General features: G+C 32.8%; 38 protein-coding genes, 1 tRNA gene and 1 pseudogene. 23 read left to right on the top strand and 17 right to left on the bottom strand.

Annotated elements, in window-relative coordinates:
- The first annotated feature begins 81 nt into the window (after window positions 1-81).
- From ACH2BP_RS03315 to ACH2BP_RS03295, 5 genes are all read left to right on the top strand, one after another.
- Window positions 82-3,255 carry a UvrD-helicase domain-containing protein gene (locus ACH2BP_RS03315; RefSeq protein ID WP_395056983.1) on the top strand — a complete coding sequence of 1,058 codons (3,174 nt, stop codon included), beginning with the start codon at window positions 82-84 and terminating at the stop codon, window positions 3,253-3,255.
- Between the two features lie 31 nt (window positions 3,256-3,286).
- A complete protein-coding gene (gene kbl, locus ACH2BP_RS03310) occupies window positions 3,287-4,483 on the top strand; it encodes a glycine C-acetyltransferase (protein ID WP_395056981.1) in 1,197 nt (398 codons plus the stop codon).
- Window positions 4,484-4,587: 104 nt separating this feature from the next.
- Window positions 4,588-5,925, top strand: a complete 1,338-nt coding sequence (locus tag ACH2BP_RS03305) for an OmpA family protein (protein ID WP_395056979.1) — start codon at window positions 4,588-4,590, stop codon at window positions 5,923-5,925.
- Between the two features lie 66 nt (window positions 5,926-5,991).
- Complete coding sequence (locus tag ACH2BP_RS03300) at window positions 5,992-8,757, top strand: PD-(D/E)XK nuclease family protein (protein WP_395056977.1); 2,766 nt, start codon at window positions 5,992-5,994, stop codon at window positions 8,755-8,757.
- A 61-nt stretch (window positions 8,758-8,818) separates the two neighbouring features.
- A complete protein-coding gene (locus tag ACH2BP_RS03295; RefSeq protein ID WP_395056975.1) occupies window positions 8,819-9,205 on the top strand; it encodes a GxxExxY protein in 387 nt (128 codons plus the stop codon).
- Between the two features lie 91 nt (window positions 9,206-9,296).
- Here the strand turns inward: ACH2BP_RS03295 and ACH2BP_RS03290 are convergent, their stop codons facing one another.
- Window positions 9,297-10,079 (bottom strand): alpha/beta fold hydrolase, encoded by a 783-nt coding sequence (locus tag ACH2BP_RS03290; RefSeq protein WP_395056973.1) that lies wholly within the window; start codon window positions 10,077-10,079, stop codon window positions 9,297-9,299.
- 96 nt (window positions 10,080-10,175) lie between these two features.
- Window positions 10,176-11,468 (bottom strand): aminopeptidase P family protein, encoded by a 1,293-nt coding sequence (locus ACH2BP_RS03285; protein ID WP_395056971.1) that lies wholly within the window; start codon window positions 11,466-11,468, stop codon window positions 10,176-10,178.
- Between the two features lie 60 nt (window positions 11,469-11,528).
- Between ACH2BP_RS03285 and ACH2BP_RS03280 the strand changes: the two genes are divergently transcribed.
- The 6 genes and pseudogenes from ACH2BP_RS03280 to ACH2BP_RS03255 all read left to right on the top strand — a co-directional run bounded on the left by ACH2BP_RS03280 (window position 11,529) and on the right by ACH2BP_RS03255 (window position 16,928).
- Window positions 11,529-11,729 carry a hypothetical protein gene (locus tag ACH2BP_RS03280; protein WP_395056969.1) on the top strand — a complete coding sequence of 67 codons (201 nt, stop codon included), beginning with the start codon at window positions 11,529-11,531 and terminating at the stop codon, window positions 11,727-11,729.
- 15 nt (window positions 11,730-11,744) lie between these two features.
- A pseudogene (locus ACH2BP_RS03275) lies at window positions 11,745-12,383 on the top strand (ChaN family lipoprotein); the annotation flags it as partial.
- A gap of 36 nt (window positions 12,384-12,419) precedes the next feature.
- A complete protein-coding gene (locus ACH2BP_RS03270) occupies window positions 12,420-13,304 on the top strand; it encodes a hypothetical protein (RefSeq protein WP_395056967.1) in 885 nt (294 codons plus the stop codon).
- Between the two features lie 168 nt (window positions 13,305-13,472).
- The gene (locus ACH2BP_RS03265) at window positions 13,473-14,138 is read left to right on the top strand and encodes a succinate dehydrogenase cytochrome b subunit (protein WP_395056965.1); all 666 of its coding nucleotides are present in this window, start codon (window positions 13,473-13,475) and stop codon (window positions 14,136-14,138) included.
- Window positions 14,139-14,147: 9 nt separating this feature from the next.
- Window positions 14,148-16,157, top strand: coding sequence for a fumarate reductase/succinate dehydrogenase flavoprotein subunit (locus ACH2BP_RS03260; RefSeq protein WP_395056963.1), 2,010 nt, complete (start codon window positions 14,148-14,150; stop codon window positions 16,155-16,157).
- 6 nt (window positions 16,158-16,163) lie between these two features.
- A complete protein-coding gene (locus ACH2BP_RS03255) occupies window positions 16,164-16,928 on the top strand; it encodes a succinate dehydrogenase/fumarate reductase iron-sulfur subunit (RefSeq protein ID WP_395056961.1) in 765 nt (254 codons plus the stop codon).
- An 80-nt stretch (window positions 16,929-17,008) separates the two neighbouring features.
- Here ACH2BP_RS03255 and ACH2BP_RS03250 read toward each other — a convergent pair whose 3' ends face one another.
- From ACH2BP_RS03250 to ACH2BP_RS03210, 9 genes are all read right to left on the bottom strand, one after another.
- Entirely contained in the window at window positions 17,009-18,160 is a 1,152-nt protein-coding gene (locus ACH2BP_RS03250) for an aminotransferase class I/II-fold pyridoxal phosphate-dependent enzyme (RefSeq protein ID WP_395056959.1), read from the bottom strand.
- Between the two features lie 46 nt (window positions 18,161-18,206).
- Complete coding sequence (locus ACH2BP_RS03245; protein WP_395056957.1) at window positions 18,207-18,683, bottom strand: hypothetical protein; 477 nt, start codon at window positions 18,681-18,683, stop codon at window positions 18,207-18,209.
- Window positions 18,684-19,003: 320 nt separating this feature from the next.
- The gene (locus tag ACH2BP_RS03240; RefSeq protein ID WP_395047225.1) at window positions 19,004-19,285 is read right to left on the bottom strand and encodes a F0F1 ATP synthase subunit epsilon; all 282 of its coding nucleotides are present in this window, start codon (window positions 19,283-19,285) and stop codon (window positions 19,004-19,006) included.
- A 51-nt stretch (window positions 19,286-19,336) separates the two neighbouring features.
- The gene (gene atpD, locus ACH2BP_RS03235) at window positions 19,337-20,848 is read right to left on the bottom strand and encodes a F0F1 ATP synthase subunit beta (protein ID WP_395056955.1); all 1,512 of its coding nucleotides are present in this window, start codon (window positions 20,846-20,848) and stop codon (window positions 19,337-19,339) included.
- Between the two features lie 203 nt (window positions 20,849-21,051).
- Window positions 21,052-22,497, bottom strand: a complete 1,446-nt coding sequence (locus tag ACH2BP_RS03230) for an SGNH/GDSL hydrolase family protein (RefSeq protein WP_395056953.1) — start codon at window positions 22,495-22,497, stop codon at window positions 21,052-21,054.
- Window positions 22,498-22,526: 29 nt separating this feature from the next.
- Window positions 22,527-25,334 carry a TonB-dependent receptor domain-containing protein gene (locus tag ACH2BP_RS03225; RefSeq protein WP_395056951.1) on the bottom strand — a complete coding sequence of 936 codons (2,808 nt, stop codon included), beginning with the start codon at window positions 25,332-25,334 and terminating at the stop codon, window positions 22,527-22,529.
- Window positions 25,335-25,639: 305 nt separating this feature from the next.
- Window positions 25,640-27,487, bottom strand: a complete 1,848-nt coding sequence (gene glmS / locus ACH2BP_RS03220; RefSeq protein ID WP_395056949.1) for a glutamine--fructose-6-phosphate transaminase (isomerizing) — start codon at window positions 27,485-27,487, stop codon at window positions 25,640-25,642.
- A gap of 9 nt (window positions 27,488-27,496) precedes the next feature.
- Entirely contained in the window at window positions 27,497-29,182 is a 1,686-nt protein-coding gene (locus ACH2BP_RS03215; RefSeq protein ID WP_395056947.1) for a DUF4270 domain-containing protein, read from the bottom strand.
- The gene (locus ACH2BP_RS03210; protein WP_395056945.1) at window positions 29,182-29,991 is read right to left on the bottom strand and encodes a glycogen/starch synthase; all 810 of its coding nucleotides are present in this window, start codon (window positions 29,989-29,991) and stop codon (window positions 29,182-29,184) included. The genes ACH2BP_RS03215 and ACH2BP_RS03210 overlap by 1 nt, the downstream gene beginning before the upstream one ends.
- A 108-nt stretch (window positions 29,992-30,099) precedes the next feature.
- Here ACH2BP_RS03210 and panC point away from each other — a divergent pair, with 108 nt between their 5' ends.
- The 10 genes from panC (at window position 30,100) to ACH2BP_RS03160 (ending at window position 39,684) form a co-directional block, all read left to right on the top strand.
- Window positions 30,100-30,948 (top strand): pantoate--beta-alanine ligase, encoded by an 849-nt coding sequence (gene panC / locus ACH2BP_RS03205; protein ID WP_395056943.1) that lies wholly within the window; start codon window positions 30,100-30,102, stop codon window positions 30,946-30,948.
- Window positions 30,949-30,961: 13 nt separating this feature from the next.
- Window positions 30,962-31,312, top strand: coding sequence for an aspartate 1-decarboxylase (gene panD, locus ACH2BP_RS03200; RefSeq protein ID WP_395056941.1), 351 nt, complete (start codon window positions 30,962-30,964; stop codon window positions 31,310-31,312).
- A gap of 1 nt (window position 31,313) precedes the next feature.
- Window positions 31,314-32,276: a lysylphosphatidylglycerol synthase transmembrane domain-containing protein gene (locus ACH2BP_RS03195; protein WP_395056939.1), complete on the top strand. Its 963-nt coding sequence runs from the start codon at window positions 31,314-31,316 to the stop codon at window positions 32,274-32,276.
- 51 nt (window positions 32,277-32,327) lie between these two features.
- Complete coding sequence (locus ACH2BP_RS03190) at window positions 32,328-33,605, top strand: alpha/beta hydrolase (protein ID WP_395056937.1); 1,278 nt, start codon at window positions 32,328-32,330, stop codon at window positions 33,603-33,605.
- Between the two features lie 2 nt (window positions 33,606-33,607).
- The gene (gene radA / locus ACH2BP_RS03185) at window positions 33,608-34,969 is read left to right on the top strand and encodes a DNA repair protein RadA (protein ID WP_395056935.1); all 1,362 of its coding nucleotides are present in this window, start codon (window positions 33,608-33,610) and stop codon (window positions 34,967-34,969) included.
- Window positions 34,970-35,002: 33 nt separating this feature from the next.
- Window positions 35,003-35,230: a hypothetical protein gene (locus ACH2BP_RS03180; protein ID WP_395056933.1), complete on the top strand. Its 228-nt coding sequence runs from the start codon at window positions 35,003-35,005 to the stop codon at window positions 35,228-35,230.
- A complete protein-coding gene (locus ACH2BP_RS03175) occupies window positions 35,227-35,523 on the top strand; it encodes a type II toxin-antitoxin system RelE/ParE family toxin (protein ID WP_395056931.1) in 297 nt (98 codons plus the stop codon). The genes ACH2BP_RS03180 and ACH2BP_RS03175 overlap by 4 nt, the downstream gene beginning before the upstream one ends.
- Complete coding sequence (locus ACH2BP_RS03170; protein WP_395056929.1) at window positions 35,523-36,035, top strand: hypothetical protein; 513 nt, start codon at window positions 35,523-35,525, stop codon at window positions 36,033-36,035. Before ACH2BP_RS03175 ends, ACH2BP_RS03170 begins: the two co-directional genes overlap by 1 nt.
- A gap of 9 nt (window positions 36,036-36,044) precedes the next feature.
- The gene (locus ACH2BP_RS03165; protein WP_395056927.1) at window positions 36,045-38,000 is read left to right on the top strand and encodes a transglycosylase domain-containing protein; all 1,956 of its coding nucleotides are present in this window, start codon (window positions 36,045-36,047) and stop codon (window positions 37,998-38,000) included.
- Window positions 38,001-38,061: 61 nt separating this feature from the next.
- Window positions 38,062-39,684 (top strand): DUF4139 domain-containing protein, encoded by a 1,623-nt coding sequence (locus ACH2BP_RS03160; RefSeq protein WP_395056925.1) that lies wholly within the window; start codon window positions 38,062-38,064, stop codon window positions 39,682-39,684.
- An 85-nt stretch (window positions 39,685-39,769) separates the two neighbouring features.
- Here ACH2BP_RS03160 and mfd read toward each other — a convergent pair whose 3' ends face one another.
- From mfd to ACH2BP_RS03145, 3 genes are all read right to left on the bottom strand, one after another.
- Entirely contained in the window at window positions 39,770-43,078 is a 3,309-nt protein-coding gene (gene mfd, locus ACH2BP_RS03155; RefSeq protein ID WP_395056985.1) for a transcription-repair coupling factor, read from the bottom strand.
- Window positions 43,079-43,221: 143 nt separating this feature from the next.
- Complete coding sequence (locus ACH2BP_RS03150) at window positions 43,222-44,886, bottom strand: T9SS sorting signal type C domain-containing protein (RefSeq protein WP_395056923.1); 1,665 nt, start codon at window positions 44,884-44,886, stop codon at window positions 43,222-43,224.
- Window positions 44,887-44,918: 32 nt separating this feature from the next.
- A complete protein-coding gene (locus ACH2BP_RS03145; protein WP_395056921.1) occupies window positions 44,919-45,524 on the bottom strand; it encodes a hypothetical protein in 606 nt (201 codons plus the stop codon).
- Window positions 45,525-45,733: 209 nt separating this feature from the next.
- Here ACH2BP_RS03145 and ACH2BP_RS03140 point away from each other — a divergent pair, with 209 nt between their 5' ends.
- Complete coding sequence (locus tag ACH2BP_RS03140; protein WP_395056919.1) at window positions 45,734-46,687, top strand: L-threonine 3-dehydrogenase; 954 nt, start codon at window positions 45,734-45,736, stop codon at window positions 46,685-46,687.
- Between the two features lie 134 nt (window positions 46,688-46,821).
- Here the strand turns inward: ACH2BP_RS03140 and ACH2BP_RS03135 are convergent, their stop codons facing one another.
- Both ACH2BP_RS03135 and ACH2BP_RS03130 read right to left on the bottom strand, forming a co-directional pair.
- Window positions 46,822-47,274: a GNAT family N-acetyltransferase gene (locus ACH2BP_RS03135; RefSeq protein WP_395056917.1), complete on the bottom strand. Its 453-nt coding sequence runs from the start codon at window positions 47,272-47,274 to the stop codon at window positions 46,822-46,824.
- A 3-nt stretch (window positions 47,275-47,277) separates the two neighbouring features.
- Window positions 47,278-47,766, bottom strand: coding sequence for a nuclear transport factor 2 family protein (locus ACH2BP_RS03130; protein WP_395056916.1), 489 nt, complete (start codon window positions 47,764-47,766; stop codon window positions 47,278-47,280).
- A gap of 265 nt (window positions 47,767-48,031) precedes the next feature.
- Here ACH2BP_RS03130 and ACH2BP_RS03125 point away from each other — a divergent pair, with 265 nt between their 5' ends.
- Window positions 48,032-48,625: a 2OG-Fe(II) oxygenase gene (locus tag ACH2BP_RS03125; protein ID WP_395056914.1), complete on the top strand. Its 594-nt coding sequence runs from the start codon at window positions 48,032-48,034 to the stop codon at window positions 48,623-48,625.
- A 64-nt stretch (window positions 48,626-48,689) separates the two neighbouring features.
- Here the strand turns inward: ACH2BP_RS03125 and ACH2BP_RS03120 are convergent.
- A tRNA-Asn gene (locus ACH2BP_RS03120) sits at window positions 48,690-48,763 on the bottom strand.
- Window positions 48,764-48,783: the final 20 nt, after the last annotated feature.

Below are 48,783 nucleotides of genomic sequence, written 5' to 3'. Positions count from 1 at the left end.
GTCTTGATAATAAAACAAAACTGAGTATTTTAATTCAACATTACGAATTCGTGATAATTCGTGATAATTCGTAGTTATAAAATGAAAACACCAGCATTCTCTACATACAACGCATCAGCCGGTTCGGGCAAAACATACACTTTGGTCAAAGAATATCTAAAAATTATTCTAAAAGCCAAACACAACGATGCTTACAAAAATATTCTTGCCATAACCTTTACCAACAAGGCTGTTTTCGAAATGAAAACCAGAATTATAGACAGTCTTTTCGATTTTTCTAAAGATAATCCATCTGATAAATCCATTCAATTGATGAATGATTTAGCAAAAGAAATTAATCTGAATCCCTTTCAAATTAAAACAAAAGCACAAGCAATAATAAAAAACATAATTCATAATTATGCGGCTTTCGATATTTCTACTATCGATAAGTTTACCCACAAAGTCATTCGTGCTTTTGCTTTCGATTTGGGTTTGCCAATCACATTTGATGTTTCGTTAGATACCGAAAATCTATTGCAAGAAGCAGTAGATGCTATTGTTGCGCAGGCTGGAGAAGATGAAGTAATAACCAAATTACTCATCGATTTTACAATGGAAAAAACCGACGACGACAAATCGTGGGATATTTCGAGCGAAATCATGAATACAGGAAGATTAGTTCTCAATGAAAATTATCGAGAAGAAATACTATCACTCAAAGACAAAACCATTCCAGAATTTATTGCACTTAAGGAAAAAATGGATTTATTGTCCGAAACATTGCAATTAGAAAGTATTGATTTAGCGAAACAATCTATTGCGTTAATAGAAAATAATGGAATAGAATTTAGCTCCTTTTATTCGAGTTATGTGCCAAAGCATTTTTTGAAATTAACTTCAGGGGAAATCATAAAACATACCGGGCATTATAAGTATCTAGAAGAAGTAGAAGGGAAACGATATTCAGCAAAAACACCTCAAACTCAAAAAAAAGCAGTCGATGCAATTGCAAATCAATTATTAGATAATTTAAAAAACATCAATGCTATTGCCGAAAAACATATGTTTTACCAAGCCTTTCTGAAAAACATAACACCACTTTCACTACTAAATACCGTAAGTAACGAATTGGCAAAAATTCAGGAAGACCAAAACATTTTGTCTATTTCGGAATTTAATAAACTGATTTTCGAACACATTCAAAACCAACCAGCACCATTTATTTACGAACGCTTGGGCGAAAAGTACAAGCATTTTTTTATCGATGAGTTTCAGGATACATCCGAAATGCAATGGCAAAATCTCATTCCATTAATAGATAATGCACTTTCGAGCGAAGATTTGCAAGGAATTCAAGGTTCTCTGATGATTGTTGGAGATCCTAAACAATCTATTTACCGTTGGCGTGGCGGAAAAGCAGAACAGTTTATCGATTTGGCTAAGTCTAAAAATCCATTTAGTAATAAAGACAAAGAGGTTTTTAATTTAGAAACAAATTATCGAAGTTTCGATACGGTAATTGCCTTTAATAATGATTTTTTTAAGTTTTTATCACAAAAATTTTCTAACGAAGATTACAAAGATTTGTATGAAAATTATAGTTTTCAGCAATCAAATTCTAAAAACGGAGGTTATGTAAATATTTCTTTCATTCCAGAATCTGATGCTGATTTTGTTTCAGAAGAAGACGAAGAAAACATCAATAAAAATGAAATTTATCTTAAAACTACTTTGCAAACCATCAGAAAAGTAGAAGGGGAAGGTTTTTCGTTTAACGAAATTGTATTACTTACTAGAAATAATAAACATGGCGTTTTATTGGCAAATTACTTGACCGAAAATGACATCCCAGTTATTTCGTCGGAAAGTTTATTGATAAATGCTTCATCAGAAGTAAAGTTTATACTGAATATGCTTCGATATTTGAACGATAAAAATGATATCGAATCATTAGCCAATGGTTTGTATTATTTGGATCAAAACATTGAAAATAATATTGAAACACACGATTTTATTTACCAAGGAATTCAGCACAAAGAGGAAATTGAACTCGAAAAATGGTTGTATAATTTCGAAATATCTCTTTCGTTTCGTGACATTAGAAGAAAATCATTGTACGAAATTGCTGAATTGATTGCAGCAAAATGTATCAATCCTAAAAACAATAATGCCTATGTGCAATATTTTTTAGACATTGTTTTAGAGCGTGATGTAAAATACCAAATGAGTATTTCCGATTTCTTAGCCTATTGGGACAAAAACGGTCACAAACTAAGTATTCCATCTGCCGAAGGATCTAATGCGATTCGGATTATGACGATACACAAATCGAAAGGATTAGAATTTCCAGTGGTTATTTTCCCTTTTGTCGAAGAAAATTATAGTGCACCCAAACGAGAAAAAATGTGGATTGATTCTCAGTCTGACGATTTAGATTTTGATAAATTTCTAATAGACAAATCTAGCAAAGTAACTGAATATGGTGAAAATGCCGCTTCGGTTTACAATCAGAAATCACAGGAAGATTTATTAGATAATATTAATGTTTTATATGTGGCGCTAACGCGTGCTGAAGAACAATTATACATCATTTCTAGTATAAAAGAAAGAAATAAAGCTGGTGATTTTCCTAATAATTCGGCTTCGTTTTTTATTGAATTTTTAGAAGATTACAAAAATTTCGATTCAAATATTTTGAATTACGAGTTTGGCAATCCAAAAAGAGTCTCGAAACAAAAACCATTAGAAGCCAAACGGAAAAATATCGAAGTTGTAAATTCAGTCATTAATCCAAATGCTATAAAAATCGCACAACGAGAATCACTCATGTGGGGAACACACCAACAAAAAGCCATTGAGTTTGGAAATGTTTTGCATGAAATTTTAGCTGGAGTAAAAACCAAAAATGATATTTCATTAGCTATAAAAAAAGCATTAGAAACGGGACTTATTACCGAAAATCAACAACAAGAAGTAGAAAAAACGATTACTGAAATCATTTTTAATCCCGAATTAAAAGACTTTTTTGATGAGAATGCTAAAGTTTTTAATGAACAATCTATTATTAAAAAAGATTTGAAAACCATCAAGCCAGACCGTGTAACTATTTCTGGACAAAATGCTTACTTGTTGGATTATAAGACGGGGAAACATCAGCCTAAATACGAAAACCAACTAAAAGAGTATGAATCTGCTTTGATAGAAATGGGATTTAATGTGCAGAAAAAATCACTCATATATATAGGAGAGAATTTAGAAATAGTACATTTGTAAAAAATAAACGAATAACCAAATACACATAAAAATGTACGGAAAAATTAAACAACACTTACAAAACGAATTAAACACAATCGAAGAAAACGGAATTTTCAAAAAAGAAAGAGTTATTACTTCACCACAAGGAGCCGAAATTACTGTTAACGGTGAAACGGTTCTTAATTTTTGTGCCAATAATTATTTAGGATTGTCATCGCACCCAGAAGTAGTTCAGGCAGCAAAAGACGCTTTAGATTCTCATGGATTCGGAATGTCTTCGGTTCGTTTTATTTGCGGTACCCAAGATATTCATAAAACACTTGAAAAAAAGATTGCCGATTTTTATGGCACGGAAGATACCATTTTATATGCCGCTGCTTTCGATGCAAATGGTGGTGTTTTCGAACCATTATTAGGTGAAGAAGATTGTATAATTTCAGATAGTTTAAATCACGCATCAATAATAGACGGAGTTCGACTATGCAAAGCAGCTCGTTACCGTTACGAAAATTCCAATATGGAAGATTTAGAAAAACAATTAATCAAAGCAACTGAAGCAGGGTCTCGTTTCAAGCTAATTGTAACTGATGGAGTTTTCTCTATGGACGGTTTGGTAGCACCATTAGATAAGATTTGTGATTTAGCCGATAAATATGATGCGATGGTAATGGTTGATGAATGTCATGCGGCAGGATTTATAGGAGCAACGGGAAAAGGAACATTGGAAGCAAAAGGTGTAATGGGTCGCGTAGATATTATTACAGGAACATTAGGAAAAGCTTTAGGTGGCGCAATGGGCGGTTATACAACTGCTAAGAAAGAAATTATCGAAATTTTACGTCAGCGTTCACGTCCATATTTATTTTCAAATTCATTAGCGCCAGCAATTGTTGGAGCTTCTATCAAGGTGTTCGAATTGTTAGAAAAAGACACATCACTTCGTGATAAACTAGAGTGGAATACCAATTATTTTAAAGAAGGTATGCGAAAAGCTGGATTAGATTTTATAGACGGAGATTCTGCAATAGTACCAGTAATGCTTTATGATGCAAAATTATCGCAAATCATGGCCGAAAAATTGCTAGAAAAAGGTATTTATGTCATTGGATTCTTTTTTCCAGTCGTTCCAAAAGACAAAGCAAGGATTAGAGTTCAGTTGTCTGCCGCACACACTACAACCCATTTAGACAAGGCTATCAAAGCTTTTACAGAAGTTGGAGAAGAGCTAAATATTATTAAAAAATAAATTTTTTCACTTTTTATTTAACTTTTTTAACAATTCATTTTGTAATTAATAATTTCCTAGTTACTTTTGTCACAATAACGTAATGTAATCAAATAAAATTAAGTATGAAACATCTTAACAAACTTTTTGTTTCCATGTTGATGATTGCTGGATTAAGTGCTTCTGCACAAGACAGCAACAATCCATGGGCAATATCTTTCGGAGCCAATGCAATAGACACAAGAACTAGTGCTGGTAACAGAGATTTTAATTTCAAAGATCACTTTTCAGAATTCTTTAATTTAGAAGACAATTGGAATATTCTTCCTTCTGTTTCTTACTTAACAGTTTCTAGAAATGTTGGTGGTAATTTTTCTGTAGGACTTACAGGTTCTGTAAATAAAATTACAAAATATGTAAATTGGGTTGGACCAACTCCAAATGCAGTTGTTGTAGATAATCCAAATGCAATGTATTACTCAGGAGATTTAGCTATTAAATACAGCTTAATGAGTTTAATAGGTTCTAAAGTAATCGATCCTTCTGTAAATGTTGGTGGAGGTTATTCTTGGATGGGTAAAACATCTGGTGGTACTGCAAACATAGGAGCTGGATTAACTTTTTGGTTTACTGAGCAAGTTGGTTTGTCATTAGCTTCTACATACAAAAAAGCATTTACTGATAGAGAATATAATTCTGCATCTGATTTCCAACTTCCTTCAGTTTTTGAAAACACAGCTGGTCTTGTTTTTAAATTTGGTGGTAAAGATACAGATGGTGACGGAATATATGACAGAGATGACGCTTGTCCAGATGTTGCTGGTTTAAAAGAATTCCAAGGTTGTCCTGATACTGACGGAGACGGAATTGCTGATAAAGATGATGCATGTCCAGAAGTTGCTGGTTTAGCTGCTTTAAACGGTTGTCCTGATACTGACGGAGATGGTGTTGCAGATATGAAAGACAAATGTCCTACAGTTGCAGGTCCAAGAGATAATGGTGGATGTCCATGGCCAGATACTGACGGAGATTCAGTTCTTGATAAAGATGACAAATGTGTTGACGTAAAAGGTACTGTAGCAAATAATGGTTGTCCTGAAGTTTCTGAAGAAGCTATCAAGAAGCTAAACGATTATGCTAAAACTATCTTGTTTGACACTAACAAAGCTACTTTTCAACAAAGAACTTTTGTAGTGTTACAAGCAATGACTGCAATATTAAAAGAATATCCTACATCTAACTTCTCTATCGAAGGTCATACAGATGGCGATGGAAAAGATACTGTAAACCAAACTTTATCTGAAAATAGAGCGGCTGCTGTTAAAACTTACTTAGTTGAAAACGGAATTGACGCATCTAGATTAACTTCAGCTGGTTTCGGAGAATCTATGCCAATAGCTTCAAACAAAACTAAAGCTGGAAAAGCTTTAAACAGAAGAGTAGAAGTAAAAGTGGTTAAATAATCACTTCCAAAATAAATTCTTAAAACGTCTCGATTTATCGAGGCGTTTTTTTTATATTTATATTCTATGAAAAACACTACTTTTTTAGAAAACTTAGTTGACAAATTACTTTCAAACGAAACAGAAAATCTTTCTGAAATAACCATTATACTACCAAACAAAAGAGCTAAAATATTTCTTCTCGAAGCATTTAAAAAAAACCTTCCAAACTTTACTTTTGCGCCAGAGATTACAAGTATTGAAGACTTTATTCAAGACATTGCAAACATTCGATCTGTAGATTCTATAGAATTGCTTTTCGAATTTTATACAGTTTATTTAACGGTAACAGTTAAAGAAAATCAACAAACATTCGAACAGTTTTCTAACTGGTCAAAAACATTATTACAGGATTTTAACGAAATTGATCGTTATCTTCTAAACCCAAAACACGTGTTTTCGTACCTTCAAGACATCGAAGTCATCAAAAGATGGGGGATTGATGTTGAAGATAAAACTAAATTAATAGATAATTATTTAGAATTTTGGAAATTACTTCCTTTGTATTACGAATCGTTTTATACTCATTTAAAAAATAAAGAAATTGGCTATCAAGGCTTAATTTATAGAGAAGCTTTAAACAATCTCGAGAATTTTATTTCTAATTTCAAAAACAAAAAAATTGTTTTCGCAGGTTTCAATGCCTTAAATCAAGCAGAAGAAAAAATTGTACAACAACTTATTGCTAATGATATTGCATCTATTTATTGGGATATTGATTCGGTATTTTTAAACGATGTTTCTCATGATGCGGGATTATTTGTGCGACGTTTCAAAAACACATGGTCTCATTATAAAACCAATCCTTTTGAGTGGATATCTAATAATTTTTCCGAAGAGAAAAACATTCAAATTATTGGTACTGCAAAAGCCATTGGACAAGCCAAAATTGTTTCTGGAATAATTGACAAAATAATTTTAGAAGAACCGAATGCTTCTTTAGATAAAGTCGCTTTAGTGCTTGGTGATGAAAATATGCTTATTCCAATGTTACATTCTCTTCCAGCAAGCGTTGGTAGTTTGAATATCACGATGGGGTATTCTAGTAAAAATAACCCAATCCAATTGTTGGTTGCTAAGTTGTTTAAGATGCACAACAATGCATTAAATAGAAGTGAGTCTAGTTATGTTTTTTATTATAAAGATGTACTTGATGTGCTTTCTAATCCAATTATCGAATCGTATGTAAATGCTTCGAAAGTAATTTACACCATCAAAAAGAATAATTATACATTTATAACCCATCAAAAAGTTATTTCGTTTCAAGAAAATTCCAACCACCTTTTTGAATTACTTTTTCAGAAATGGAATCAAAAACCTATCGAAATATTAGAACTTATTTCCAAAATATTATTAATCGTTAAAGCAAATTTAGATTCAAGTTTAGAAGAAGATAAGGTGGTAAAAACATTTTTATATTCGATATATAAAGTCAGTAACAAACTAATTACCTATTGTTCTAAAAATGAATACATAGAAAACATAGATACCTTGTATGCCATATACAAACAAGTTATCGATCTTGCTGAGGTTTCATTTGAAGGAGAACCTTTGTTTGGATTGCAAATTATGGGAGTTCTAGAAAGTCGTGTTTTAGATTTTGAAACTGTAATTATAACTTCGCTAAATGAAGGCAAATTTCCAGCAGGAAAAACAGTCAATTCGTTTATCCCTTACGATGTAAAACGAGAATTAGGTTTGCCAACTTATAAAGAGAAAGACGCCATTTACACGTATCATTTTTACCATTTGTTACAACGTGCAAAAAACATTTATTTGCTTTATAATACCGAAAGTGACGGTTTGGATGGTGGGGAAAAAAGCCGATTTATCACACAATTGGAAGTCGAAAAACAACCAAATCACAATTTGACTCACGAAATTATTCAGCCAATTGTACCAAATATTGCTTCCAAACCAATAGTAATTCCAAAATCTGAATCGGTAATGAATCGATTGAAAGAAATTGCAACAGGAAAAGGATTTTCGCCATCGGCATTAACTACTTATATTAGGAATCCGATTCAATTTTATTTCCAAAGAATATTATCTATTCGAGAATCGGAAGAAGTGGAAGAGAACATCGCGTTAAACACTTTAGGAACGATTATCCATGAGACGTTAGAGGCATTATACAAACCAGTCATTAATAAATTTTTGACTACTGATAATATAGATAAAATGTTGGCTCTTGCTAACGAGGAAGTTCTCAAACAATTTAAAGAAATTTATAAAGAAGGAGAGGTTAAAAAAGGAAAGAATCTTTTGGCTTTTGAAGTAGCAAAACGCAATGTTTTCAATTTTTTGATTGAAGAAAAAAAGCAAATTGCAAATGGAGATGTGGTGAAAGTTTTAGCATTAGAAACACCGTTAGAAAAAGTTTTAGAAGATGACAGTTTGCCAATTCCAATAAAAATTGCTGGAAATGTAGATCGAATAGAAATTAGAAACAACAAAATTCGAATCATCGATTACAAAACGGGAAAAGTAGAAAAAAATAGCGTTCAACTCAAAGAATGGAACGGACTTACTTTAGATGTAAAAAATGATAAAATAATCCAGTTGCTTTGTTATGCATTTATGTATGAAGAGCAAGCAAATGGGTTAGAAATGGAAGCGGGAATCATTTCATTTAAGAATATGAAAGCTGGTTTTTTACCTTTTGGAATAAAACAAGATAAAGAAAATTTCACGATTATAACACCTGAAATTCTAGAGCATTTTAAAAGGGAAATAGTTGTTTTAATTAATGAGATTTTGAATATTGAGATTACTTTTGAGGAAAAGGTCTAAATAACCACAAAAGGAACAAAAGAATATAATTATGATTTTAAGTAAAAGTGATTTAAAAGATTTGTCATATCAAATTAATGGAGCAGCAATAGAAGTTCACAAATTTCTTGGTCCTGGGTTATTGGAAAGTGTTTATCACAAGTGCATGATAAAAGAATTATTAGAAAGAGGAATTTCTTTTGTATCTGAACTAAGTGTTCCAGTTATTTATAAAGGAGTAGAAATGGATACTGATTTAAGATGTGACTTGTTTGCTGAAAAATGTATTGTTGTTGAATTCAAATCTGTTGAAAAAATTCAACCCATATTTCATGCTCAATTACTAACTTATATGAAATTGCTTAAAGCACCTAAAGGAATTATATATAATTTCAACACTAATAATTTATATAAAGAAGGACAACAATCTTTTGTTAATGAATATTATAAGTTATTAGATGAATTTTAAAAAAATCTACCACAAAAGACACAAAAGGAATTGTGAATATTTATAGTGAATTATAAGCAAGAAACTTTTGTGTATTTGTAGTAAATAAAAATTAGATTGTTTTAAAAAAAACCAATAATACTTTTTCTAATTCATCACGATTTTCGATGTGACTCATGTGACCATCAGGAAAAGAAATCAATTGCACATTGGTACCTTCAATTTGTTTAATGTTGTCTTCGTAATTTAGAACACCATCTTTTTTACCAAGAATAAGCAGTTTAGGATAAGCAGTAAGATGTAGCAAATGTTCTTTATTTTTTCTGAGTTTCATGCCTTCTTGTGCTGCAATATAGCCTTGTAAAGGAGTTTTTAACGCTTCTTTTTTTACTTGTTGAATTTCTGAAATAAAACTATCACGATTGTCTATGCTGAATAAATTTGCAATAGAGATTTGAACTAAAGAAGCATATTCCTTGTGTGCCATTTTTATAGCACGATTTCTGTTTATTTTTCGCTCATGATCATCTGCATAAGTAGTGGAGTTTAATAAGACAAACCCTTTAGTGTTTTCAGGATACAATTCGGCGAAAGCCAAAGCAACATAACCACCCATCGAATGTCCTACGAAAACAGATTTTCTAATTTTTAAATGTTGTAAAACAGCATAAACCATATCAGCTTGGTCTTCCATCGTGTGTACATATCCCAAACATTCGGATTTGCCATGACCTAATAAGTCGATGGTGATGATTCGATATTTTTCTGTAAACGATGCCATATAAGAATCCCACATCGTGGCATTTTCTAAAAAACCATGAAGTAAAACTATAGCAGTTCCTTTTCCAGCATCGAAATAGGAGATTTTTGTGTTTTTGTAAAGGAAATTATTCATTAGTACAAAAGTAAGTTTTAACGGCTAATTCACGAATTATTTTAAAACAAAAACGGCTCACATTTCTGCAAACCGTTTTAAATCTAATATCAAATATTATGAATTCATCAAACTTTCAATTTCATCAACTTCAATAGGAATGTTTTTCATTAAGTTAAAAGGTTCTCCTTTTTCTTGTACTACGACATCGTCTTCTAGTCTAATACCAAAACCTTCAGCAGGAATGTAAATTCCTGGCTCTACTGTAAACACCATATTGGCTTTCATAGGTTCATGTAATAATCCGTAATCGTGTGTGTCTAATCCCATGTGATGCGAAGTTCCGTGCATAAAATATTTTTTGTATGCTGGCCATTCTGGGTTTTCGTTTTGCACATCCGCTTTGTCAAGCAACCCTAAACCAAGTAATTCGGAAGTCATTATTTTGCCCACTTCAACTTGATAAGGTTTCCATAAAGTTCCTGGTGTAAGCATTTTTGTAGCTTCATTTTTTACATTTAAAACTGCATTATAAACTGCTTTTTGTCTGTCGGTAAATCGTCCAGAAACAGGAATCATTCTGGTCATGTCGCTAGAATAATTAGCATATTCGGCACCAACATCTAGCAATATTAAATCTCCTGCTTTACATTGCAAATTGTTTTCTATATAATGTAAAACATTAGCACTATTCCCTGAAGCAATAATAGGTGTGTAAGCAAATCCTTTAGAGCGATTTCTTAAAAATTCGTGCATAAATTCTGCTTCTATTTCGTATTCCATCACATTTGGCTTCACAAATGACAGCAAACGACGAAATCCTTTTTCGGTAATATTACAAGCGGTTTGTATCAAATCTAGTTCTTCACTTTCTTTGATAGAACGAATGCGTTGCAAAATAGGATTCGATTTTTCGACTTTATGTGCTGGATAACTTTCTTTCCACCATTTTATAAAACGGGCTTCACGAGTTTCAGTTTCAATGGTTGCGCGATAATGTTCATTGGTATTAATGTACATTGTATCAGCATAAGCCATAATTTCTTTCAATGTTTTATGAAAATCCTGTAACCAAATTACACTTTTTATGCCCGAAACTTCAAAAGCACGATCTTTAGTTAGTTTTTCTCCTTCCCAAATGGCAATATGCTCATTGGTTTCTTTTAGGAATAAAATTTGTTTGAGGTGTTCGTAAGGCGCATCAGGGAAAAGCAACAAAATACTTTCTTCTTGATCAACTCCGGACAAATAAAATATATCTCGGTGTTGTGCAAATGGCAAACTGCTATCGGCAGAAACTGGATATATATCGTTCGAATTAAAAATGGCAACACTATTAGGTTTCATCTGAGCTGTAAATTTTGCTCTATTTTTGATGAAAAGATCTCTGTCTATTTGATGATATTTCATTGTGAAATGATTATTATTGTAAGTTCCAAAGTTATAACATTGAATTTGAAAAGTGCAATTATGAAACGAATTATTTTTTTATCGACTTTAATCTTATTTATTCAAAAAGGAATTGGCCAGGAAAAAATACCTTTTATAATTTTTGATGGTAACGGACGAGAAGCAAGTTATAAAGACATGCTAAAAGCGTCTGAAAAAGCCGAAGTAGTCTTGTTTGGTGAAGAACATAATAATGCAATAGCTCATTGGTTACAGCTTTAACTTACAAAGGATTTAGCCAAAAAAAAGCAACTCGTTTTAGGTGCCGAAATGCTTGAAGCCGATAATCAGAAACAATTAGATCGGTATTTGAAAGGAGAAATTAATCAAAAACAATTAGATTCAACCGCAAGATTATGGCCAAACTACAAAACAAATTACAAACCATTAGTAGATTTTGCTAAAACAAAAAAAATTCCATTTATAGCCACAAATATTCCGCGTCGTTTTGCTAGTTTGGTTTACAAAATTGGATTTTCTGCACTTGATAATCTTACCGTCGAAGAAAAATCTTGGATTGCACCCATGCCAATTTCTTACGATGGGAAATTACCTGGGTATTTAAAAATGTTAGCTATGGCAGAGGGTCATGGCGGTGAAAATTTACCTAAATCGCAAGCTTCAAAAGACGCAACAATGGCTTATTTTATTATGAAAAATAAAAAACCCGAAACTACGTTTATACATTACAACAGAACATATCATTCTGATTATTTTGAAGGAATTAATTGGTATTTATTACAAAAAGAACCAAAACTAAAAATTGTAACAATTGCCACAGTGATACAAGAAAATATTATACGTTTTCAGAAAGAAAATCTTCATAGAGCAGATTTTATTATTGTTGTAGATGAAGATGTTACTAAAACAAATTAAAATTTTGTCTAATATTGAAACCTAAAATCTTTAATTATGAAAATTAAAAACCTATTGTTATTCCCTATAGTTGCTTTGACACTTTTCGCTTGTACAGATAACGACGACGAAGCTGAAATTCCTCAAGCACAAGAACCACAATTAATTATTAAATTTAAGTTTGACCCAGCCCAAATTCGATTAGATAATTTGGGACAACCATCAACTGTTGCCACAGGAAATGCTGCACAATCACCAATATTTAATACTATTGCCTCTCATTATTTAGAACTCACCCAAAATGCTACAACACTATTAGGAACGGGAACAATTTTGTATCGTGGGCAAGAAACTACAGCTGGCGGTTTGAATGCTTTCGATTTTAGCAAAGCAAAAATTGTCGCAGAAGGCGAAGCGTTTTTAAGCATTCCATTAAGCCGAATTCAAGCAGGAAGTTACGAATGGGTTAGATGCTCACTTTTATATCAAAATTACAATATCAATGTTTTAAGTTCTGGAACCAATTACGTTGGAACTTTAGCAAGTTTTGTTGGGACAAGAACTTATATTACAACCCACAATATAGGGAATTATCCATTTGTGGTAAATGGAAATCGTGACCAAGGTTATTGGGCTTTTGGGCTCCAAGGATTCCCATATTCTACATCAGGACAAGCACCAGCAGGCGCAACTACAGTTCCTAATCCAATTGCTTCGACGTCGCCAATTCCTGCTAATTCTTGTGTGGTTACTGGGAAATTCGCTAATAATTTAGTAATTACAGGAACAGAAACAAGTAATATTGAAGTAACACTTTCGCTTTCTATTAACAATAGTTTCGAGTGGAGCGAAGTAAATGCTGACGGAAAATATGAACCATCCGCAGGAGAAAACGTTGTAGATATGGGATTACGAGGATTAATTCCTAGTTTTGTGAGATAAAATAAATTTAATATTAAATTTATTTTAATTGGGTTTAGCTTTTGGTATTCAACAAAAGTTAAACCCATTTTAAATTCATTATAAATAAGCTACTAACATTTGCTGATGAAATCAAATTGAGTTATTTTTGTTTAAATTTTTTTAAACCAAACAATTAACAAAAATACTATGGCAAAATCAACAACGTTGAAGTCATCGATAGCAAAAAAAGTTGCTATGGCTCTTTCGGGACTTTTTCTGATGCTATTTTTAGCACAGCATTTTTTCATTAATTTTACTTCGGTGTTTAGTCCAGACACTTTCAATTCTATTTCTCATTTTATGGGAAATAATCCGCTTGTTCAATTCGTTATTCAACCCATTCTAATAGTAGGTGTGATTTTTCATTTTATTATGGGTTTTCTTTTAGATTTTAAAAATCGTGCTGCTAGACCAGTTTCATATGTTAAGTATGACGGAGCTTCTAATTCCTCTTGGGCTTCAAGAAACATGATTATTTCAGGCTCTGTGGTGTTGGCTTTCTTAGGTTTGCATTTTTACGATTTTTGGTTTCCCGAAATGGTCTACAAATATGTAGCTGTTAATCCTCTTGAACCAACAAGATATTTTCATGAACTAGCAGAAAAGTTTGAAAGTCCAATACGTACGGGCATTTATTGTCTTTCTTTCTTATTGTTATCTTTGCATTTATGGCATGGTTTCAATTCTTCTTTTCAATCTGTAGGATTCAATAATAAATTTTCAAAATCATTACATAAATTAGGATATGCGTTTGCAATAATTATTCCTTTTGGATTTATTTTTATTGCTTTATTTCATCATTTTAATAATTAATAGCTAATTATGAAGTTAGATTCAAAAATACCAGAAGGTTCTATTTCAGAGAAATGGACAAATCATAAAGATCATCTTAAACTTGTTGCCCCAAACAATAGACCAAAAATTGATATTATTGTTGTAGGAACAGGGCTTGCTGGATCGTCTGCAGCTGCATCATTAGCAGAAATGGGATATAATGTAAAAGCATTTTGTTTCCAAGACTCACCTCGTCGTGCACACTCAATTGCAGCTCAAGGAGGGATTAATGCTGCTAAAAATTATCAAAATGATGGAGATAGTACTTACAGATTATTTTATGACACCATCAAAGGTGGAGATTATAGAGCTCGTGAAGCAAACGTGCACCGTTTAGCCGAAGTTTCTGGAAATATTATCGACCAATGTGTGGCTCAAGGAGTTCCTTTTGCTCGTGATTACGGAGGAAACTTAGACAATCGTTCTTTTGGTGGTACACAAGTACAACGTACTTTTTATGCCGCAGGACAAACAGGGCAACAATTACTTTTAGGTGCTTACTCTTCATTATCAAGACAAATAGGTCAGGGAAATGTAGAAATGTTTAATCGTCACGAAATGCTAGATTTAGTAAAGATAGACGGAAAAGCACGTGGAATTATTGCACGTAATTTAGTTACAGGAGAAATAGAAAGGCATTCGGCTCATGCTGTTATCATTGCAACTGGAGGTTACGGAAATGTATATTTTCTTTCTACAAACGCAATGGGAAGTAACGTTACGGCTGGCTGGAAAATTCACAAACAAGGAGCAGCTTTCGCAAATCCTTGCTATGTACAAATTCATCCAACTTGTATTCCCGTACACGGAACGAATCAAGCGAAATTGACTTTAATGTCAGAATCGTTAAGAAATTCTGGACGCATATGGGTTCCAAAGAAAAAAGAAGATGCACAAGCCATTCGTGAAGGAAAACTAAAACCAACACAACTAAGCGAAGAAGATAGAGATTACTACTTAGAAAGAAAATACCCAGCTTTTGGAAACTTAGTACCCCGTGATGTTGCTTCAAGAGCAGCAAAAGAAGTATGTGACGAAGGTCACGGAATAGAAGCTAACGATACCAATGAAGGTGTTTATTTAGATTTCTCTTCAGAAATTCAAAGTAAAGGTCGTCAAACTGCTTTTGCAAAAGGAAATCATCATCCTACAGATGAAGAAGTTACCAAATTAGGAAAACAGTGGTTAGAGCAAAAATATGGTAACTTATTTACCATGTACCAAAAAATTACTGACGAAAATCCTTACGAAACACCAATGAAAATTTATCCAGCAGTTCATTATACAATGGGTGGTGTTTGGGTAGATTATAACTTACAGTCTACGATTCCAGGTTGTTTCGTAGCAGGAGAAGCAAACTTCTCTGATCATGGAGCAAACAGACTGGGAGCTTCAGCATTAATGCAAGGTTTGGCCGATGGTTATTTCGTGTTACCTTATACAGTTTCTAACTATTTAGCAGATGAAATTAGAACTGGAAAAATCTCTACAGATTCTCCAGAATTTGTGGAAGCAGAAAATAGAGTTAAAGATTCTATTAATAAATTCTTAAACAACAATGGCTCTAAAACTGTAGATCATTTTCACAAACGTTTGGGGTTAATTATGTGGAATAAAGTAGGAATGGGAAGAAATGAAGCTGGTTTAAAAGAAGCTATTTCTGAAATTGCCGCATTAAAAGAAGAATTCTATAAAGATGTTTATGTTCCTGGAAGTGCAGACGAATTAAATCAAGAATTAGAAAAAGCACTTCGTGTTGCCGACTTTATCGATTTAGGTCAACTAATGGCAATGGATGCTTTACAAAGAAAAGAATCTTGTGGAGGACATTTCCGTGAAGAATATCAAGATGCTGAAGGAGAAACACTTCGTGATGATGAAAACTTCTCTTTCGTTAGTGCCTGGGAATATATGGGTTACGATATCAGCAAAGAAATTCTTAACAAAGAAGAATTGAAATACGAGTTTATTAAAATCGCAGCTAGAAATTACAAATAAAAAATTATGAGTGCAGCAAAAAATATCAATATAAACCTTAAAATTTGGCGTCAGAAAAATGCCAAAGCAAAAGGCAGCATGGAAACTTATAAATTAGATAATGTTTCTACAGCAAGTTCATTTTTAGAAATGCTCGATCAATTAAACGAGCAACTAATTAGTGGAAAGAAGGAGCCAGTAGCATTCGATCACGATTGCCGTGAAGGAATATGCGGAATGTGTTCACTTTACATTAATGGTAGAGCCCACGGACCAGATACAGGAACAACAACTTGTCAATTACACATGAGGAAATTTAACGATGGAGATACAATCTTTATCGAACCTTGGCGATCTAAAGCGTTTCCAGTTGTAAAAGATCTAGTGGTTGACAGAAGTGCTTTCGACAGAATTCAACAAGCAGGTGGATTCGTATCTGTAAATACATCAGGAAATACTATCGATGCAAATGCAACCCCAATTAATAAAGACGATGCTGACAATTCATTTATGGCAGCCGCTTGTATTGGTTGTGGTGCTTGTGTAGCGTCTTGTAAAAATGGTTCAGCGATGTTATTTGTTGGAGCAAAAGTATCTCAATATGCCTTATTACCACAAGGAAAAGTAGAAGCTACAACTCGAGTACTTAACATGGTTCGTCAAATGGACGAGGAAGGTTTTGGAAACTGTACAAATACAGGAGCTTGTGAAGTAGAATGCCCTAAAGGAATTTCTTTAGAAAACATTGCAAGAATGAACAGAGAATATTTATCTGCAAGTTTGAAAGGATAATAGCTATATACAAGAAAAAGGAAAACGCATTCAAATAAATGAATGCGTTTTTTTATTATCAGAAAATTAGAATCCGTGACTTAAAAGTTAAACACATAATTACTTAACAAACGCAACACTTCCGATATTTCTTCTTTAGTGTTATAACTGTGCAAACAAATTCGCAATCGTTCTTGACCTTCAGGAACTGTTGGCGAAAGTATTGCTTTCACATCAAATCCTTTTTCTTGAATTTGTTTAGCAATATTTTTTACTTTTTGGTTTCCAGAAATAATAGCAGATTGTATTGCCGATTTACTTCTAACAAACATTGGTTTCAATCCTAATATTTGCTTTTCTTGATTAAAGTGAATAATGTTCTCTCGAAGTTTATCAATTTGTATAGTATTGGCTTCCAGTTCTTGATAAGCTACTAAAATTGTAGCAACAGAATGTGGTGAAAGTCCTGTCGTATAAATAAAACTACGTGCAAAATTAACCAAATACTCTTTTAAATTCTGGCTTCCTAAAATAGCTGCTCCATGACAACCCAATCCTTTCCCGAAAGTCATAATTCTAGCAAACACTTTATTTTGCAATTGTAATTGTTGTACTAATCCTTGTCCTTTATCTCCAAAAATACCTAAAGCATGTGCTTCATCAATAATTAAATTGCAGTTGTATTTCTCGGATATTATTGCTAATTCTTCTAAGTTCGGACAATCGCCATCCATAGAAAAAACAGATTCGGTAACAATATAAACTTCGACAAGTTCGGTTTTATATTTTAAAATCAATTTATCTAAATCTTCAGAATAATTGTGTTTAAATTTATAAGATTTTGCATTGGATAATTGAATTCCGTCGCGAATAGAAGCATGACACAATTCGTCGTACAAAATGACATCATTTCGTTGCGGCACAGCGCTAAAAAAGCCAATATTGGCATCATACCCAGAATTGAAAATTAAAGCCGATTCTGATTGATGAAAACGGGCAATAAGTTCTTCTGTTTCTGAATATAAATGATGGTTTCCTGAAAGCAATCTAGAACCAGTTGCTCCATTTATTTTAATATTTCTATCGAGTAAAAATTGGTGTGTTTTATCAAAAATAAATTCAGAATGAGCTAATCCTAAATAATCATTAGAAGTAAAATCTATTAAATTATAAATTAATGGCAAACTTCGCAAAGCATTGTTTTGCTCACGTAGTTCTAGTTTAATTAAAAGTGATTTTGGTAAAATTTTCATGCAAACAAAGATAAAACTTAATTGAGTGACGAACTATTTAAAATCCTTAAAAGAGAGCTCTTATTCTTTTTACTTTATTGGTTTTATCGATTTCTGTAAATAAAATAACTTTAGAATCTTTTACTTTAAAACGAGGATTGCCCAAATAATCAAATTCACTTCTTTCAAATATAGGTGACATTTGCTGTGGTGTTATTCCAATTGACAAAGTGTTTAATTTCCATTTTTTATTAGAAATAATAACTTCTATAATCTTATCATTTTGCATTTCGATTGTCAAACCATCGTAGCTAAAAGTAAAAACAGGCTCTTCTTTGTCATCAGGAAGTTCTTTGTTTAATGAAATAGCGCCTCCTAAAACTGCTTCAATTTTTTGAACAGAATTTTTTTCGCAAACATTAATACTTTTATTGGTTTTGGCATTGGTTAGTAATAATGTTCCAGAAGTTTTTTGTTTATTGAAGCTACCCAAAAAGCAACACAATACAATTCCGAATAGAACGCTAAGTATTTTTGTTTTCATAATTTGATGGTCTTAGTTTGAATGTCTTTAAAATTGAAAGGTAATTTAAGTTTAAAATTTTAGAAAAAACTAAATTTATACGCTTAATCTTTAAAAAATATGGAATATTATTGACAAATATTGTCATTCTGAGGAACGAAGAATCTCATAACTATAAGTAATAATGAGATTCTTCGTTCCTCAAAATGACAAACTACATATCTTTTATACCAATAAATTCAAACACTAAATAACATTAATTTTTTCTGATTCAATCCACATCAAAAATAAAAAAAGCCAAACAATAAATGCTTGGCTTTTACTTTTATTTTGAAATTGTTTTAGTCGGCTAAAACAATTACTTTATTATCTTTCATTTCGAGAGTTCCTGACGAAATAGCAAGTGTATAATTCTGATCATTTACTTTAGTAAACAAATCCTTAGATTCTTTGCTAAACTTGAAACTTGGCGCAGTAATTCTTACAATACCTTTTTGAAGTAACGAAACTATTGGTGCGTGATTATTTAACATTTCGAAACTACCATCAACTCCTGGAACAGAAATTGAAGTGATTTCTCCTTTAAATAATGATGCTTCTGGTGATACTATTTCTAAAATCATTTACTATAATTGAAAATTGATAATTATTTAAATTGTCAATTGTTAATTGAATTATGCTTCTGCTAACATTTTTTCTCCAGCTTCGATAGCGTCTTCAATAGTTCCTTTAAGGTTGAAAGCTGCTTCTGGCAAGTGATCTAATTCACCATCAATAATCATATTAAATCCTTTGATAGTATCTTTGATATCAACTAAAACTCCTTTCAATCCTGTAAATTGCTCAGCAACGTGGAAAGGTTGAGATAAAAATCTTTGTACACGTCTTGCACGAGAAACTGATAATTTATCTTCTTCAGATAATTCTTCCATACCTAGAATCGCGATAATATCTTGCAATTGTTTGTATTTTTGAAGAATTTCTTTTACTCTTTGTGCACAGTCATAATGCTCATCACCTAAAATTTGAGGTGTTAATATACGAGAAGTAGAATCTAACGGGTCAACCGCTGGATAAATACCTAATTCAGCAATTTTACGAGACAATACTGTTGTAGCATCTAAGTGAGCAAATGTTGTAGCTGGTGCCGGGTCAGTTAAATCATCCGCAGGAACGTAAACCGCTTGAACAGATGTAATAGATCCTTTATTTGTAGATGTAATACGCTCTTGCATCGCTCCCATTTCGGTAGCTAATGTTGGTTGGTAACCAACTGCAGATGGCATACGACCTAAAAGTGCCGAAACCTCAGAACCCGCTTGTGTAAAACGGAAGATATTATCAACGAAGAAAAGAACGTCTTTACCTTGGTCTGAACCTGCACCATCACGGAAATATTCCGCAATTGACAATCCTGAAAGTGCTACACGAGCACGAGCTCCAGGTGGCTCATTCATTTGTCCGAAAACGAAAGTAGCTTTAGACTCTCTCATTCCTGGCATATCAACTTTAGATAAATCCCATCCTCCATTTTCCATAGAGTGCATGAAATCTTCACCATATTTTATAATTCCTGACTCTAACATCTCACGAAGTAAGTCATTTCCTTCACGTGTTCTTTCTCCTACTCCTGCGAATACAGAAAGTCCACCGTGACCTTTTGCGATATTGTTAATCAATTCCTGGATCAATACTGTTTTACCAACTCCAGCACCACCGAACAATCCAATTTTTCCTCCTTTTGAGTAAGGCTCAATTAAATCGATTACTTTAATACCTGTAAATAAAACTTCAGAAGAAGTAGATAAATCTTCAAATCTTGGCGCTTGACGGTGAATAGACATTCCATTGTCACCATCTTTTGGTAAATTTCCTAAACCATCAATTGCATCTCCAATTACATTGAACAAACGTCCGTAAACATCAGCTCCAATTGGCATTTTGATTGGATTTCCAGTCCCAACAACTTCATAACCCCTACTTAAACCATCAGTAGAGTCCATAGAAATGGTACGAACTGTATTTTCTCCGATATGAGATTGTACTTCAAGTACTAATAAAGTACCGTCTTTCTTAGTGATTTCTAATGAATCATAAATTTTTGGAAGCTCAACATCTTTACCGTTGAATACTACGTCTACAACTGGACCGATGATTTGCGAAACTTTTCCTATTACTTTTGACATTGCTTATGTATTTATTAAATAGCTATTTAGGTTTGTTGAAAATATGTCTATTTTCAGAGTGCAAAGATAATTTTTTAAAATATAAAATCAATATTTTTTTTATGTTTTTTAATCTCTTTTTGAATTCGTTTTTCAATACATATTATTTAAAATAAAAAAACCATCAACTTTCGTTGATGGTTTTGATATCTATTTGCTTTTTATTACAAAGAAGCAGGATATTGTATTTGATAATTTCCTAAATCTACAGCTTTAAGTGTAGAACCGTATTTAGCATTAATCGCTTCTGCAAATTTATTAGCAATAAGCGCATAGCCTCTAGCACCTGGGTGAACACCATCTAAAGAAAAAGCCCCGCCTGTAACATAAGTAGCAGACATGTGGTAATTACCAAAACGAACTCCTCCGTTTACTAATTGATCCATAATTGCTTTAGCATCAACAAATGCCAAACCATTTGCTGCAGCAGCAGAAGCAATTGTTTCATTGTAATGATCTGTAGCCACTTTAATTTCAGCCGCTTCATCTTTAGATAAAACCCATTTATCAGCTAATGGAACACTAACTCCATTGATAGCCGCAGGATTTCCTCCTACCAAAGTACCAATAAATGAACTTGCTGGTAATACTAATAAATCCGCAGTAGTTGCTGGTCTATATGAAGGAATGCTATATCCAGTAAGATTCGTTAAATAATTATCAACGATAATTACAGGATTTTTACCCACAACAAAAACAACTTTTCTTCTATCTGCTTCTGCTTGTGATAATCCTAAATTAGCCACAGCATATGTTAATCCTCCATTATACGTCGCAAAACCCGAGTTTAATTGAGCAACTTGAGCAGCGTTAAGAGTTACTGGATTATAAGGAACTCTTGTAAAATATGGCAATGAACTTACGTATGGTAAATTTGCAACTACACCTTTTTTTCCTCCTGCAGCTAATTGAGTAGCCAAAGCGTTGTATGCACCATCAAAAGTTGCATTTGAAGTGATATTATTACCTGTTGAAGGCGATTCCGTGGTGGTTACACCACCACCAGTTGCATATCCTAAAACATCATTTCCTCCAATCCATAAAGAAAAGAAAGTTGGATTTTGAGATAATGCATCTGCTAATACTGTTGTACTTGCAGAAGAAGAAAATCTAGAAAAATAAGGGCTTGCTAATCCCGCCGGAACACCCATTGCATTACCGTAACCGGCAGCTAGCAAATGGTAACTTTTTGCACCAGGTACTCCTAAATTATTAAATGTTCCAGATAAATGATTAAGCACTTCTGTTACAACTGGACCAGCTACTGGTACTGGAGCAGCTCCATTAAAATACAATCTTGTTCCTTGTATTGTAGTTCCACTAAATAACAAACCTCCTTTATTGTCATCACCACAAAAAGGTGTGTTAAAAGCCCCGCCTCCTACTTGACTAAATTGTACAGCAAGTATATTTGGATAAGAATTTTGTTGCCCTTTTTTAAACAGAGCACCATCACTATAACCCGCAGCAAAGGAATCTCCTAATGCTACGTATTTAGAGAAATCAGCTGAACCTGCAGTTACAGGAGCTTCTGTAACAGTATCATCACTTTTATTACATGCTACAAAGCTTAAAGAAGCCAACAGTAACCATTTTATATTTTTTTTCATAATTCTTATCATAAAGTTATTATATTTTATTAAGGATTAATTGTCCAAGAAGCATAGTATTGTTGCCCGATTGCTCCAGCTCCTAATACTTGTATATAATCCTTACCACCTAAATTAGCGCCACCAACTTTGATAACTGATTTCAAGAATGGTATTGCATAATTTACTTGTGCATCAAATACTACATTTTCTGGAACCATACCATCTATAAATGATGATTGCCATAAGTATTCGCTATTCCATCTTACGTTTGTATTAAAACCAAAGTTTTTGAATAATTTATCATTACCAAAACTAGCTTTTGCTCTGTGTTTAGGCGTATTGAAACCTGCTTCAAAACTTGGGTCACTTGACTGATCAAAATCAAATTGAGAATAGTTATAACTACCTCCTAATTCGAAGTTTTTATATACTTTTCTAGACAAACCAGCACCTAATCCTAATGATTTTACTTGTGCTTTAGAGTTTGTATAAACTTGGTATGTTCTTCTATCTCCATTGTCTAATGCTGTTGCGCCATCAGATGCACCAGCTGTTCCGTACAAAGGAGCAATTGTATTAGTTTGACTTAAGAAATCGTTATAAGTATTATAATACCCATTAAGATCTACAGAAAAATCTTTAACCATTGTGCGGTATCCTAATTCTATCGCTTGTACTCTTTCTGGCTTAACTAAAGTAGGACTTGCCACAACAAGTAATGAAGAAGCCGTTGCTAATGGAGTGCCTGCTGCTCTAGCAGCCGCAAATGTTTTATATGAATCCGCAGTATAGGCATTATTGTAAGCATTCTCTCCTGTCATTGTAACAGTTGCTGCATTTCCTAAAAGTTGGCCTGCAGCACTTACACTTCTAGTTTCAACATATCTTGTTAAGTTTTCAGGCGCAGAACCAATTAAGGCAAATGGCCCTAAATCTAAACCAATGTATTGGTCTTGTGTTGTTGGGTTACGGAAACCTGTTTGATAAGAAGCTCTAAGATTGTGTTGTTTTTTTGCTCCAGCTCCGTAAGTAAAAGATACTCTTGGAGAGAAATTCCCGTCAAAGTTTTTAGATTTATCATAACGTACAGATCCTGTGAATTTTAATCTGTCCTCCATAAATTTCTTTTGAACTTGCGTATAAACTCCGTATTCATTATATTTAATAGGACCATCATAATCTGTAAAAATAGATCCTTTAGAATTCATTTCGTATTGTCTTCCTGAACCACCTACTTGAATTTCAGCAAATTTTACTAAATCTTTGAAATTATAATTTACGTCAGCATGATATAATTTAGAATTATCTTGAAACTTAGCACCTTTTGTGAAGTCTGCATCTTTTACAATTGTACTTAATGCTTGATTAAATTGCGCAGATCCTGGTTCAAATCTTGGACTTCCTGTGGGAGTAGGTAAAAAAGGCAAACCAGATGGCTTGATATTATAATCAGCATAATTCCTTGCATTTGCAGCAGATTGTTGCGCATTAGTTCCCAAAACAGCACCTGAAAGTTGAAATGCAGTTGCATAGTTTGTAAACCATTCTGCATCTGATTTTGCTGCTCTATTTACATTCCAAGCAGCGAAACGTGTGTCATAAGAATCTCCTGCATCTTCAGCTGTTCTGTAGACTCTCGCGAAGAAATTTTTCCCTTTTACTTCTAATTTAGTTTGATCCATGTAGAAGTTTTTAAGTGCATATCTGTTAGCTCCTTGATAAACCGTGTTACCAAAACCTAATTTGTGTTGCAAAATAATTTCGAAATCATTTGCCCAAGGCTTAAAGTGTAAAGAGAAATCTGCTTTTACACTTTCAATCTTATTGTCAGTTAAATCTTGTTCTCTATAACCTGTTCTACTTACTTGTCCTACATTTGGAACAAAAACAGAAACCTCATCACCATATAAATTTACTCCATCATAGTTTTGATTGTTTGCATGCCCTATTCCTCCGTTATCTACAGCTCCATTAGAAACGTTTCTATCATCTGAAGCAATCCATTCTTTAGCACCTAAATAAGAGAAATTCCCTTTTGCAGCAAAATGTTCTGTAAATTTTTTAGCAGCTCTAAATCCGAAATCGTAAAAAGGATTATTTCCTGCTGCTGTTTGAGATGTTTGTCCGTATTTCATGTAAGTTGAAATTCCTTCTTTAACGAAAGGACTTCTACTATTCATAAACATAATCCCATTGAATGCATTTGCACCATATAATGCAGAAGATGCTCCTGGTAGAACCTCAACATTAGCAACATCGATATCAGAAACTCCTAATAAATTTCCAAGTGCGAAGTTAAGAGCCGGCGAAGAGTTGTCCATACCATCAACTAACTGCATAAAACGAGTATTTGCAATAGTCGCAAAACCACGTGTGTTTACTGATTTGAAATTAAAACTACTCGTATTAAAATGCACATCCTTCAGATTTTCTAACCCTTCGTAAAACGAAGGCGCAGTTGTGTTTTTAATGTCTTTTAGCCCCATTCTTTCGATAGTAACTGGCGATTCTAGAATTCTCTCTGGAGTTCTAGATGCAGATACAACAATCTCGTTTAGAGAAGTTGCTTCTTCTGATAAAGTCACGACAATTTCTTGCTCTTTTGAATTTACAACAACTGTTTGACTTGTAAAGCCCATCATTGAAACTTCGATAGAAAAAGGAAAAGAATTCTGGTTCTTAAGCAAGAATTTCCCGTCGAAACCCGCCGATGTTCCTGTAGAACTTCCTACAACTTTAACATTAGCTCCGGGAATGGGCTGATTGTTAACATCTGTAACTGTTCCTGAAATTGAATTTTGCGCAAACGAAAGTCCGCAAAAAAACAATGACAAAATAATAAAGTAGATTCTCATTCGTTTTGATTTTTATTGGTTTAGAAAGCCAAAATACAAATATTTTTATTACCAAATGAAAAGATTGGTAAAAATTTTAGGAACAATTTCACAGTTTATCGATTATTTTTATTTTATGAATCTTTAATTTTTTAAGTTTTTATCATAATTTTAACGTTTATATATATAAAAAATACTATGCGCACATAATAAAGTTGATTATACCTATAATAATTTAAAAAAAAGGGGTTGAAAATAATAAATGAATTGCATAAAAAAAGTGAGATAAAATCTCACTTTTAATAAAAATATATGTTCTTTTTTAGCTATTCTACAGTAACAGACTTCGCTAAATTCCTTGGTTGGTCTACATTACACTCTCTCATAACAGCAATATGATATGATAATAATTGCAATGGAATTGTAGTTAATAAAGGAGACATCGCATCGGCAGCATCTGGAATTTCGATAACATAATCGGCTAAATCGCGGACTTGCGTATCGCCTTTGGTCACAATAGCAATAATTTTTCCACTTCTTGATTTAATTTCTTGAATATTGCTCACCACCTTATCATAATGCCCTTGTTTAGGAGCAATTACGACTACTGGCATCTGTTCGTCTATTAGCGCAATTGGCCCATGTTTCATTTCGGCAGCTGGATAGCCTTCCGCATGAATGTATGAAATTTCCTTAAGCTTCAAAGCTCCTTCTAAAGCTACCGGGAAGTTGTAACCTCTTCCTAAATATAAGAAATTTGTAGCGTCTTTGAAAACTGATGCAATTTCTTTGGCTTTGTCATTCGTTTTAAGCGCTTCGGCAACTTTTTCAGGAATAATTTCTAATTCCTGTAAGTATCTATGAAAATCTGAGTTTGATAAAGTTCCTTTTGCTTTAGCCAAACGCAAGGCAATCATTGTTAGAACAGTGATTTGTGTGGTAAAAGCTTTTGTAGAGGCTACTCCAATTTCTGGTCCAGCATGAGTATAAGCTCCAGCGTGGGTTTCTCTAGAGATTGATGAACCTACGACGTTACATACTCCAAAAACAAAAGCTCCTTTTTCTTTAGCTAATTTTATTGCAGCAAGTGTATCTGCTGTTTCTCCCGATTGAGAGATTGCAATAATAACATCATCTTTATCTATAATTGGATTTCGATATCTGAATTCTGAAGCATATTCAACTTCAACCGGAATACGAGCGAATTCTTCAAAAATATATTCGGCAACTAATCCTGCGTGCCATGACGTTCCGCAAGCGATTATTACAATACGTTTTGCATTGGTAAATTTATCGATATTATCTTCTATTCCTGCCATTCTAATTAGTCCTTCATTGGCATGAAGACGACCACGGTAAGTATCTTTGATAACATTAGGTTGCTCATAGATTTCTTTCATCATAAAATGATCGTAACCTCCTTTTTCGATTTGTTCCAAATTCATTTGAAGCTCCTGAATATATGGATCTACAAGAGAATCGTCTTTTATTTTACGAATCTTCAATGGTTTATTCAAACGCACGATAGCCATTTCTTCGTCTTCTAAATAAATTGCGTTCGAAGTATATTCGATAAACGGCGTTGCATCTGAAGCGATAAAAAACTCGTCTTTACCTATTCCTATTGCTAATGGGCTTCCCAAACGGGCAACCACAATTTCGTCTGGTTTTTGTTTGTCGAAAACACAAATAGCATAAGCTCCTATCACTTGGTTTAAAGCTATTTGAACTGCTTTCCCTAATTTAAGATTGTCTTTTTTTTGTACATCTTCAATAAGATTTACTAATACTTCGGTATCAGTATCTGATTTGAAAGTATAACCTCTATTGATTAATTCTTTTTTTAACGGCTCATAATTTTCGATAATTCCGTTATGAATTATAGCAAGATTTCCTGAATTTGATAAGTGTGGATGCGAGTTTACATCATTAGGAACACCATGTGTCGCCCAACGTGTGTGACCCATTCCTATTGTTCCGTTAGTAGAGATTTCTTTTGATGATTTTTCCTCTAGATCCGAAACCTTACCTTTGGTTTTAGATAATTTTAAATCTTTACCGTCATAAAGTACAATACCAGCACTATCGTAACCTCTATATTCTAGACGTTTAAGTCCTTTTATTACGATTGGGTAAGCTTCTCTGTGACCTATATATCCAACAATTCCACACATAATTTATAGTTAATTAGATTTTGTATAATAAATTTGAAATTTTATTCTGTCATCATAATTTACATCTGTAGAAAGATAATTACTACCGTATAAAACAGTTCCCAATGGACTTATTATAGAAGAAACTGGGAATTTATTCATTTTTTTATTTGCATCGGTAAAACTAGGTGCTGCAACTTCTACTGGATTTAAAACCCCAAAACTAAGCGCATTAATATTACCCGTCACAACAACTCCTAAACGAACATTTTTTGTAACCCCTGTCGTTTCTTTGAGTATGTTGTTAATATGATCTGTTATTCTGATTTTATATTTGTCTTTTGCTGTAATTCCTGTTCCCACAGTTTCTATTATACCTCCATGTACAATTTTATTTAAACTCTCATCTGTAATATTGACAGTATTATCTAAATAATAATCATAAAGTGGAACATTCGTATCCGCATTAAAAATATAAATACGTTGTGGTTTGTCGTAATTACTAGTCATTTTTGATTTGTCTACTGTAAATGTTAGGCTCGCTTCATTTACTAATACATTTTTAGATTTCAAATTTGTTAACTCATCTGAAGTAAACAACTCTAAAAACGCCATAGAACCCTGACCTCCTTTTAAATATAAATTTTTATCCTCTGTTTGTGGAGTATTAACCATAGCATCTGAATATTCTGTACCCTCGTCTGTGTTTTTAAATAAACCAACAGTATTTCTTGACATTTTTAGTGTAAGACTAGCCATTTCTCTACTAGTACTTGGAGTAGTAGAAGTCGATCCTGGCACATCTACCTTGTCTTGTTTATAATAAATTGTAACGTCTCCTTTTGCAAAATCTAATCCCATTGAAGTTCCTTTGCCTGCAACCGATTCGGTTACTTGGAAATATAATCCTTTAAAATAAGATTTGAAAGCATTGTTGTTATCTAAATCAGCTACTGGAGCAAGAATTATATTCGTATTAAAATAAGATTTAGACAAATGCAAACGCATTCTTGGTGAATTATGAGATTCTACAACTTTAGGAATTACTAGTACATTGTTATCTGTATCTACTTTATATTTTTTATACTCTCTCGTATCAGGAACAAAAGCTGTATTTTCGTTTGCTGCTACAGCATCATTTAGCACTGGACTAGCTATATTAGCATTAAAATTGGCATCTTCGTCCGAAAAATGTTTTTGTGCTCCAAAAGTAACCGGATCGGAATCTCTAAGATAAACTCCATTTCTGAATACTTTTAAATTTATTGGGTCATAAATCTTTGGAGTCGTTGTAGATGTATTCGTTGTATAAATTGAATTTAATTGGTAAGTTCCTATTCCGTTTGCATCTGTTGATATTTTTGTACTATAGTACGGAACAGTAAGGACAACACTATCAATCTCTATTGAATATTTGTTTTTAAACGTTGGTTTTTCTGTTACTAATGATAATTGTGTTACAAAATTTGCTGTTATTTTTCCTAAAACAGTATTTGGATTTACAAGAATACCCAACTGATTATAAGCCATGTTACTTGTTTCAACTGCTGAAACTTTCTGATTGTATGCTTTTACTGAAAAAAGTTCGGGAGTAATCGTAAAATCATCGTTCCCTACAATATTCGAACCTAATGTATTATAATCTTTATCGCATGAAGCAAAAAATATAGCAACTAAAACAATAGTTAGTTTTCTTAAAAAAGTGGTATTCATCATTAACCTAATATTTGATTTTTGTAAAATTCTATGTACGCTTCCGAAAACGCATCTTTCTGAGCGAAAGGTAAAAAAGGTTTTTTTGAAGCATCTATAAATTTTGTTAAATTTGAAGAAATGCTTTCCGAGGCAATAACAACACCATCTGAATGGTTTATAGACGCCATCATAATATTTTCGAAAGTAGGATTGTCAAGTTCCGCAATAGCGCTATGAGGAATCCCGTCAAACTGAACTTTTTTACCCATTTCAGCGTTTAGACTTCCGTCGAAAGACTGATTAAAAACCGAGGTTACAATTTTAGTATCAGCAAACAAAGCTTCATCTTTGTAATAATGCTTCATATATATAGGGAGCATCGCTGCCATCCAACCTTGCACGTGTATAATATCTGGAACCCAGTTTAGTTTCTTAACCGTTTCTACCACGCCTTTTGCAAAGAAAATAGCACGTTCGTCATTATCTGGAAACATAACTCCTTCTTCATCAGTAAACGTAGCTTTTCTTTTAAAATACTCATCATTATCGATAAAATAAACCTGAATACGCTCTTTTGGTATCGATGCAACTTTAATAATTAGAGGCATATCTACATCGTTTACAACAAGATTCATCCCCGAAAGGCGAATAACTTCATGTAATTGATGCCTTCTTTCATTTATATTACCATAACGAGGCATAAAAATTCTTATTTGCCCACCCTGATCATTAATCATTTTCGGCACATCGTACGACATCAAAGACACCTCATTTTCAGCAAGATAAGGCACTACTTCTGATGATACATATAAAATTCTTTTATCCTCCATTTTTTGTTTTGTTTTGTTTAAGGGACACAAATCATTTGCAAAATTACAAAAATTTATGTTGATATTGACTAAAATAGTAAGTTTGCACTGAATTTTAATGTTTTACGCATGACCGTTTTTGACAAACAAAAAGAAGTAAAAGCTTATTTGAAACCGTTTTTACAAGACAAAAAAAAGATAGGATTCGTTCCTACGATGGGCGCTTTACACGAAGGTCATTTATCATTAATGAATGAATCACTAAAAAATAACGATTACACAATAGTTAGTATTTTTGTGAATCCAACACAGTTTAATAACCCAGACGATTTAAAAAAATACCCAAGAACTTTAGAAAACGATGTTGCAAAAATAAAAACCTTAAACTCTCAAATCATTATTTACGCTCCTTCCGTCGAAGATATTTATGAAGGGGAAACTGCCTCAAAATCATTCGATTATGATGGCTTAGAATTCCAGATGGAAGGAAAACACAGGCCAGGACATTTTGACGGTGTAGGAACAATCGTGAAAAAATTATTCGAAATTGTAAATCCTACCAATGCTTATTTTGGCGAAAAAGACTTTCAGCAATTAGCCATTGTTCGAAAGTTAGTTCACAAAAATAATATGGCTGTAAATATTGTGGGCTGCAAAATTTTTCGTGAAGAAAACAAACTAGCTATGAGCTCTAGAAACGAACGCCTTTCGGCAGATGAAAGAGCAAAAGCAACTATAATTTACAAAACTTTGACAGAAGCCAAAAAACTTTTTGGCACGAAAACTGCTAACGAAGTAACAAATTGGGTTGTAAAAAAATTCAAAAATCAATCCCTGTTTGAGTTAGAATATTTCGAAATTGCCGATGAACAAACGCTTCTTACTTGCAAACGAAAAAGTAAAAACAAAAATTATCGTGCTTTTATTGCCGTTTTTGTGAACAATATAAGATTGATTGATAACATTTCATTAAAATAATTACCTTTGTACCATGCAAATTGAAGTTGTAAAATCTAAAATACACCGAGTAACAGTAACTGGCGCCGATTTAAATTACATCGGGAGCATTACTATTGACGAAGCTTTACTCGAAGCGTCTAACATTATTGAAGGCGAAAAAGTAAATATTGTAAACATAAATAACGGAGAACGTTTTGAAACTTACGCTATAAAAGGCGCAAAAAATTCGGGCGAAATTACTCTAAACGGTCCTGCGGCCCGCAAGGTTCATAAAGGAGATATTATCATTATTATGTCTTATGCACGTATGGATTTTGAAAAAGCAAAAAACTTCAAGCCATGGTTAGTTTTCCCTAACGAAAAAGATAATTCGTTAACGTAACGTGAGAAACAAACTAAGCACCTATTCCGGAGTAATTCTTCCTATTTTACTAGGACTAGGGCTCACGCTGTATATTTATAATTCTTTTACCACTGAGCAATTAGCACAGATGAAAGGCTATGTAATATCTGCAAACTATAATTATATTTCGTTTTCGCTAATAATTGCCGTATTTGGTTATGTTTTTAGAGCATACAGATGGAAATATACCTTAGCAGAAATAGGCAGCTATACTGGTTTCAAAATTAACTTTTTAGCAGTAAGTATAGGTTATTTCGTAAATTTAGGAATACCTAGATCTGGAGAAGTTTCTAGGGCTTTGGTACTAAAAAAATACCGGGATGTTCCTTTCGACAAAGCTTTCGGAACCATTATTGCCGAAAGAATAGTCGATTTTATCATTCTTTTGTGTTTAATTTTTACTTCCGTAATATTAGAATTTTCGACACTTAAAAAATTTCTTTTATATTATATTCCATTTAAGATATTAATTGTATTTGCCGTATTCTGTTTCTTAGGGCTTATTGCAACGATTTATTTGTATAAACATTCAAAATGGAAGTTTATAATTTTCATAAAATCTAAAGTTGAAGGACTAAAAGAAGGTGCATTTAGTGTTTATAAAATGCCTAATAAATTCCCTTTTTTGGCATATACATTCCTTATCTGGCTTTCTTATATATTAATGTTTTATTTCGCTGTTTGTTCACTCGAAGCAACGAATTCTATGTCATTAGGAACAACAATTGTTGCCTTTGTTATAGGCGGATTAGTAATGACTTTTACCAACGGAGGTTTTGGCTTTTTTCCTGTACTAATTGCAAAAATATTATTGCTATATGGCATTCCTGAGCAAGCAGGAAACGCATTGGGTTGGATTATTTGGATCTCGCAACTCATCATAACTGTTCTACTTGGTGTTTTCTCTTTTTTAGCACTACCAATCGTGGGTAAAAGAAAATAAATTATTATATTGCTAGTTCAAAAAATCACGCTATTATAATTCTTAAATATTATGAAAAATATATTCATTGCTATATCATTATTGCTTTCTGCAACACTATTTTCTCAAACCACAGATGTGATTCACTTAGAAAAATTAGGCGCTGACAGAGAAATAACTATCAAGTTACCTGCTTCATACGAAAAGAATCTCGAAAAAAAATATCCTTTAGTTTTAGTTTTAGATGGTGAATATTTATTTGCTCCTTTTCAAGGAAATCTAGCATTTGGAAATTATTGGGACGATATTCCTGAAGTAATTTTAATAGGTATAAACCAAAATAAAAAAGACGAACGTTATGATGATTCCGAATTCGATGAAGCAACTGGTTTACCTTCCAAAAAAGGTGGTGCGTTTTTCGAATTTATTGCCGCTGAATTAATCCCATATCTTGAGAAAAAATACCGAATTGCTCCATTCAAAATTATTGCAGGTCTCGACTCGACAGCAGGTTTATTAAACTCATTTTTATACAAAGACATTCCACAATTTAGTGCTTACATTTCTTTAAGTCCTGAATTAGCAAAAGGAATGATAGAAAGAATTCCTGAAAGACTGGCTACAACAAAAGAACCTTTATTTTATTACCAAGCAACTGCTGATGGGGATTTAAAAAAATTTCAAAACCAAATAAAAGCTTTAGACAAAAACATTACAGCTATAAAGAATCCGTTGTTGAATTACAAATTCGATGATTTCAAAAACGCATCACATTATTCATTAGTTTTAAATGGAATACCGAACGCTTTATACCAAATTTTCTCTGTTTACAGACCAATTTCTTCGATAGAATATCAAGAAAAAATTGCCATTTTACCTGACAGTCACGCAAAATATCTTACAGACAAGTACGAAACTATCGAAAAATCATTAGGTATAAAAATGAATGTTAGATTGGGTGATTTTAAAGCCATTGAAGCAGCTATTTTAAAATCAGGTGATTTCAAAGGATATGAAGAATTGGCACAAATTTCTGGTCAGCAGTACGAAAAAAGTATGTTGTATGATTACCACATGGCAATGTTTTACGAAAAAACGAAAGACTATAAAAAAGCAGTTAAATTTTATCAAAATGCGTTTATGAAACAAGAAATTCGTGAACTAACAAAAGACATGATGATGAATAAAGCAGCCGATTTAAAAAAATTAATCCCTGTAAAAGCTAAAGGTTTAAAAGGCGGTAAAGCCAAAGAAATTATTGAAGAAGTTCCTGTATCTGACACACCAACAACAGACACGCCTACGACTGAAACACCAACTGAAACACCAACTGAAGAGAAAAAACCATAATAATGGCCAAAGTAAAAACGTCTTTTTTTTGCCAAAGTTGCGGATCACAATATTCCAAATGGCAAGGACAATGCAATGCCTGCAAAGAATGGAATACCATTGTTGAAGAAATTATTCAAAAAGAAGAAAAAGCAGCTTGGAAAACCGAAACATCGGAAATAAAAAAAGCATCTAAACCACTTTTAGTAAAGGAAATAGATAGCACACAAGAAATCCGAATGGACACTTGCGATGGCGAACTAAATCGAGTGCTAGGCGGCGGAATAGTTCCTGGATCCTTAATCCTTTTAGGTGGAGAACCAGGTATTGGAAAAAGCACGCTTTTACTCCAAATTTCATTAAAATTACCATACAAAACCTTATATGTTTCGGGAGAAGAAAGTCAGAAGCAAATAAAAATGCGCGCCGAACGAATTACTACAAACGGTGATAATTGTTACATATTAACAGAAACCAAAACCCAAAATATTTTTAAGCAAATTCAGGAGATAGAACCTGAAATTGTAATTATCGATTCGATACAAACTTTACATACTGATTATATTGAATCCTCTCCAGGAAGTATTTCTCAAATTCGTGAAACCACTGCCGAACTGATAAAATTCGCCAAAGAAACTAACGTTCCTGTCATACTAATTGGTCATATTACCAAAGACGGGAGCATCGCTGGTCCAAAAATTTTGGAACACATGGTTGATACCGTTTTGCAATTTGAAGGTGATAGAAACCACGTGTACAGAATTCTTCGTTCCTTAAAAAATCGTTTTGGTTCTACGGCGGAACTCGGAATTTATGAAATGCAAGGTTCGGGATTGCGTGAAGTTTCCAACCCATCAGAAATATTAATTTCCCATAAAAACGAAGAATTATCAGGAACTGCAATTGCTTCTACTCTCGAAGGAATGCGTCCGTTAATGATAGAAATTCAAGCTTTAGTTTCAACAGCTGTTTACGGAACGCCACAACGAAGCACTACAGGTTATAATGCAAAACGACTCAATATGATTCTCGCTGTTCTCGAAAAAAGAGCTGGATTTCGTTTGGGAGCCAAAGATGTTTTCTTAAATATTACGGGTGGAATTTCAGTAGATGATCCTGCGATAGATTTGGCTGTGGTGGCTGCCATATTATCATCTAACGAAGATATACCTATTAATAAAGATTTCTGTTTTGCTGGCGAAGTAGGACTTTCAGGCGAAATTCGTCCTGTAAATCGTGTAGACCAACGCATTCAAGAAGCTGAAAAACTAGGTTTTTCGACCATTTATGTGTCTAAATACAACAAAATTTCGTTGAAAAATACTGGAATCAAAATACAATTAGTAGCTAAAATTGAAGATATTGTAATTGAATTGTTTGGGTAAAAATCATTATCTTTGAATATAAATTTATTTATTATGGATTTGCAATTAGAAAAAATCGAATTAATTGAGTTGCTTCTAAATACAAGAAAAGAATCTGTATTAAAAAAACTGCGTGCAATTCTTGAAAAAGAGCAGGACATAAATCTTACGCCCGATCAGTATCAAATAGTAGATAATAGAAGGGAATTACATTTAAAAAACGAGACAAAATCTTACTCTTGGGAACAAGTTAAAACAAATGCAAGATTAGCAAATCAATGAAATATGAATTGATAATTAAAGAAGAAGCAAGTCTTGAAATTATTGAATCTTATTTGTTTTACGAATCCAAATCAATTGGTTTGGGCGAGCGATTTCTTAATAATCTTGATGTTTATTTTGACCGAATTCAAGACTTTCCAGAACATTATCAAATAAAGAGAAAACCGTATCGAGAAGCTTTTGTGAAAAAATTTCCATTTGTAATTGTGTATGAAATTTTGGAAAATGAAACCGTAATTTATGCTGTTTTTCATTCGAGCAGAAATCCAAAAGAAAAACCACAAACACTCTAATGAAACCCTACTCCGAAATATTACAAATAACAAATTCTTATCACGAACTGGGCGAAACCATTCAAGCTGCCAATTTTGTTATTGAAGAATACGGGATAAAACATCCAAATTTCGGAGGTTTCGAATTACGAGAAAAAGCAAAAGCTGAATATATTCTCATGACAACCGAAGGCACTTTTGGGTTACCACAAATTATTAGAATCCCAGAAAATACGTTCGAATTTGAATTTATATTAATGCTCAATCTTATTGCCCACGAAATGGTTCATGTCGGTCAGAAAGTAACTGGACAATTTGTTGATGATAGAAACGAAAGGGAGTGGCAAGCGTATTACGAAATGCTTTTTCATAAAATATATCCGCAAATTCCTAACTTACCCAAACATCAATTGTTGTTTTTCGCCAATAAAGCCTTAAGTTATTACACTAAAATGGGTGAAAACTCTGATTTACAAATAAAATATGGGTTACAAAAACAAGAAGTCGATACCTTTATAACCTCATTATCATAATAATTTTTTATGAGAAGCAAAAAACAAAAATTTTTTCTATTCCTTAAGATTCTAATCGTATTCTTGTTATTTTCTGTAGCAGGAATATACTTTTTTCGTGATGTTTTGTTACAAAAGGTAATTTCAAAAGCAACTTCAAAATTTGACGCTGATTATAATTGCAGTTTATCTATACAAAAAGCCAGTTTCGATGGTGTTTCGAGTATCGAATTGAATAATATCATATTAGTCCCTAAAGAAGCGGATACACTTTTTTCTATCGAAAAAGTAAAAACAAAAATCAATGTATTTCAATTGATTGTAGGCGATATTCAGTTGCAAAATCTTGAAGTAAAAAATGGGTTTATTCAACTGGTAAAAACCGAAAAAGGTCGCAATTTTGATGCTTTTCTTAAAAAAGAAAAAAGAAATGATGTTAATGAAAAAAGAAATTACGCCAAATTAGCTTACCGGTTATTATCGAAAATGCTAAACTTGGTTCCAACCGAAATGCAACTCGAAAACATATCCATACGAATGAATGATTTGGGGATTAAAGTAACAATGCAATTGCCCCATTTGGAATTAAAAAACCATCAATTAGAAACCAATATTAATGTTACAGAAAACGAGTTTTCGCAATCATGGAACATTTCAGGTTTTGTAGATCCAAGAGCCAAAAAAGCCAATGTTAGAATTTACAACAAGGATACGTCAAAAATACAATTGCCCTATATTTATAAGCGTTTTGGTTTTAAATCTGGATTTAAAAACGTTCGTTTAAAATTGGATAAATTCGATTTAGAAAGTGACGAACTTCATCTTGACGGATTGGTTTCGGTAGAAGATTTTACTATAAATCATCCTAAAATCGCAAAAAAAGAAGTACTAATAAAAACCGCTAGTTTCGATTATCGTTTTTTACTAGGAAGCAATTTTGTATCGATAGACAGTACTTCGTCAGTACAAATAAACAACATCAAATTACAGCCTTTTGCGGAATATAATACAGAAGAAGATACGATTTATAAACTTAAAGTTTTGATTCCAAAAATGAAAGCTCAAGATTTTATTTCTTCGCTTCCAGAAGGATTATTTACCCATTTTACAGGAATGGAAACGGAAGGAAATTTTGATTATAAACTCAATTTCAAATACAATAAAAACAAACCAAACGCTTTGGTTTTTAACAGCAACCTAAATAAAGAAAAACTCAAAATTGTAAAATATGGCGAAGCCAATTTAAACAAACTAAATGGAGAATTCGTCTATCGCGCCATCGAAAACAATGTGTTGCAACGTCCTGTTTTAGTAGGTAATTCTAATCCTAATTTTACACCTTTAGAACTAATTTCGCCTTATCTTCAAAAATGTGTGCTCACTTCCGAGGATCCTTCGTTTTTCTCTCATCGCGGATTTATTAATGAAGCTTTCAAACAATCGATTACTAAAAACATTAGAACCAAAAAATTCTCTCGTGGTGCTAGCACAATCAGTATGCAATTAGTGAAAAATGTTTTTTTAACACGCGAAAAAACATTATCTCGAAAACTAGAAGAAATATTATTGGTTTATTTATTAGAAAACAATCGAATTGCAAGTAAACAACGCATGCTCGAAGTTTATTTTAACGTGATAGAATGGGGACCAAATGTATATGGAATTGGGGAAGCAGCTGCTTTTTATTTTCAGAAAAAACCAATCGATTTAACTTTAAAAGAATGTTTGTTTCTAGCATCGATTGTGCCTAAACCTAAAAAATTTATGTATCAGTTTGATGACGAAGGAAAACTAAAATCCTTTGCAAACAAACACGAAGAATTTATGAGTAAACTCATGTTGCGTCGAGGATTATTAACTTCTGAAGATACTATTGGGCAAAAAGTTCCTATTTCTATTTCGGGTCGCGCAAGAACACACATGAAGTTTAAAGTGCAAGATTCTATTGCTGTAGATTCTCTTTTTACCGATTTTGATTTTAATTAATTTCATTGCCTTCCCAACCTTTTACGCAAAAAGGTACTCTATGTAAATAAACCCATTTGTTATGAAAAATATAATTCTAATTTTTACTGTTTTAGTTTCTGCAATTTCATTTGCGCAGAAATCTATTTTTACTTCTGCCAAAGTAAAGTCGGCAACTGTATATTTTAATGCGACCGAAATTTCACAAAGCACAAACGTCCTATTACCTTCAGGAACGAGCGAAATTGTTGTAAAAAATGTTGCTAATTATTTGAATGAAAGTTCAGTTCAAATTGGCGCACCATCATCGTTAACCGTGCTTTCGGTACAATTTACAAACGATTATATGTCGGAATATGATATCGATGAAAATTCGCCAGCGATTAAAAAAGTAAAAGACAGTATTGTTTTGGTTCAAAAAGAACTAAATCGGGTTATCAATTCTCGAAATTCCGAAAGTAAAACGATAGAGTTATTGGATAAAAACCAACAAGTTTTTGGTCAAAATTCTGGTTTAAGTGTACTTGAATTGACAAAAATGGTCGATTATTACAAATCGAAACGAACTGAAATTAGCAATACCATAAACACGCTTGAAGAAAAAGAAAAAAAGCTAAATGAATTAATCACAAAACTGAATAACAAACTCGAAATCGATACTACTAAAGAAGAAAAAACCTCGTCAGGGAAATTAGTCTTGCAGGTTATGAATACTACTGCTGGCAATGTCCCTTTAGAAATTTCGTATGTAACAAATAACGCTTCGTGGTCGCCATTTTATGATTTGAGAGCAGATAATGTTACTTCTCCAATAAATATGATGTACAAAGCGCAAGTGATACAAAATACTGGAATCGATTGGAAAAAAGTAAAACTAACGTTGTCATCTGGAAACCCAAATCAGAACAATCAAGCACCAATTTTAAGTTCTTGGTTTTTAAGATATGGTTACGAGCAAAGCTATGGTTATAGAGATGGAGACAAAAAATCTAAACAGAATGTTATTCAATCATTATCTGGTAAAGTTTCTGGATTAACGATTCAAGAAAAAGATGAAGAATCAACAATTTCAGCATACACAACTATAAACGAAAACCAATTGAATGTTTCTTTTGATATTGATATTCCTTATGACATTTTATCTAACGGAAAAGCACATAGTGTAGCATTAAAAGAAATAAAACTACCTGCTTCATACAAATATTATGCGGCACCAAGAGTAGAAAAAGAAGCGTTTTTACTGGCCGAAATTGCCGATTATTCTAAATATAATTTATTGCCTGGAGAAGCCAACATTATTTTTGAAGGGATGTATGTGGGGAAAACAATGATAAATCCGAGTCAAACTTCTGATACTTTAAATTTGAGTATGGGACGAGATAAAAAAGTATCTATCAAACGTGAGAAAGTAGTCGATAAATCTGGAACTAAATTTTTGTCTTCTAAAAAAGAACAAACATTTACTTATGACATCACAGTAAGAAATAACAAAAAAGAAGCTATTGTGATGTTGCTAAAAGACCAATATCCATTAAGTTCTGACAAGGAAATAGAAATCGAATTACTTCAAAAAGATGGTGCCAAAGCCAATCTAGAAACTGGAATATTAACTTGGGATTTAGATTTAAAACCCAACGAAACCAAAAAAATAAGAATTAGTTATTTAGTTAAATATCCTAAAGATAAAATTATTGGTAATTTGTAAATTGAAACAATATCTTATATTTACTGAGGATGTTGTCATTATTCGTGTTAAATCAAAACTAAAATGGTATAATTAGCGGTTTTATCTAAACCATCTCCATCAGCTCTAAAGCTTTTTTAATGCTTTTTACATTTTCGAAATTCAATAATAAACGAAGTCCGTTTTTGGTTTCTTTTTCTTTCATTTTGCACAATTGCGGTTGTTTTTGTACAAATTGTAATACTTGATGAAAACGTTTCGATTGGTAATAATCACTTTGTTGATCTGACACAAAATAACAAACCATTTTACCTTGTTTTAGGATTAATTTTTCGACACCAATTTGGGTAGCAATCCATTTGATGCGCAAACTATTTAGTAAGGCAATGGCTTGTTTTGGCAAAGGACCAAAACGGTCAATGAGTTGTTTTTCATATTCCTGCAAGCCTTTTTCATCTTTAATAATTGCTAATGCATTATACAAAGCCAAACGTTCGGTTACACTATTAATATAATCGTCTGGGAACAATAATTCGAAATCAGAATCTATTTGTAAATCTTTTACATATTCTTTTTCTACCGTTTCATCGTCGTTTTCATATAAATCTTTAAATTCGTTTTCTTTAAGTTCTTCGATGGCTTCGTTCATGATTTTCTGATAGGTATCAAAACCTATTTCATTTATAAATCCACTTTGTTCACCACCTAATAAATCTCCTGCACCACGAATTTCGAGATCTTTCATGGCAATATTTAAACCACTACCCAATTCCGAAAATTGTTCTAAAGCTTGAATTCGCTTTCTAGCATCTTCCGTCATTACAGAATACGGCGGACAAATAAAATAACAAAAAGCTTTCTTGTTACTTCGACCCACTCGACCACGCATTTGATGCAAATCTGACAATCCAAAATTATTAGCATTGTTAATGAAAATCGTATTTGCATTCGGCACATCTAATCCGCTTTCGATAATGGTTGTAGCCACCAGAACATCAAACTCACCCTCCATAAAGGCCAACATGAGTTCTTCTAGTTTCTTACCATCCATTTGTCCGTGACCAATTCCTACTTTGGCATCAGGAACCAATCTCTGAATCATACCTGCTACTTCCTTGATGTTTTCTATTCTATTATTAATGAAAAATACTTGTCCGCCACGTTCAATTTCGAACGAGATAGCATCACGAATAGTTTCTTCATTAAAACCAACCACATTGGTTTCGATAGGATAACGGTTGGGCGGCGGCGTAGTAATGACTGATAAATCTCTTGCTGCCATGAGCGAAAACTGTAAAGTTCTCGGGATTGGTGTTGCCGTTAGTGTAAGTGTATCAACATTTTGAGTAATGGTTTTGAGTTTGTCTTTTACATTAACCCCAAATTTTTGTTCTTCATCAACGATAAGTAATCCTAAATCTTTAAAAATTACATTTTTACTCACCAATTGATGCGTTCCTATAATAATATCAAGACTTCCCGATTCTAAATCTTTGAGTGTTTCGGCTTTTTGTTTAGCTGTTCTAAATCGATTCACATAATTAATAGTAACCGGCATGTCTTTTAACCTTTCGGTAAATGTTCGATAATGTTGGTATGCTAAAATGGTTGTTGGTACTAATATAGCAACTTGTTTTCCGTTATCTACCGCTTTAAATGCTGCACGAATAGCGACTTCTGTTTTTCCGAAACCTACATCACCGCAAACCAATCTGTCCATTGGTCGATCACTTTCCATGTCGGCTTTTACTTCTTGGGTCGATTTTAACTGGTCTGGCGTGTCTTCATAAATAAACGAACTTTCTAGTTCGTGTTGCAAATAACTATCGGGCGCAAAAGCAAATCCTTTGTCTAAACGACGTTTCGCATACAATTGAATTAAGTTGAAAGCAATATGTTTTACTCTGGCTTTGGTCTTTTGTTTTAAAGCTTTCCAGGCTCCAGAACCAAGTTTATAAATCTTGGGTGGCGCACCATCTTTGCCCGTATATTTTGATATTTTGTGTAGCGAATGAATGCTTACATACACGATATCATTGTCAGCATACGCTAGTTTTATCGCTTCTTGTGTTTTACCATCAACTTGTATTTTTTGTAATCCACCAAATTTTCCAATTCCGTGATCAATATGCGTTACATAATCGCCAACTACCAGTGAAGTTAGTTCTTTGAGCGTTATGGTTTGTTTTTTTGAATAACCATTTTTGATGCTAAATTTATGATATCTTTCAAAAATTTGATGGTCCGTGTAACAAGCAATTTGGTTTTCTTCGTCGATAAAACCTTGATACAATGGCAATACAATAGTTTCGTATTGCTTGGTTATAGTTTCGTGATTTTGTTCGTCAAGACTCTCAAAAATATCATGAAAACGTTTGGCTTGTTGCTGATTCGAACAAAACAAATAATTTTTGTAATTGTGTTCGTGGTTTTCTTTCAAATTATTTAACAACAAATCGAATTGCTTGTTGAAAGAAGGTTGTGGTTTGATATGAAATTCGAAAGTTTCCGATGTTCTAAAAGTAGGTTTAGAAGCTGTTTCGACCACACAAAAATTTAAAGCTTGCTTAATGAATTCCTTCTGATTTAGAAATAATTGTTCTGGCGAAGCGTGTTTGATATCTTTATTTAACTTCTCAAAAGTTTCTTCAGCTTTGTTAAATAATTTGTCAAGATGGGTTAATAATAAATCTGTATTTTGAATAAAAACTGTTGTTCTAGCATTGATATATTCTAGAAAACTTTCTCTGTTTTCTTGTAAAAATTTATTTTCGAAATTGGGAATAATCGCAATTTTATTTTTCTTTTCAATTGATAGTTGTGTGGCCACATCGAAAGTTCGAATGCTATCTACTTCGTTACCAAAAAATTCTATTCGGTACGGATTATCGTTCGAAAAAGAAAATACATCCAAAATTCCGCCACGAACAGAAAACTCTCCAGGTTCAGTAATAAAATCGACTCTTTTGAATTCGTATTCAAATAAAACTTCATTTATAAAATCGATAGAAACCTGATCTCCAACCGAAATTTTTAAAGTATTTTTTTCTAATTCTTTCTTGGTTACCACTTTCTCAAAAATGGCTTCTGGATAAGAAACAATAATAGCTGGTTTTTTGCGAGAATTTATTCGGTTTAAAACTTCCGAACGAAGCAAAATATTCGCATTGTCCGTATCTTCTATTTGGTATGGTCTTCGGTAAGAACTTGGATAAAATAATACGTCTTGATCGCCAACGAGTTGTTCTAAATCATTCAATATATAAGCAGCTTCTTCTTTTTCGTTACACAATAACAAAAAAGAATTTTCACTTTTTGCAAACAAAGCTTGAATGACAAACGAAAATGACGAACCAACCAATCCTTTAATATGAATTTTGTTGTCGCCAGTAATTGCTTTAGATATAGTAACTATTTTGGCTTGTTCGCTGTATTTTTTAGAGATGATTTCGGTACTCAATTGAAAATAATTTTATGCAAATATACTTTGACTTTTTATGCAAAAAAAATCCTGCCTCATTTTAGAACGAGACAGGACTTTTTTAATACAAATTGAAATTAAAAAATTAATTTTTTAGTAACTATTTGATTGTTTTCTAATTCTGTTTTAATGATTAATGCTTGGTTTTGTTTTTGAATGTTTTCAATTACAAATTTGTTTTCATTTACATTTTTTTTATCGAAAATCAAACGACCCAAAACGTCATAAACTTGAATGTTTTTTATTTTTTCGGAAGTTGAGTTAACCACGATTTCATTATTATTACCATTTACAAAAACTGAATTTTCATTTATAGAAAAATTATTGTTCGTTGACAATAAATTCTGATAATGAATTTTAAATCTAGAATTAAATGTCCCTACAGCAGTATTAAAATCAAAAGAACTTAGCTTTAAATTATGGTAAGTTGCATTACTTGTGTCTTCAAGAAAAATGTCTTTGTCATCAAAAAAAGGATTTACATGATCGATAGCAATTGTATAATCACCCGCAATAGTTGCATTAAAACCTAAATCGATTATATCATTTACATTCCAAGGATATGCCCTTCCTTGTATTCCGAAACCAGAGGTTATAGGACTTATCATCGAATAAAAAGTGATGGCACCTTCTGTAGAAGCTAATGCATCAGTCCCAAAATCATATCCGTTTGTTGCGCCTTCTTCGTATCCAAATGCAATTTGTTTAAATGCGCCTAATGTGTTTGTTAAGTTTAAATGAATATAATAATTTAAAGGAACGGCTTGTGCGTTTTTATAAAACTGACCATTGTTGCCAGCAACTCTCATACTATTTGTAAATATAAATGAAGTTGTTGTGGCTGCCGATGCGAAAAATCCTTGTCCTGCAGCTATATATAATCCCGGCGCTGTTCCTCCAGATACCGCTGCTGTTCCAGTTGTTCTGGTCCTTACAGCATAATCGTTTGTCGTAAAAACATTCGATGCAATTGCAGTATTGTGTGTCCAAAAATACATTGTTCCTAAATTAGAATTATCTAACAGACTAATCACGCTAATTGCCGAAGGATAAGGATTTCCAATAAAATTATAATTTAATAAAACTGGATTAAAGGCAACAACGTTTGTTGGCACATCACCATTATTTGGTACACCAATAAATTCTCCATTGAATGTTTGTGGTGTCGATGTATAATTACTAGGCGACATAATTGCATAACCTTTTGTGGGTTGCATTACATTTGCAGGTGCTTCATTTACCCAAGCATTTGTAGTTGTGTTATAAGAATGGTATCTGTTCGTACTTGTAAGTGGCGAAAAACCAACCAATGTTTGCGCTGCAACAGGAGATGACCAATAGGTATATTCTAATACCCTCATCGGCGTTGCATTTCTTTTGAAGTTTATATTTCCTGTGTTTGTAGCCAAAGGATTTGTTTGTAATAAACTAGCATTATTCTCAAAAATTAATTTTGAAAGCGCTCCCGTAACAGAAATATTGTTTTCAACCGTAAGTATGTGTGGTGTGACTCCGCCAATAACCGTAACTACTGCATCGTTTGATACTGAAATAGATTTTGCCGAAATATCTCCAGTTGAAGTATAACTCGTAGTAAAAACTACATCTTTTGTAATATCCGGATCGCCATTATCCCAAGAACCAGTCCAAATTGTAGTTTGGGCTTGGCTGATATTCGAAACTAAAATTAGTAGTAGAAACAATAAAAAATCTAAATATTTTGAAGTATAATTTTTAATCATATTTTTATTTTATTTTACAAATGTAATTTATTCTATTGATAGTCAATGTTTTTAGTGTCTTTTTCCGAAGATCCATTTGTTGGAGCTGAACCATTTAATGAATTTAACATTTCTTGTTCTCCTTCTTCTCTTTGAATGTGGCTACGACGCACAATCTCTTCTATTTGATCTTGAAAAGCCATCAATTCGACATTCAAATCGGTAATCAAAATAACTACTTTTTTTTCAGGAATTCTATCAAGGTTTATAAATGTATGCAACGCTTTTACTTTTGTAATTATCGCCATCAACCTGCTTTTTATTTGCGGCCGGTTTATTCTTTCAGGAATCGTATTGTTTAAAACTTCAAGTTTTAGTGTCAAACTTTTAGTTTTTCGCTGAAAAGCACCAATCGTTCCTTTGGGTTTTTGGTACAATTCAGATGTAAATAATCTCCATTCACTCCAGTTATTTGTGATGGCTTGCGCTTCTGGTGTTAAAGTTCGTGGCGCAAAATCCCATGTTTTGTTAATGGTACTAAAAACCAATTCTTTTTCTTTCAAAGCTTTGGCAATTTGCATTTCATGCGTATTATCATCGTCTTTACAGCCCGTGAATAAAACCATCAATAACAAAAACAGTGAAACAATATATTTCATATGTATATAATATTTTTTTATTGGAATATGGTATATTTATGAGGAAACCATCATTTGTGTTGGTGATTTAATAATCATAAATATTTCATATCAAAAAATTTAACTAAAATACAAATGTAGTTATTTTTGGTTTTTGGTTTGCCAAAGTGTTAAAGATGTTAACGCTATATTTTACGAAAACATTATATTTGTACTTCAACATTACAAAAATGGACACAAAAATATTAATTATAGGCGCTTGCGGACAAATAGGAACCGAGCTAACAAACAAATTACGAACAATTTACGGCAAAGACAATGTGATTGCTTCCGATATTAGAAAATTAAATACTGATATTGTAAACGAAGGAATTTTTGAAGTTGTAAATGCTTTAGATTACAATCAGATTGAACACTTATTAGAGAAATATCAGATTACCGATGTGTATTTGATGGCGGCATTACTATCGGCAACAGCCGAAAAAAATCCTGCTTTTGCTTGGGATTTGAATATGAATTCGCTTTTTCATGTTTTGAATTTAGCGAAAGCTGGAAAAATAAAAAAAATATTTTGGCCTTCAAGTATAGCTGTTTTTGGACCAACAACACCACGCGAAAACACACCGCAATATACCATTATGGAACCAAGTACGGTTTACGGAATTAGCAAACAAACAGGAGAACGCTGGTGCGAATATTACCACAAACAATATGGTGTCGATGTGAGAAGCATTAGATATCCTGGCTTAATTAGTTGGAGTACACCTCCAGGTGGCGGAACGACCGATTATGCAGTAGATATTTACCACAAAGCGATTACCAATGGAAAATTTACTTCGTTCCTGTCCGAAAATACAGGTTTGCCTATGATGTATATGGACGATGCGATAAAAGCAACTGTGAATATCATGCAAGTTCCGTCAGAAAATGTAAAAATCCGTTCTTCCTACAATTTGTCTGGTATGAGTTTTACACCTGCTGAAATTGCCGAAGAAATAAAGAAACACTTCCCTGATTTCACGATCGATTATGAACCAGATTTCCGTCAGAAAATTGCCGATTCTTGGCCAGCCAGCATCGATGATAGTGAGGCTAGAAAAGATTGGGGTTGGAAAAATGATTTCGATATGGAAAACATGACGGTAGAAATGATTGCCAAACTAAAAGAAAATATCTACCAATAAATTTTAGTTCAAGTTCTTTTGTCATATCGAGCGCAGTCGAGATACAATAACGGTTCTCGACTCCGCTCGAAGTGACAATTGGACTAAATTATAAATAAATTCCGCAAAAAACCGCTCTAAAAAAGTGATTTTTTTTATTGTTCGTATTTCATATTGTACAAATCGAATCCTTGTGCCCAATAATCCTTTGTTACTTCTTTGAGTACAAAACCATTTTTTTGATAAAATTTGTAAACCAATTGTGACGTTCTAACCGATATGGTTTTAATTTTATTGATGCTTTTTAAAATATCTAAACGATGTTCGAGTAATTTTGTACCTGCACCAATTCCTTGAAAATCTGGATGAATAAAATCCCAACTGATTTTTCCAATGGTGCAATCCTCCTCAAAATTAATTCCTCCAGCTCCAATAATTTGATTTTCAAATACTAAAACATAATATTTATCTATTTCATGGTCTAAATAATTATTTAAGTCAACTATTTCAGATTCTGCAAAATATTTGGGTACATTTAGCTTTAATATTTCAAGTAGTTTTGGTTTATCTTCAAAATTATATTCTCTTATTATTAATTGATTGTTCATTTTTTATTTCTTCAACTTGTCTATAATTGGATTTTCTATAATTTCCTTTATTTTAATTACTTCGTTAGTGCTATCATTAGGAATGGTCATAGAAAGAACGTAGTGTTTTATTTTCCATTCGCCTTTTATTTTTTCTAGAACCCCTGAACCACGACAAATTTTCATTTGGGTGTTTAGTAATTCGTCAAACCAAGCTATTTTTCCTGATTTGTCGAAATAAACATGACGTTCTAAGGCAGTAAAACTCCACGCTTTGCCTTTGTCGAAAAAAGGTTTTGCAAACGCCATAAAATCTTTTTTGTTCCAGTTTTCTGTAGCATCAGTTCCTATAAAAATAGATTCTTCGGACATCATACCGAAATACGTGTCAAATTTTGCTTCGGCCGCCGCTTTGTGCCAATTGTCTAAAATCGACTTTATCTTTGCTGTTTCTCTGGTTTGGGCTTGAGTTAATGAAGAAACGAACAGAATTATTGAAAGTAATTTTTTCATAGGTGAGGATTTTTAAGCACTAAATTAATCAAAAAATTTAAAAGAAGTTGGAATCTTGAATTATAGCCCCGATTGTAGTAGAAATCCTTTTCTTTTTTTCTTTAAAAAAGAAAAGATTGAAACGGAAAGCGGGAAATGATTTGAAATGAAACGAAAATGTTGTGCTCCTAAAATAGAATAATCAAAAAAGTTAATTAAAGTCGATTGTAGTTTATTAAGACTACCTTGTGGCATTGCTTGTCTATTCAGGTAGTCAAACAATCTTATGGAAAATAGTTTTGAAACACTCATTGATTCTTATATTGAAAATAAAGTTGGCATCTCTCAATACTTTTTGAGTGACGAATTAGCCAACCATCTTAAAGAAAACTTACTTTCTCTACATCACAACAATAAATTGCTTACGGCAGGAACCGGAAACGCTGACAAGCTAATACACAACACGGCGATACGAAACGATGTTATTTATTGGCTTGACAAAAAGAACAACAATGCTCACGAAAATGCGTTTTTTGTACAAATAGAAGCTTTTATAGAATATCTAAACATATCTTGTTATGCAGGAATTACAGGTTATGAGTTTCATTATTCTTTGTACGAAACTGGAAGTTTTTACAGGAAACATTTAGACCAGTTTCAGGACAATTCGAGCAGACAATTTTCGATGATTAGCTATTTAAACAATAATTGGCAAGAAAAGGATGGTGGCGAATTGCTTATTCATCAGTTAGACAACGATCAGAAAATATCCCCTACGCAAGGCAAAACAGTTTTCTTCAAAAGCAACGAATTGGTTCATGAGGTTTTGGTTACCAATGAAAGACGCATGAGCATAACGGGTTGGTTGAAGAGAGATTAAAATTTTATAGAAAAACTCTAAACAAAAAAAAGACTATCATTTCTGATAGTCTTTTCGCTTTTTGCTCCCTCTCTTGGGCTCGAACCAAGGACCCTCTGATTAACAGTCAGATGCTCTAACCAACTGAGCTAAGAAGGAAAGTGTGTTTCACTTTTAAA

The sequence above is a fragment of the Flavobacterium sp. genome (assembly GCF_043756175.1).
GTDB lineage: Bacteria > Bacteroidota > Bacteroidia > Flavobacteriales > Flavobacteriaceae > Flavobacterium.
Note: the sequence above shows the minus strand (reverse complement) of the source record. Positions and strands in the feature narration are given on the sequence as shown.

Excerpts from the sequence above, each read along its gene's own strand:
- ACH2BP_RS03315 (WP_395056983.1), top strand. The coding sequence starts at position 82 with ATGAAAACACCAGCATTCTCTACATACAACGCATCAGCCGGTTCGGGC.
- kbl (WP_395056981.1), top strand. The coding sequence starts at position 3,287 with ATGTACGGAAAAATTAAACAACACTTACAAAACGAATTAAACACAATC.
- ACH2BP_RS03305 (WP_395056979.1), top strand. The coding sequence starts at position 4,588 with ATGAAACATCTTAACAAACTTTTTGTTTCCATGTTGATGATTGCTGGA.
- ACH2BP_RS03300 (WP_395056977.1), top strand. The coding sequence starts at position 5,992 with ATGAAAAACACTACTTTTTTAGAAAACTTAGTTGACAAATTACTTTCA.
- ACH2BP_RS03290 (WP_395056973.1), bottom strand. The coding sequence starts at position 10,079 with ATGAATAATTTCCTTTACAAAAACACAAAAATCTCCTATTTCGATGCT.
- ACH2BP_RS03285 (WP_395056971.1), bottom strand. The coding sequence starts at position 11,468 with ATGAAATATCATCAAATAGACAGAGATCTTTTCATCAAAAATAGAGCA.
- ACH2BP_RS03280 (WP_395056969.1), top strand. The coding sequence starts at position 11,529 with ATGAAACGAATTATTTTTTTATCGACTTTAATCTTATTTATTCAAAAA.
- ACH2BP_RS03270 (WP_395056967.1), top strand. The coding sequence starts at position 12,420 with ATGAAAATTAAAAACCTATTGTTATTCCCTATAGTTGCTTTGACACTT.
- ACH2BP_RS03265 (WP_395056965.1), top strand. The coding sequence starts at position 13,473 with ATGGCAAAATCAACAACGTTGAAGTCATCGATAGCAAAAAAAGTTGCT.
- ACH2BP_RS03260 (WP_395056963.1), top strand. The coding sequence starts at position 14,148 with ATGAAGTTAGATTCAAAAATACCAGAAGGTTCTATTTCAGAGAAATGG.
- ACH2BP_RS03255 (WP_395056961.1), top strand. The coding sequence starts at position 16,164 with ATGAGTGCAGCAAAAAATATCAATATAAACCTTAAAATTTGGCGTCAG.
- ACH2BP_RS03250 (WP_395056959.1), bottom strand. The coding sequence starts at position 18,160 with ATGAAAATTTTACCAAAATCACTTTTAATTAAACTAGAACTACGTGAG.
- ACH2BP_RS03245 (WP_395056957.1), bottom strand. The coding sequence starts at position 18,683 with ATGAAAACAAAAATACTTAGCGTTCTATTCGGAATTGTATTGTGTTGC.
- ACH2BP_RS03240 (WP_395047225.1), bottom strand. The coding sequence starts at position 19,285 with ATGATTTTAGAAATAGTATCACCAGAAGCATCATTATTTAAAGGAGAA.
- atpD (WP_395056955.1), bottom strand. The coding sequence starts at position 20,848 with ATGTCAAAAGTAATAGGAAAAGTTTCGCAAATCATCGGTCCAGTTGTA.
- ACH2BP_RS03230 (WP_395056953.1), bottom strand. The coding sequence starts at position 22,497 with ATGAAAAAAAATATAAAATGGTTACTGTTGGCTTCTTTAAGCTTTGTA.
- ACH2BP_RS03225 (WP_395056951.1), bottom strand. The coding sequence starts at position 25,334 with ATGAGAATCTACTTTATTATTTTGTCATTGTTTTTTTGCGGACTTTCG.
- glmS (WP_395056949.1), bottom strand. The coding sequence starts at position 27,487 with ATGTGTGGAATTGTTGGATATATAGGTCACAGAGAAGCTTACCCAATC.
- ACH2BP_RS03215 (WP_395056947.1), bottom strand. The coding sequence starts at position 29,182 with ATGATGAATACCACTTTTTTAAGAAAACTAACTATTGTTTTAGTTGCT.
- ACH2BP_RS03210 (WP_395056945.1), bottom strand. The coding sequence starts at position 29,991 with ATGGAGGATAAAAGAATTTTATATGTATCATCAGAAGTAGTGCCTTAT.
- panC (WP_395056943.1), top strand. The coding sequence starts at position 30,100 with ATGACCGTTTTTGACAAACAAAAAGAAGTAAAAGCTTATTTGAAACCG.
- panD (WP_395056941.1), top strand. The coding sequence starts at position 30,962 with ATGCAAATTGAAGTTGTAAAATCTAAAATACACCGAGTAACAGTAACT.
- ACH2BP_RS03190 (WP_395056937.1), top strand. The coding sequence starts at position 32,328 with ATGAAAAATATATTCATTGCTATATCATTATTGCTTTCTGCAACACTA.
- radA (WP_395056935.1), top strand. The coding sequence starts at position 33,608 with ATGGCCAAAGTAAAAACGTCTTTTTTTTGCCAAAGTTGCGGATCACAA.
- ACH2BP_RS03180 (WP_395056933.1), top strand. The coding sequence starts at position 35,003 with ATGGATTTGCAATTAGAAAAAATCGAATTAATTGAGTTGCTTCTAAAT.
- ACH2BP_RS03175 (WP_395056931.1), top strand. The coding sequence starts at position 35,227 with ATGAAATATGAATTGATAATTAAAGAAGAAGCAAGTCTTGAAATTATT.
- ACH2BP_RS03170 (WP_395056929.1), top strand. The coding sequence starts at position 35,523 with ATGAAACCCTACTCCGAAATATTACAAATAACAAATTCTTATCACGAA.
- ACH2BP_RS03165 (WP_395056927.1), top strand. The coding sequence starts at position 36,045 with ATGAGAAGCAAAAAACAAAAATTTTTTCTATTCCTTAAGATTCTAATC.
- ACH2BP_RS03160 (WP_395056925.1), top strand. The coding sequence starts at position 38,062 with ATGAAAAATATAATTCTAATTTTTACTGTTTTAGTTTCTGCAATTTCA.
- ACH2BP_RS03150 (WP_395056923.1), bottom strand. The coding sequence starts at position 44,886 with ATGATTAAAAATTATACTTCAAAATATTTAGATTTTTTATTGTTTCTA.
- ACH2BP_RS03145 (WP_395056921.1), bottom strand. The coding sequence starts at position 45,524 with ATGAAATATATTGTTTCACTGTTTTTGTTATTGATGGTTTTATTCACG.
- ACH2BP_RS03140 (WP_395056919.1), top strand. The coding sequence starts at position 45,734 with ATGGACACAAAAATATTAATTATAGGCGCTTGCGGACAAATAGGAACC.
- ACH2BP_RS03135 (WP_395056917.1), bottom strand. The coding sequence starts at position 47,274 with ATGAACAATCAATTAATAATAAGAGAATATAATTTTGAAGATAAACCA.
- ACH2BP_RS03130 (WP_395056916.1), bottom strand. The coding sequence starts at position 47,766 with ATGAAAAAATTACTTTCAATAATTCTGTTCGTTTCTTCATTAACTCAA.
- ACH2BP_RS03125 (WP_395056914.1), top strand. The coding sequence starts at position 48,032 with ATGGAAAATAGTTTTGAAACACTCATTGATTCTTATATTGAAAATAAA.